Genomic DNA, 41104 nt, shown 5'->3' with positions numbered 1-41104 from the left:
AAATCGTGGCGGAGTAAATGGGAGAATCTGGCCGTTTACTTCAAGTACCCAGAGCAGGTGCGCAAAGCGATTTACACGACCAATGCGGTTGAGGCAGTACACCGCCAGTTCCGCAAACTGACCAAGACCAAGGGAGGCTTCGCCAATGAAAACGCGTTGCTCAAACTGCTGTACGCCGGTATGTTAAAAGCATCAGAAAAGTGGACGCATCCGGTGCAAAACTGGAATCTGACGCTATCGCAGCTGAGCATCCACTTCGAAGGACGGATCGACGGTTACGTAGATCTGTAAGCAATGGGTGACACAGAACTATGAACACCCTCGGTGTGCGGTCATGACGAGATCAATACGCATATTGGTAACGGTTTGCCAAATCTCATCAGGCGGAATATTTTGCGTTGCAAGATGGCTGAACAGAGTCACGATCGATTGCTGTTCTTGGGGCTGATAGTCTTCTGTTTTACGATACCGAGCGCGATAATGTTGCTCGGCGATATTGGCTAAATTAAGAAACTGGTTAAAGGCTCGGGCTACAGGTAGTAGCTCATCGTCGGATAAATTGCTTAGGTAGTCCTGCAGACTGCTATCTGAATGATCTCCAACCCGATCCGCTTTAGCAAGATGGCGAATCGTTTCAATTTTTTCTAAAAAATCATCGCCTAAATGGTGGCTGATAGTCTGCCCCAAATAGTCACCCAATTCACGCACATTATCACGTAACGACTCATGTAACTGGTTCACGGGTTACCTCCATGATGTCTCGATAATTCGACTCACGAAATGCAATGTCAGCCGATCTAGACTCAAGTAATAAGCACTATCAATTTTTTTGTAAAGCCTTCACTACTTTTTTTGCCAAATCTTCTGAAAAATATCAGCCTTGAGGTGCTCTTCTCTGTTATGCCTGTTTTTCTCAAGAGCCTCTTTTCTCAAGAACCTCTTTTCTCAAGAGCCTCTTTTCTCAAGAGCCTTGGCCTCATCCCACCAACCATCCATTTGTTCCAAGCTGACATCATCAAAGGTTAAACCTGCTTGCTGTAACTGCCGTTCAATATATTGAAACCGATACTCAAATTTCTGATTCGTACCTCTTAAGGCGCTTTCAGGGTCTTTTTTCAGATACCGGCTAAGGTTGGTTACGGCAAAGAGTAGGTCACCAAACTCTTTTTGAGCATTGGGTAGATTATCAGCTGCAACCTCTTCTTCTACCTCTTCAAGTTCTTCACGGATTTTGTCTAATACTCCCTGTATATCCGGCCAATCAAAACCAACCTTTGAGGCTTTTTTCTGAATCTTTGCCGCTCGGGTTAACGCAGGAAAACCAAGGGGAATATCCGCTAAAATAGAAGGTTGATCATAGGGATCTCCGGTACTGTTTTTTTCTTCTGCTTTAATCTCATCCCAACGCTGACTCACATCTTGAGTGCTTACTTTAGCGATTGAGGCTACTGATGTTTGATTGGAATAGAGTTGTCCATCGACAAAAACATGGGGGTGGCGGCGCACCATCTTTTCAATCAAGCCGTCAATTACATCCCCCAGATCAAACCAGCCGGACTCACTGGCCATCTGGCTGTAGTAGATTACTTGAAACAACAGATCGCCTAACTCTTCTTTGAGATGCGGCCAATCTTTACGCTCTATGGTATCTGCAACCTCATAGGCTTCTTCTAAGGTGTGGGGCACAATCGTTGCGAAAGTTTGTTCTTTATCCCAAGGACAGCCGGTTTCAGGATCTCTGAGGCGGGCCATCAGATAGGTTAAATCCTGCACGCTATACTGAGCACCACCTGAGGGGGTATCGGTCGATTTTTTTGCAGAATTGTTTATAGCTGTCTCGTTATTCATGATGATACTGACGTCCAATAAAAGCCAATAAAAAAACAAAGCAAAACGCCCGCGATTTGCGGGCGCTCAACGTTAAAAGGCGTTATTCACGTAACGATATTAACGCTCTCAATATCGTTTATTTTCTTAAGGGAATTACACCAGTTTTTTCTTTTCCTGAAAACGCTGTACATCCAAAATATTAGGCAGTTGCTCAATACGGTTTAAAATACGCCCTAAAACCTGTAGGCCATCTACTTCTAAGGTAATCAGGATATTTGCCTGATTATCTTGTTTATCGGTCAATGTATTCACCGATTGAACATTAACTTTATCATTGGCCAGTACCGACATAATATCCCGTAACAAGCCTGAACGATCCCAAGCACGAACACGAATATCGACCGAATACATTTGGTTGGTACGTGCCCCCCACTCCACATTGATCATTCGGTTGGGATCCTCTGTTTTAAGCTGAAGCGCATTCGCACAGTCTTGACGGTGTATTGAAACACCACGGCCAATGGTGATATAGCCCACAATATCGTCGCCAGGTACGGGATGACAACATTTAGCCATTTGAGTCATTAAGTTACCCACACCATGAATCATGATGTCATCGCTTGAGCTGGAAGAGCTATGTTTTGGATTACTAGGATAGCGGCGATGCAGCAGAAATTTCTCTAGCTGCTCTTCGTCATCTGTTTCACCAAATAAATTTTGTGCAACATTTAACACCTGACCTGTACGAAGATCCCCAGCCCCTAAGGCAGCGTACATATCCTCTTCGTTTTGATAATTTACTTCTTTAGCCAGTGTCGGTAGATCTAAGCCGCTTAAACCAAGTTGTTTGAATTCTTTCTCAAGTAACTGACGTCCTTCAATAATATTCTGATCACGGTCTTGTAGCTTAAACCAGCTCTGGATTTTTGCCCGTGTCCGAGAGGTTAACGCATAACCTAAAGCAGGATTTAACCAGTCTCGACTTGGGCGAGTATTCTCTGAGGTTAAAATCTCTACCTGATCGCCAGTTTTTAAGCGATAGGTTAATGGCACAATACGGCTATTTACTTTAGCACCACGACAACGGTGGCCTACTTCGGTATGCACTCGATAAGCGAAGTCGACAGGGGTAGCGTCATGAGGTAGGTCGACCACATGGCCGTCGGGCGTAAAGATATAGATACGATCCGGCGCTACATCACTGCGCAGCTCTTCACGCAGGCTATTCGCATCGCCAACCTCCTCATGCCACTCTAGCACTTGGCGCAACCATGAAATTTTCTCTTCGTAGCTGTCACTGGTTTTATTCGTGTCTGTACCTTTGTACAGCCAATGGGCACAAACGCCCAGCTCTGCCTCTTCATGCATGGATGTGGTACGAATTTGTACCTCCAGCACCTTACCTTCCGCACCGACAACAGCGGTATGCAAAGACTGATAGCCGTTCTCTTTTGGCGTAGCAATATAATCGTCAAATTCCCGAGGGATATGATGCCAAAGACTGTGAATAATACCTAAAGCGGTGTAGCAGTCTTTAATGGTCGGCACCAAAATACGAACCGCCCGCACATCATAAACTTCTGAAAACTCGATGTTCTTGCGCTTCATTTTTCGCCAGATGCTATAAATATGCTTCGCACGGCCATTAACTTGAGCATCTTTAACACCTTCATCCGCCAGCTTTTCTTTTAGCAGGCTAATAACGGTCTCAATATATTCCGTACGATCTAGGCGCTTTTCAGCAAGTAGACGAGCAATATTCTTATACTGCTCTTCTTCTAGGTAGCGAAATGAAAGGTCTTCTAGCTCCCATTTGATATAACCAATACCTAGGCGATGGGCTAGGGGAGCGTAAATTTCAAACACTTCACGGGCGACGCGCAACCGCTTATCCCGTGGGGCATTTTTAGCATCTCGAATCGCACAGGTACGCTCTGCAAGCTTGATCAAAGCGACCCGTACATCATCGATCATGGCGACTAACATCTTGCGCAAATTTTCGAGCTGACTTTTATTCTCTTGACCAAAAACAACGCCATCTGATGGCCGCTGTATATGGCTAATAGCCGCCATCTCGATAACACCGTTGATCAGTTTGAAAACCGTGTCGCCAAACGTCTCTTCGACAAGACCGATACTGATATGCTCTTCTCGCACCGCACGGTACAAAATAGCAGCGATCAGAGAGTCTTCGTCCATCTGCAGTTCGCCGAGAATATCGGCCATCTCAAGGCCTGTACGGAAGCATCTTGAACCTTTTGTAATCCAGATATTTTCTTCCACTCTGGCATCCCGTTGCGCCTGGCGAGCCAATTCACAGGCGGCCAGTACTCGCTCAGGGTGCTGCAACGTTACATCTTCCTGAAGGCGCTGCAGCCAGTTCTGAATATTAACGGTACCATCTGAATTTAACGGTTGATCTTCGCGTACTTTAACCATGTCTCTGCCTGTTAAGTTCAGTTTCTTATTATGGTGTATTCACGCAGGCATCCTGCCGACTGCACCCTTTTTTTAATGAAAGAGGCTTCGCTTACTTTTTAAAGCCTAATTTTTTCTGACGACTACTTTTTTTATTACGACGCTCAAAAAGCGCCATCGATTCAACATGAGTCGTCTGTGGAAACATATCCATAATACCTGCTTTCACGAGCTGGTACCCTTGCTCTGCTAAAATAGCGGTATCTCGCGCTAAGGTAGAAGGATTGCAGGACACATACAGTACTCGCTTAGCACCAAAAACAGCGATCTGTTCACAGATTTTTTGTGCACCAGTTCTTGGAGGGTCAAGCAGTACGACATTATAACGAGTCTTTGCCCAAGGAAGGCCTTTAAATGGCTCACTTAAATCAGCCACTTCAAAAAAAGCATTTTCCATGCCATTTAACTTGGCATTACTGCGGGCGCGCTCAACAAGGTTTTGTTCACCTTCAACCCCCGTAACCGAAGACACTTTTTGCGCTAATGGCAGACTGAAATTACCAAAGCCTGCAAACAGATCAAGTACTACATCACCGGCTTTAGGTTGTAACCATTCCAAAGCCTGTTGAACCATTTTCTGATTAATATCAGGGTTCACTTGAACAAAGTCATTCGGTAAAAAAGCAAGCTCTAAGCCATTTAACTGATAGCTTAGTGGTTGAATTTCTAGCCCATCTCGGCGAATCACTTTACCATCTTGCCATTCAGCGTAGACCAAAGAATCAGCCTCACCTTGCTGCCAATATAGCTGAACATGATGCGCCTCAGCCCATGTTAACCACGCTAACTGATCATTATGAGAAAGCCCTTTCAGGTGACGCACAACAAGAGCGCATCCTTGATCACTGTATGCCAGTTCAAGGTGCCCTATGGTTTTACGCGATTCCAATACTGGAATAAGCTCATAAAGCGAAGGCAACAAGGCTGAAAGCTCGGGATGCAAAACCGCACAGTGCGTTAAGGCCACAAGGTGAGCTGATCCTTTTTCACGAAAACCAATAATCAGCTCGTCTTTACGGTTCCATTTCACACCAAGGCGTGCTTTGCGACGATACCCCCACTCATCGCCGGTCAGCGCTTCTTGTAGCGGTATATCACTCAAGCGGCCTAGTCGCTCTAATTGATCCACCAGAGCATCACGCTTTACATCACGTTGGCGCATTATGGATAAATGCTGCAGGCCGCAACCGCCACACCGATCATAATACTCGCAGCTTGGCTCAATACGGTCAGGGCTTGGCGTTAAAATAGATTGGCAAATGGCATCATCAAAACGACGATGGCTTTTTGTGATCCTGGCGCTGACAGTTTCTCCGGCTAGAGCACCTTCAACAAATATTGTTTTACCCTTGTTGTGGGCAATACCACGGCCATCATGACCTTGGCGCTCAATAAGAAGTTCAGATACAGCTTTCGACATCGGTTCAGGCACAGATTCAAACACAAGCTCAGGCACGTAGCCCCCTTTAATGATGCTATTGATGCTGCAACGGCCAAACCTGCCGTGCATGGCAAGGGGGTTTGGTCTTAAAAAGGCTGATCTTAAAAAAGATCAGTTTAATGGCCGCAGATGATAGCGTCTAATCTCCACTTGTCCAGTCACCACGAAAAATCTAATGTCTCGCCATCAAAGACGGCGAGTACTTATCTGCGAACAAGCATGTGCTCCTCTCAGAACAAACATGTGCTTAAATGCTAAAAACACCAGTAGAAAGGTAGCGATCACCGCGATCACAGATAATCGCAACCACAACCGACTGAGGGTTCTGCCTAGCTATTTGAATCGCTCCAGCTATTGCGCCACCGGAGGATACACCGGCAAAAATACCTTCTTCACGGGCCAAGGCTTTCATTGTATTTTCAGCCAAAGCTTGATCAATATCGATAATATGATCCACACGCTGCGCTTCAAAAATGGTTGGTAGATATTCCTTTGTCCAACGGCGAATACCTGGAATACTGGCTCCTTCACTGGGCTGAAGCCCTACAATTTGCACATTAGGGTTCTGCTCTTTCAAATAACGAGATACCCCCATAATCGTTCCTGTGGTTCCCATCGCGCTAACAAAGTGTGTAACCTTACCGAAAGTCTGTTGCCAAATTTCTGGCCCAGTGGTGCGGTAATGAGCTTCTGGATTATCCATATTACCAAATTGATTTAAGACAACACCTTTACCATCCGCCTGCATCTGAAGTGCTAAGTCACGGGCGGCTTCCATACCAGCTTCTTTGCTTACGGTTACTAATTCAGCACCATAAGCGGCCATCGACGCCTTGCGCTCTTCACTCATATTATCGGGCATGATCAAGATCATTTTATAACCTTTAATCGCCGCTGCCATCGCTAGGGCAATACCCGTATTGCCGCTGGTTGCCTCAATTAATGTATCCCCTGCTTTAATATCTCCGCGACCTTCAGCAAGATTTATCATGCTTAACGCAGGCCGATCTTTTACAGAACCGGCAGGGTTGTTACCTTCTAGCTTAGCTAAAACCACAGAACCGTTATCCAGTACCAAACGCTGTAAGCGCACTAAGGGGGTTTGGCCAACAAAATGTTCAATGGTCGGGAAGTCTGCAAATCGAGCGTCTTGTGCCTTACTACTTGGGGAATGATTATCTGAGGACATAGCTATTCTCTACGTTAAGAAATTAAAAAATTAAAAAGTTGAGTCTATGAGTTGGCTCTTACAGCCGTTGTTAGCAATGCCACTCTCCTTTTATATCGCCCAACGCTTTATGGATCAATATATGCGGCTTCTCTGGGGGTTTTCAAAATAATCCTTTGCTATGTCCTTATAACTGCGCTGCTAAAGATATTATGATACAACTAATTATTGACGGTTGCGGCGACCGAAAGGGCACAATGGCAATCTAGATCGACAACCAATGGCAACCAGGATCTACAATGAAAAACTGGCCTTTACGTAACAAAATTCTATCTATTGCCATCATTCCAGCGATTATTACCGCGCTAATATTAAGCACCCACCTTTTTATAAATTACTATGCCTTAGTCGAAAAAAACCTGATGGAGAAAGGCGAAGCTTTAGCTCGTCAGCTGAGCACACCGTTGGCCTTTGCCCTAGAACGCCAAGATCAAGAGCAGGTGCGGCGCATCATGGATTCGATGTTACAGGAGTCTGAAATTCGGGCGGTATCGGTTCATAACAGTAAACGCCAGAATATCTTTCACGGCGGCCCCAGCATGCATCCTGTTAGCAGTGCCGAACACCGCTTTCAGCCTCAAGCCTTGGTGCGTTACTCCGATAACACCTTGCGTATTATTCAGCCGTTAATCTCACCCTTTCCGCCATCAAGCAAACAGAGTAGCCAAGAAAGTGATACCCGTTTATTCGCACCACAATTTGTGCATATGGAGATTAAAACTAATTCAATTATTGGCTGGCTAGAACTTGAGGTTCATTTAAGCCCAACCCGTCTAGGTATTATCTACGACGTTATCTTGAACTGGGTTGTGGTGATCATTCTATTAATCAGCACGCTACTTGCAGCTCTACGCATTAGTCGTCAATTTAAAGAACCCTTAGAAAATATTAGAGAAACCGTACAACAGGTCGGTGCAGGAAACTATACCGCTCACGCTAACCCTGTTGGCTGTCCAGAATTTTATCGTTTAGCTGAAGATATCAATAGCCTTACTCATAACCTTAAAATCAGCCGTCAAGAACTGAAAGAGAACATTGAGGAAACCGCATCAGAACTAGAAGAAACGATGGATGCGATGGAGAGACAAAGTGTTGAGCTAGATCTTGCCCGTAAACGAGCGGAAGAGGCAAACCGAATCAAGTCTGAGTTTTTAGCCAATATGAGCCACGAAATTCGAACCCCCATGAGCGGAATTGTTGGTTTCTGTAATCTATTGCGCCGCACGCGACTAACACCACATCAAAGTGCACACCTCAACAGTATTCGCAGTGCCTCTGAAAGCCTACTCTCGATTATTAATGACATTTTGGACTTCTCCAAAATTGAAGCTCAAAAGATGGAAATTCAATCAATTCCTTTTAACCTACGGGAAACGGTCGATGAAACCATCGCCCTACTCGCGCCAGAAGTACAGCGTAAACAGTTAGAAATGGTTTCCATGGTCTATCGCGATATTCCTAGCACACTCGTCGGCGATGCACTGCGTATTAAGCAAGTATTAATCAATCTACTCAGTAACGCCGTTAAATTTACCGATAAAGGTGATGTCGTTATTCGTGTGATGCTAGAGCAAGAATTTAACAATGAAGTCTCTGTTCGATTTAGCATTACCGATAATGGCATTGGTATTGATCAAGACAAGCAAGCTACACTATTCACTCCTTTTACCCAAGCAGACTCCAGCCAAAATCGCCAACATGGCGGTAGCGGTCTTGGCCTAGCGATCAGCAAGCGCCTTGTGGAGTTAATGGGCGGAAACATAGGTTTAGAAAGTGACTTGGGGCAAGGCTCTCATTTCTGGTTCACCATACGCGCCCTAGTGCAAAGCTCACCGGTAGATTATCAGCCAGAATCCTATTTCTCTGCGTTAAAAACCTTACTGGTTGAAAGCCATTCTCTCAATCAGTCGGCTCTTGAGAATCAGTTAAAACACTTCGGTTTAGATTCCATGGCTCACAATAATATGAATGGAGTGAACATCCAGAGTTCGACGGCCCGTTTAGCCATACTCTCCTTCAATGCGCAAGAGGCTGCAGATAAAGAAACCTTATCTCAAACCCAAGCCTTAGCAGAGAGAGTGCCGGTATTGGTACTTCTGGGCAGTAGTGATGCCGATCTCATCGCTCGCTATATGAGTACAGGAGTTCGACAAGTTGAAACAAAACCTATTAGCCAAGAAAAGCTTAAGGCCGCGATTGAGACAACCCTTAATCAGCATTATAGTTCTTCCTCTTATTCTAACCATCCGATATACGAGCAAGCTCATGGAAAGCAGGATAATATGCCCTTATCCGTATTCTCGTCAGGGTCTGCATCGAGTCGTCATAACACCGTTAAAAACCACTACAGCCATCAAGATAATTTCAACCTTGCCCCAGCACCCACCATTTTAGTCGTTGATGACAACGCTTCAAATTTACTTTTAGCCAGCACCTTACTCAAAGAGTATGGCTTAAATGTACTGCAAGCAAACAGCGGTAAAAAAGCGATTGAAGAGGTTATAAAAAACCGACCTGATTTAATTTTAATGGACATCCAAATGCCCGAAATGGATGGCATGGAAACAACCCGCAGAATTCGTAACCTTTCCCCATACTATGAGGACTTAGGCATTATTGCTTTAACAGCACATGCCTTGCCGGAAGAGCGAGAAACCTTTATGCAAGCGGGTCTTAATGACTTACTGACCAAGCCTATTGATGAAGAAAAGCTGGCCAATATCATCAAGCACTGGACAGGGTTTAGACCGTGCTATATCCCTATTGATGCAGAACCACCGCTACCGGAAGATGACTTCTCACCTGATGACACCATGGATAATGTGGTCGATATGGAGATGGGAATTAAGCTTGCCGCAGGTAAACTAGAGCTGGCACAGGAGATGCTGCAGATGTTAATAGAAAGTATTCCTGATAGCCGAGATGCGCTGGATAAAGCCTTTAATAGTGATGATATTGAGGAAATGATTCATGCAGTTCACCATCTACACGGTGCAACGCGCTACTGTGGTGTACCTAGACTGGCCCTCACAACCGAGGCTTTAGAAACTCAGTTGAAAAACCGTCAAATGGCCGGTGCCCAGAAAACATTGCAAACACTTTATCAAGAGTTGGAAAAACTTGAGTCTTGGCAGCGTGACCAAGAAACCTTCAAAACGAGCCAAGTATAAGCTTAGCCCGTTAGTGTGTTTTTTTTGCTTTTGACACTAGCGCGTTTCAAGCACCACAAAAGCCTGCGCTAAGCCACCATCATCGGTAATGGAAAGATGGCAAACCACATTTGAGTGCTGAGCCACATGTTCTGCAGCGGCCCCCAGCAACGTCATCACCGGTGCCCCTGTTGAGGTATGGCCTACACTCATATCCTGCCAGCTTATTCGGCCAATACCCGTACCTAACGCTTTTGCCGTCGCTTCTTTTGCCGCAAAACGTTTAGCCAAAAATGCCGCAGGATGAGGATGACCTTGATAACGTTCAAGCTCTATATCCGTTAGAATCCGCCGAGCAAAGCGCTCCCCGTGGCGTGTTATCGCTTTTTCGACCCGAGCAATGACGGCAAGATCAGTACCGATACCAAGGATCATATTACCAAACCTTAATGGGGTTGAGCCGCTAAAATAAGCCGCTTCATTTCGGCAACGGCTTCTTTTAAGCCAACAAAAAGTGTACGGGCAATAATCGCATGGCCGATATTTAGTTCATAAATACCGGGAATAGCCGCTATAGGCTCCACATTGTGATAATGCAATCCATGACCAGCGTTAACCACAAGCCCTTGCTTTAGGCCCAGATGAACACCTTGCTTGATAACGTCTAATTCCACAGCCTGCTCCGCTGCAGTTTCAGCATCAGCATAGCGCCCTGTGTGCAACTCAATCACAGGTGCGATAGTCGCAGCCGCTTCAATTTGAGCCGGATCGGGATCAATAAATAGCGATACTTCACAACCAACGGCGGCCAAACGTTTGCAAGCATCCGCCACACGCTCAAATTGACCTACCACGTCTAAGCCGCCTTCAGTCGTTAGCTCTTCACGTTTTTCAGGCACAAGACAGATATGCTCGGGACGAATCTCTTCAGCAAAGGCGATCATCTCATCCGTAACCGCCATTTCAAGGTTCATTCGAGTCTGCATCACCTCTTTAATCAGGCGAACGTCTCGTTCTTGGATATGACGGCGATCTTCTCGCAGATGTAGTGTGATACCGTCAGCACCGGCTTCTTCCGATAAAATAGCCGCTTGCACAGGATCAGGGTAACAAGTGCCACGGGCCTGACGCAGGGTTGCGATATGATCGATATTAACGCCAAGTTGTAAACGCTGTACTGACATAATGACTCCTCTAGAGCGGCCATCTAGCCGCTTAATAAAACGGATCAATAAAACTCACGCTGATAACAAAACAGCACCTTAACAAGAGCCTGCCTATCATGGCTATAGCCGTGATCATACCTAAGGTTCAGTTTTAACGAACGGATGAGCGGGTTGAAATAGCTGCCGTGATAGCAAAGGCTTATCCCCTAATAAGGGCTGCAGAGCAATACGGCTGAGTTGTTTAGCCGTTTTTCTCACATCGGCCTGATGCCACTTGTGAGCATCTAATGCAATAAGATCTTCACCTTTAAAACCTTGATCTGAAAGGCAAAACCCCACTTGCCAATGATACTGATAGCGTTGCTCTGCTTGAAGGGGCTGGCCTTTGTTATCATAAAAAACAATAGGATAACCAAGGCTTTGCAGTAGCTGCCACTCAAAGCATCGCAAAGAAGGTTCCAGTTGATCCGGTTGCTGTAGCTGGGTAACCAATAAGGCATATTCACGGAACAGTTCTGGCACCGCCTCTTGATGTTGCAATAAACGACTTAATAACTCATTCGCATAAAGTATACAGCTTAACGCCCGCCCATTGAGAAAGGGCAACTGACCACAAGGTTCAATATCAAAGAAGGTTTTCAGGCTACCATCGCCGCGCCAAGAAAGCTGAAGCGGCTGAAGAGGTTGTAGCAAAGCACGGTTACGGCTTTTTTTCTGGCGTACGCCGCGAGCGACACCATCTATTCGACCATAATCCAGTGTGATTAAAGAGACTAGGGCACTAGTCTCTTTATAAGGACGGCTATGTAACACATAGGCCGGTTGGCAGTAAACGCTAGCCACCATGGTATTAACGCCTCAGAAAAACAGCAGCCAGTGCCGTTAAAAACGCATTAAAAATATCAATGGCGACTAACGGTCGGTATAACCCAGACTTTTCAAGGCACGCTCATCATCAGACCAGCCGCCTTTAACTTTCACCCAAAGGTTAAGCATCACTTTTGTACCAAAAGCGCGCTCCATATCCAGTCGCGCTTCTTGGCCGATCTGCTTAATACGGCTACCTTTCTCACCAATAATGATTTTCTTCTGACCAGAGCGTTCAACTAAGATCAGTGCTCCAATAAAGAAGATATCATTGTCTTCACTGAATTCTTCAATCTCTACGGTGACTTGATAAGGAATCTCATCACCTAGTTGGCGCATGATTTTCTCACGAACCAGCTCCGAAGCTAAGAAGCGTTCACTGCGATCGGTGACTTGATCTTCAGGGTAGTAATGGAAGGACTCAGGCATATAGCCCCGAGCCAGCGTTTCCAGCTGATCAAGGTTATGCCCCTGTTGCGCAGAGATCGGCACAATAGCATCAAAAGGATATTTCTTGGCGACTTCTTCAAGATAAGGTAACAAGGCTTCTTTATCTTCAAGACGGTCCATTTTATTAATGGCTAATACGACAGGGCATCGAAGCCCCCCTAGTTTTTGCAGAACCACATCATCTTCATCGGTCCAACGCAAGCGATCAACAATAAAAATAACCAAGTTCACATCTTTTAAAGCACTGCTCGCCGCTTGGTTCATATAGCGGTTAATCGCTTTATTACGATCTTTATCCAGCTTGTGCATCCCTGGTGTATCCACATAGACCACCTGCACATCATCCTCGGTCTTAATACCCAAAACCTGATGGCGCGTGGTTTGTGGGCGACGGGAGGTAATGCTCAGCTTTTGGCCAAGAATATGGTTCATTAGGGTTGATTTGCCCACGTTGGGACGACCAACAATGGCGACAAAGCCACAATGGCTAGTCTGTTCACTCATGGGTGCACTCACTTTTTGCCATCCGCTTTTTTAGCGTCCTGCTTTTTAGATTCTAGAGCATTCAATGCATTTGCTGCCGCTTGCTGTTCTGCATTACGACGACTACTACCGACACCTATGGTTTTTTCTGGTAGAAGAACCACATAGCATTCAACGGTAAAAGTCTGGTCATGGGCTTCGCCCTCAACAGAGACAACATCGTATTTTGGCAGCGATTGCTGACGCGACTGCAAAAACTCTTGCAGCAATGTTTTAGGGTCTTTTTGGGTGTCATTCAAATTCAGTTTGGCTAAACGCTCGTTATACCAATCCAGAATTCGTTCACGAACAGTATCCATACCCGCATCAATATAGATGGCGCCAATAACAGCTTCCATCGCATCAGCCAAGATAGAATCTCGACGATAACCGCCACTTTTCAGCTCACCAGAACCAAGCTGAAGATAGTCACCAAGGTCAAACTCCCGCGCAACTTCCGCAAGTGTTAGGCCTTTAACCAACCGAGCACGTAGACGGCTCAATTGACCTTCCCGAGCTTCGGTAAAGCGATGATACAACGCTTCGGCGATGACAAAATTGACGATAGAATCCCCAAGAAACTCAAGACGCTCGTTATTACTCCCACCAAAACTTCGGTGAGTTAGCGCCAGCTTCAGCTGGTCAATATCGGTAAAGGTATAGCCCAGTTTTTTACTGAGTTCATTCAGATTTGCTTTCACTCTAACTCGTTCTTTTTTCCGTCATCAGAAAAGGCAAACCGGCCCAGTTGGCCGGTCGTTAATTCGTTACTGTATTACCCGTACATGGGAGAAACTAGGCAGACTCGACCAACCTTCCCAGTGCATCCAGACGGCAAAGGCTTTGCCGACTATATGATCCTCAGGTACAAAGCCCCAGTAGCGGCTGTCATTACTGTGATCGCGATTATCACCCATCATAAAATAGTGACCTTCTGGCACCACGATTTCACGCATGTTCTGCCCTGGCTGTAAGCTGTTATAAATCTCATGCTCAACAGGGCCTAAGGCTTCGCTTAATAATTTGCGCTCTGGGTTTCCCGCTGGAAGCGCAGCAATAAACCGCTGCATTGCGGGCTCTCCGTTAATATAAAGCACTTTATTTTCATAGCGCAGGCGGTCACCGGGTAAACCAATTACACGCTTGATATAATTAACCTTGTCATCCTTAGGATAGCGGAACACCATAACATCGCCACGTTTAGGGTCGTCAATTTCAAAAACAAGCTTATTAGCGACCGGCAAGCGTAAACCATAGGAAAACTTATTAACCAAGATAAAGTCACCAATTTTTAAGGTTGGTAACATCGAACCACTAGGAATCTGAAAGGGCTCTACGACAAAAGATCGCACCACGAGCACGACAAATAACACGGGGAAAAATGAGCGTGAGTATTCAGCCCACAAAGGCTCACTTTCCAGCCGGTTAACAACTTCTGCATCTATTGCAGATCGCTGAGGTTGATTCAGAAAAGCACCCGAGGCTCGCTTACGTTGCTTAGCAAAATAAAAGGCGTCTGCAGCGTAACCGATTCCGGTGACAGCAACCGCAATCACAAGTGCTAATGCAAAATCAAAATCCATATTATTTATCCACTTTGAGTACGGCTAAGAAGGCATCCTGTGGAATTTCCACACGACCCACTTGCTTCATCCGTTTTTTACCGTCTTTCTGCTTTTGCAGAAGCTTTTTCTTACGGCTCACGTCACCGCCATAGCATTTAGCGGTCACATTCTTACGTAATGCTTTCACGGTTTGACGCGCAACTACTTGATTGCCCATCGCGGCCTGAATCGCAACATCAAACATCTGACGAGGAATAATTTCTTTCATTTTCTCGGTCAAAGCCATGCCACGGCCACGAATATGTTCTTTATGGACAATACAGGCCAATGCATCAACCTTGTCACCATTGATCAAAATATCCAGTCGCGCCAAATCAGCGGCTTGAAAACGATCAAAACTGTAATCTAAAGATGCAAAACCACGACTGACTGACTTCAGGCGATCAAAGAAATCCAGTACCACTTCGTTCAGAGGAATATCATAAACCAGCTGAACCTGCTTACCCATAAACTGCATGTCGATCTGCACGCCACGTTTTTCCACACAAAGTGAAATCACGCCACCCAACATATCCTGAGGCACCAGAATATTAACGCGGGCAATAGGCTCTCGCATCTCTTCAATACCGGCAGGATCTGGTAATTTTGATGGGCTATCAACTTGCAGCACACTTTGGTTCTTCATCAGAACTTCAAAGATTACCGTTGGTGCCGTGGTGATCAAATCTAGATCGTATTCACGCTCTAAACGCTCCTGAATGATCTCCATGTGCAGCATACCAAGGAAACCACAACGGAAACCAAAGCCTAATGCTTCACTATTTTCCGGCTCGTAGAACAAAGACGCGTCGTTAAGCGTTAGTTTTTCCAACGCATCACGGAAATCTTCATAATCATCAGAGCTAACAGGAAACAGTCCCGCGTAAACCTGAGGCTTAACTTTCTGAAAACCCGGTAGCATGGGCACATCTGGCGCTTTTGCCGAGGTAATCGTATCACCGACAGGAGCACCATGAATATCTTTGATACCCGCAACTAAGAAGCCTACTTCACCTGCTCTTAAAATGCCGGTTGGTGTGCGTTTAGGGGTAAAAATACCCACGGCGTCAACACCCCAAGCCTTACCTGTAGACTTGATAATAATTTTTTCGCCCTTGCGTACCGTACCCTCCATGACACGGATCAGGGAGACAACGCCTAAATAATTATCGAACCAAGAGTCGATAATCAGAGCTTGCAGATCGTTATCGGGATCACCTTCTGGCGGTGGAATACGAGCCACTAAATCTTCTAGGACATCATCAATACCTAAACCAGACTTAGCACTACAGCGTACAGCGTCGGTGGCATCAATGCCGATAATATCTTCAATCTCTTGAGCAACACGATCTGGCTCAGCCTGCGGCAGATCCATTTTATTTAAGACCGGCACCACCTCAAGGTTTTGCTCAATAGCGGTATAGCAGTTAGCAACCGATTGCGCTTCTACACCCTGTGCAGCATCAACAACGAGTAGAGCACCTTCACAGGCGGCAAGAGAACGGGAAACTTCATAGGAGAAATCAACGTGCCCCGGAGTATCAATAAAATTAAGCTGGTAGGTATTACCATCTTTGGCGGTGTAGTTCAGCGTTACACTTTGCGCCTTAATGGTAATGCCACGCTCACGCTCAATATCCATAGAGTCCAACACCTGAGCAGCCATTTCGCGCTCAGCTAAACCCTCACAGGTTTGAATAAAGCGATCTGCCAGAGTGGATTTACCATGGTCAATATGGGCGATAATAGAGAAGTTACGGATATGGCTTAAGCGACTCACAGTATATTTTCACCAAAGAAAGGTCATGTACCGACGAATATGGATCTGAATGCGTGTATTTAATTCAGGGCATTCAGTTCGGGGCTAAGGCTCAGCAAGCTCATGCAGCTGCTAATGCCAATACGATGACTGGAAAGCCCCAGAAAAATTAGCTGCAAAGTCTACATGATTCCCTCTTTATACGCTATGCCCAGTCACTGACAGAGACTTAAGTTTACATAAAAAAGGCTATCTCAAAATAGAGATAGCCTTCTATGGCCATTAAGACACACTCAAATGTTATGGATATGCGACCAAAGGCTCTTAAGCTCTAAAAATAAAGCCGCTTTGATCAACTGACTTATTCAACTTTTAGCGGTATAAACGCAGGCTCACCTTGGCGCACAATGCGCACCGGAACAGAATGACCTGATTTCAGTAAGCTTACGGCTTTACGATAGTCATCCAGGTTATCCACTTGCTGACTGCCAATCATCGTAATCACATCCCCCGTTCTAAAACCAGACCGAGCAGCACTGCCTGATTCAACGTCAGCAATAATGACCCCCTGCTTCACACCTAACCGCTGCTTTTGCGAATCAGTAAGTTCTGCTACTTTTAGTCCAATTTGATCCGAGGGCTGCGTCTTTTTATTAGCAACTTTAGCTCGTGAGTCTGGCAGCTCTTCAATGGTAATACTCAAGCTTTTACGAGAACCCGCGCGCAAAACAATCATCCGTGCTTTGTCTCCAGGGCGAACCTGTCCGACTAAAGGAGGAAGCTCGCCAGAACGGTTAATCTCTTGACCATTAAATTCCAAAATAATATCACCATCCTGAACACCACCTTTACCTGCCGGCCCTTCAGGAGCAACTTGAACGACTAGCGCACCCATTGGCTTTCTTAAGCCGAAAGACTCAGCCAAGTCGCGATTCACCTCTTGAATAACAACACCTAGCCAGCCACGAGCAACACGCCCTTTCTCTTTTAGCTGATCGGCTACATTCATTGCCACATCAATAGGAATCGCAAAGGACAGTCCCATAAAGCCACCAGAGCGGGTATAAATTTGCGAGTTAATACCCACAACCTCACCATCAAGGTTGAATAAAGGGCCACCGGAATTACCCGGATTAATAGCCACATCCGTCTGGATAAAAGGTACATAATTCTCGTTGGGCAATGAACGGTTCACAGCACTAACAATTCCCGCTGTAACAGAGTGATCAAAACCAAAGGGAGAGCCGATTGCTAGCACCCACTCACCCGCTTTAAGCGATGCCGAGTCACCCAGCTCAACCACGGGTAAATCCCTGGCTTCAACTTTGAGCAGTGCTAAATCTGTTCGCTTATCTAACCCAATAACGGAAGCCACCATCTCTCGGCGGTCAGAAAGCCGAACAACAATTTGGTCGGCACCTTCAACAACATGATTATTGGTTAAAATATAACCATCTTTGGAAATAATAAAGCCTGAACCCAGCGATTGCTGAGGCTGATCTTGTGGCGTACCTCGGCGACCAAAAAAATGACGCAAAATTTCAGGAACATCTTCTTCCTTTAGCCCTGCGATAGGTGCGGCATGATCAGATGGAGCTTTGGTCGTACTAATATTAACCACAGCAGGAGCGGCATCTTCCACTAACTCAGTAAAGTCAGGCAGCGCATAAGCCTGAACATTCGTAGTAAAGAACAGGGCGCTTAATACCCAAAAAAAAGAAGCGAAAACTCTATTCGTATCTTTCATCAAACTCTCCCAAAAAGAGATGCCTGAGCATGAGGATAGTATCAATCTATTGAAAATCTCAACTATCCGCATACACATACACAGTCATTAGTTAAAATGTAACCTATTGATTGACCAGTGGGATATCACCTGTAAAGGGAAGTTTTCGTAATACCACCGGCTGATATTCGGCATCCTGCCTGTGCTGCCAGCTGTACCAGCGCACAAATCCAAATCCAGCCAACAGGCCTAAGCCTGCAAGAGTAAAGCTCATCATAGAGTCATGACCAGAAAGCTGCTCACCAACCACAGCTCCTATCATCATTGCCACTAGAGGCAACATATAAATAAGGGCTGAACCGCGAATAAAAGCACGTTCACTAAGCCCTAGCACCACTTGATCACCAATGGACAAAACCTTATCGGTTTTAACCTGTAGACGCTGGGTTTGGCCAGAGCTCATCTTACTCAACAAAGAGTGCCCGCAGCTGCTTTTTGCAGAACAGCTTTGGCAGGCACTTTGCCGGCAGGTTTCCACCCATACCGCGCCGGAATCAATCTGTACGACAATCGCTTGTTCTTCTAACATGGTTTAACCTTTTTGCTCAGTAACCTAACCTAATTATCCAAGAAAGAAGGGCAAGCTTAAACCTTAGTTTCAACGATGGAGTTATATATTGTTCAATATAGCCCAAGCGATACCTGAATACGGTTAACCGATACGGCTAAAACGCTGCAGCAATTTTCTGAGCAGTATGCAGAGGTATTTCCCCGACAACTGTAATCACTCGTCCTTGATTTTGTTCAGGAATACTTCTTACGACTACAACCGTTGCCCCGTATTGATGCTGACCTTCTTTCAATGAATCAGCCCTTAGAGGCTCAACAAACACAGAAAAAGTGCTAACACCATCAGACCAAGAATGCATATTGGCTAAGTGGTTATCAGAAACTTCAACCGACTGATTTTCCATAAAGAGCTCGAAACCTTCAGGCGTCCAAGGTAACGTTTTACTTGGGTCACGGTTAACAGAAGAACTTACAAGGCTACCTTGATGGGACATCGATTCAGAGCTAATGTTAGCGTCAGATTCGCTTTTCGCCTCAAAAGAGAAAGAAGTAAACTGGAATGTCTCCAGCTCTCTGGCTAATGGATCTAAGGTGACCGACTTAAGCAACAAAGCCGACTCTTTATCCAACCAAAGCCTATAGCCCAGGCGCTGATTATCCCGTGGGATAATTTCAACAATAACCGCAGGGCGATCAACAACACGTCCCTGACCTTTTAGCTGTAATTGGTAGTAGCGTTTGATTTGCTCTAATCCACCAGAAAACCGGCCTGAAGGATTGCGTCCTTGGATACGATCATTGGCAACAATCTCACCAGAGATTTTCTGAGTAATCTGACCACCATCTTGTACAAATTCCCGTGGCAAGCCATCCAGATAACTTAAACGTGCTTGCTCTCCCTGTTCACTCACATTATGGCTCAGCTCGACCGCATCTAACTGACCTTCTCGGGAGTAAACCAAGACACCACTGTATTCATAGCTGTGCATCGCTTCAGTAAAACGCTGCAACCATTGGTCAGCACTATCAGCCGCGTGTACAAAGGGTGATAACATCAGCACACTGATAAGGCTTACCGCTGGTATAACTTTTCTGATCATCTAATTACTACCTGTCTATGCCATATTAAGGGTGCTCAAATCTATGACACAACCCTCTCCATTATGGCAATGTACATTTATCAACACTGCAATGTACGCTTAACGATAACGTATGCGTACTAATCCAATGTTTGATAACCGGACACACGGGCCATAGGCATCATACCGTGAGTGCCATTTGTAGCGACATACTCAGAATGTTGCAAAAGATAACCACGAATTAACTGCTCTTGTCGCAATCGTTGGTTGTCAATCAATCGATACCCTTCTGCTGCATTAGCTCCTGCGCTTACACGTTGTACACCAATAGGGCTCTGCTGCAAGCCTCTAGCGGGTAACGTTTGCTGGTAGCCGGTTGATTGCACGGTAAGCTTTTGTGCAACAGGTAGATCCTGAGAAGGGTTAGGCAAAAGCATGACAACGGCGGCGGCAACCGATGCAGCAATAGCACCTTTTGCCATCCAAGTATCAGAAATCTCTGAAGCTTTTAATCGCCAAGCTTCAAAAAGCCTTCTGCGCTTAGCAGGTTCAGGTTCCTGCTCAAGAGCCACAGAGATACGGTCAGCAATATCGACCAAATGCTCTTGTTCAAATTCTTTGTGCAGCACACTACGAACGAGATGATAACGGTGCCATGTATCGGCTAGACCGTTTCCATCGGGCTCATCACAGGCTTTTAATAAACGACGAAGCTCTAGTTCATCAGCTTCGTTATCCATTAGATGTGAAAGCGACTGGTGAATATTATCACTCATAGCTAACCTCGGTTCTTAACTTACCTTGAAGATCAAGGTGAAAAATTACTGAGCCACTAGCTCAGGCTCAAACAATCGCTTAATTTCACGGTCAACGGCCTCACGGGCACGAAAAATACGTGAACGGACTGTCCCCACCGGGCACTGCATAACCTGAGCGATATCTTCATAACTCATGCCATCCATTTCCCGGAGCGTAATTGCGGTTCGCAACTCATCAGGTAAGTTGTTTATCGCCTTATACACCGTTGCTTCTAACTCATCCCGCTCCAAACTTTTATCTGGAGAAGCATTATCATTTAGGCGACCATCGTTATTCAGTATTTCAGCATCGCCGTAATCGATATCGGTTCCAGGAGGCCTTCGCCCACGGGATACCAAATAGTTTTTTGCAGTATTAATGGCGATACGGTAAAGCCAAGTATAAAAGGCACTCTCTGACCGAAAGTTTCCAATAGCACGGTACGCCTTAATAAAGGCCTCCTGCGTGACATCCAAAACTTCATGGGAATCTTTAATATAACGACTCACCAATGCAGCAATTTTATGCTGATACTTGCGTACCAAAAAATCAAATGCCCTTTTATCACCCGCCTGAACCCGCGCCACTAGCTGCTGATCCGTTTCCTTCTTCATCTCTCAACCTCAATGCGTAACGCCGCAGTATTACGATCGACACGCAAAGCAATAAGGTGCCTCTTAATGAGCACTATTACTTAATATCGTCTGCATTCTGGTCATTATGATGCAGTTGTAGCTTCTAGTCTGTGCGGTTGTGGCGTTTTATTGCCTTAGACCGTTATATATTTCATAAAAATTAGTCATAAAACTCAGGGCAACTTTAACGTAAGTTTGTCTGATGGGCGAAATTTCACTAACATCTATCGCCTTACATTGCTGCAATTATGACCCGAGCCATTTCTAAAGGTTCATCTTATAACAGCAGGAAGTTTCTTTTTTCTATTGCGCGGCGGAAATACAGTCATGAGCCAAGTTTTTCAGCATGATGTTCTTATCATCGGTAGCGGTGCTGCTGGTTTGTCTTTGGCTTTGCAACTGGCCGACCATTGTTCTGTGGCCGTTCTGAGCAAAGGCACTCTTGATGACGGATCAACACGCTGGGCACAGGGAGGTATTGCTGCAGTGCTGGATAACGAAGACAGCATTGAGTCCCATGTGCAGGATACATTAATCGCAGGGGCAGACCTATGTGATGAAGAGGCTGTGCGCTTTACCGTGGAGAACAGCAAGAAAAGTATCGACTGGCTGATAAAACAGGGCGTGCCATTCACCCCAAATGATGAACATAACAGTGACCAGCCCTATCATCTCACCCGAGAGGGCGGACACAGCCATCGCCGAATCATTCACGCAGCGGATGCCACTGGCCTTGCGGTCTCAAACACGTTAATAGATCAGGCGATCCATAAGGACGGTTTGGAAATTTTTACCAATCGCATGGCTGTTGACTTGATTACCCGTCGTAAGCTAGACACTCACGGGCACGGCTGCGTAGGTGCTTACGCGCTGAACGGTGAGAGCGAGCATGTGGATGTTTTTAAGGCTCGTTTTGTGATTTTAGCCACAGGCGGTGCAAGTAAGGTTTATCTGTATACCAGCAATCCTGACGGCTCTTCTGGCGACGGTATTGCTATGGCCTGGCGTTCAGGCTGCCGTGTTGCCAATATGGAATTCAATCAATTCCACCCCACCTGCTTGTATCATCCTCAGGCTAAATCTTTTTTGATTACCGAAGCGCTACGCGGTGAAGGCGCTCATCTGTTACTTCCAAATGGCAAGCGTTTTATGCACCGCTTTGACGAACGTAAAGAACTGGCCCCAAGGGATGTTGTGGCTAGGGCAATTGACCATGAAATGAAACGCCTTGGTAGCGATTGCGTTTATCTTGATATCAGTCATAAACCCGCCGACTTTATCAAAAGCCACTTCCCAACGGTTTATGAGCGCTGCTTAGAATATGGTATTGATATCACCAAAGACCCAATACCGGTCGTGCCTGCGGCACACTACACCTGCGGTGGCGTCATTGTAGACACCAAAGGGCAAACCGATATGCCGAACCTATATGCCATTGGTGAAACCAGCTTTACCGGATTACATGGTGCGAACCGTATGGCCAGTAACTCGCTTTTAGAGTGCTTGGTTTACGCAGAATCCGCAGCACAGGATATTCTCAGCAAGCTCGATACCGTTCCAGAGCCACCTTACGTGCCAGATTGGGATGAAAGCCAAGTAACCGATTCCGACGAAGATGTTGTTATTGCACACAACTGGGATGAATTACGTCGCTTTATGTGGGATTACGTTGGTATTGTTCGCACTAACAAGCGTCTACAACGAGCCAAGCATCGCATCGACATGCTGAACAAAGAGATTTCAGAGTATTACTCCAACTATAAAATCTCAGGCGATCTAATTGAGCTGCGCAACCTGTCGGTGGTGGCAGATCTTATTATTCGCTCAGCGCTTATGCGAAAAGAAAGCCGCGGCTTGCACTACACCCTTGATTACCCGAACCTAAGCGCCGAGCCTCGCAATACCCTATTGACGCCAGATCAGTGGTAAAACAGACAGTGCGCAGGTAAACAAACAGTACTCCGGTAAACGAAACACAGAAGAAACATTAAGAAAAAAGAGCACCTTGCTAAGCAAGGTGCTCTTTTTTACTATTGCAGGTTAAGCTTTTACAGATCAAGCCTTTAGTAGGTTAAACCATAAACGAAACCTGCGAAATCCCTCCGCATGGGTACTTCTTGAACCACCATCACCGCCATCAAAATACATACCAATGCTATCTGAGCAAATAAAAACACGGTATGTTTTCCCATCAGCATCCACAAATACCAGTAACAGCCAAAAACGAGAAAAACTTGACGCCTGCAACAGGGCGACCTTTCTTTTTACCCCAGAACCAAAACCTAAATACCAATGGTCGTCAAAGGCCAGCGTAGTAATATTTGAAGATCGAGTCGATAAGCCAAACTTAACCCAAGCATGGGACGCTGTTGCTAAAGCCAGCACAAAAAAAACAGAACTAACCACAAGAGAAGATTGCAAGAACACAAAACAGAAGGGAACAACGTGGCTGACAATAAGCCAGCCACGCAGCCTTTTAGAGGCTTTTAAAGTTAGAAAGATCGCCGTTTTCGGCATAAGCAATAATTTTCTGTAAGATTAAGCGATGCTCAGGTTCATCTGGCAGATCACGCTGCATCAGCCAAACAAAAAGATCCTGATCTTCACACTCTAAAATTTTCTCATACCGTACACGGTCTTCCGCATCCAGTAAGCGATAGCAATCTTGAACAAAAGGCACCAGCATTAAATCCAGTTCCCACATGCCACGACGACTTTGCCACTGCAAACGCTTCACTTCTTCTTCAACACTCATGAATAATACCCAGCTGAAAATTGATGCTTATTTTCGTCATTATACCGCGCTCCTTCAGGAGACCCCAGACAGATTAGACTAATGATCAAAAACAAAAAATTGCTTTTCCCATTGATTTTTCACTAACCTTTTGTTTAATACAGGAATATCCCTATTTTATTTTTAAGAAAACAGCCGATAATGATAGAGCCAATACCTTAAAGAATAATGGCCCGAAAAGAATAACGACACGTTTGTAGGAAACTTAAAAATGACTAAATCAGAGCTAATAGAACAGATCACCTTAAAACAGCCAGAGCTTTCAGCCAAAGAGGTTGAGGCAGCGGTGAGAATCCTTCTTGAGCAAATAACCGATGCACTGGCTACCGGTGGCCGCGTTGAGATTAGAGGCTTTGGAAGCTTCTCACTTCATTATCGGGAGCCACGTCTAGGTCGTAACCCAAAAACAGGAGCGTCTGTTGATCTTACTGGAAAATTCGTCCCTCACTTTAAGCCTGGAAAAGAGCTAAGAGAACAGGTAGACGAAGCTAAACAACAGCGTAGCTAACATCAAAAATCAAAGCTAAGTAGTAAAGTAAAAGAACTGCGCAGTTAACATTAAAGACCAAAGCCAAGTAACAAAGCTTAATAACAGCGCAATTAAAACAAAACTACGATGAATTGATCTATTTTCATTAATGAGATCCCAGCTTATTACTGGCATAATCTAGCTATATTCAACCTGACATCAGGAGCTCAGATGCGTTGGCTTAAAAGCGGTATTCTATTGGTTGTCGTTCTAACACTGATGATCGTGGGCATTCTGTTTTCTTCCAGAAACACAGCCCCCTACGCAGTTGATCTATTGTTATTTAAACTGCCAGAAACCAGTATTGCGCTACTGATATTAGGTAGCTTGCTTACGGGGATTTTCACGGGCTGGTTACTCTCTTTGTCCACCTATCTTCGCCTGAAAGCATCACAGATGCGTAATGAGAAAGCACTTAAAGTTGCTCGAAAAGAGCTAGACGCACTTAGGATATCAGGCCTAAAGGACGAGCCGAATGAATGAAGTGCTATTGCTTTTAACATTAGTTATAGCTATAGCCATTGGGTTTTTTCTTGGCCGCCGGTCAAAAAAAAACCATAACAAGAAGACCTTCTCTACGCTATCAGAAAGCAGCCTTAATAAAGACTACTTCACGGGTCTGACGTACCTGCTTAACGATCAACAAGACCAAGCGATAGAAACCTTTATGCGGGTTCTGGAAATCAACCCAGAGACCGTCGATACCCATATCGCCATGGGAAACCTATTCAGAAGTAAGGGCGAAATAGAAAAAGCGATTCGCTTGCATCAAAACCTATTTGCTCGCCCGTCATTAAGCAAAACGCTAACGCAGCAGGTACAGCTTGAACTAGCAAGGGACTTTTTTGCCGCTGGCTTATTTGATCGCGCCGAACGATTATTACTCGAAATCACCGATGCTGTCGGTGATGATATTCGCCTCCAAGCATTAACCTTATTAATCCGACTTTATGAGCAGGAAAAAGAATGGCAAAAAGCCATTGAGGTTAGCGGCAATCGTCAATTAAGAGACAAAACCGAGCAGCGTAAAGCAGTTGCTCACTACTACTGCGAGCTGGCAGAGGCACTATTAAGTCGAGGTGAGACGACTCAGGCCAGAAAACACCTCAAGCAAGCACTATACAACGACCCCAACTGTATTCGCGCCAACTGGTCGACCGCCCATTTAGAGCTTAAAAACAACAATAGCCGAAAAGGAAAATCGCTGTTATTACGTATTCCCGTGCAAGATAAGCGTTACTACTCACTGGTGCTACCAGAACTGAGCACTATTATGAGTTATAAGGAAATTTCGTCTATTTTAGATGAGTCTTTAGATCTTTTTCCATCTGAAACAGCTCTTGCATTAAAAGTTAAGCGCATTCAGCAGCAGCACGGCAATACATTAGCCCTTGAGTACTTAGAAGCTTACTCGGGAAGACAACAGACAGCCTCCCCTTATATTGCAGGCTTAATGGTACAGCTAATGGCTGAGCAAGCGACCAGTAATCCGCTAAAGATGCAGCTAAGCCATCTAGAACATCAACTCATGCGTTTTGATGCACGCCAGCATAAATCTCGTTGTATCAGTTGCGGCTTTAAAAGCCAGCACAGCCCGTTATGGCAATGCCCTAAATGCCGTAGCTGGGGCAGTGTAAGGCCTGATGACACACTTTAGTCTGAAAAAAGCACCCCGAAGAGTGCTTTTTAACTCTAGCTATTTTCCTTTAGCAAACCTTTCTTAACCACTGTAGAAGTGCCTATAGCACCTGAAGGCGATCAATACAGTCTAGTACAGCTACGGTTTAATCGATGCGATCTCAGCTTCAATTAAAGTTAATGCTTCCATCGGGTCTTTTGCTTGAGTAATCGGTCGACCGATAACCAGATAGTCACTACCATCAATTAAAGCCTGTTTTGGCGTAACAATACGCTGTTGATCACCCTGCGCCGCAAAAGAAGGGCGTATACCTGGGGTAATCAACTGAAAGCTTCTTGGTAGTGCCCCGCGTAACATTGCAGCTTCTTGAGCAGAGCAGACAACGCCATCCAGTCCCGCTTGCTCTGTCAATGATGCCAGGTGCATTACCTGCTCCGCTGGGGTAGCGTTAATGCCTGTTTCACGTAACTGCTGCTCATTCATACTGGTTAGCACTGTTACCGCAATCAGCAACGTCTCATGACCAGCCCCGCGCAGGCGCTTTAGCGACTCTTCCATCATAGGTCGTCCGCCAGCCGCATGAACATTGACCATCCAAGCACCGCTATCTGCAGCAGCTAAAACCGCTTGAGCCGTTGTATTCGGAATATCATGAAACTTTAAATCTAGAAAAACATTAAAACCGCGTTTAGTAAGCGCCTCAATAATTGCCGGCCCAGAGCGTGTAAACAGCTCTTTACCCACTTTTAGCTGGCAGCGACCTGGCTCTAGCTGATCGACAAAAGCTAATGCTTGATCTGCGTTAGGGTAATCCAAAGCAACAATAATCGGGTTTTCAACAAATAAAGACATTAATCTTTTCCTCAGCGGTTAGTGCGCACAGATTATAAAGCCTCTCCAGAATAAAACCAAAAGCCAATCAAAAAGCCAATCAAAAAGCTAATCGATAAGCTAATCGATAAGCTAATCGATAAGCTCAATCCATAAAACCGATAAAGATACACTACAAATATTAGATAAAACTAAAGTTTATAATGCTAAACCCATTTTTTTTACTAGGATAAATTAAGTCAGCATGGACAATTAAACCAACAGAGGATGTTTATTATGCATACTAAAACCCAACCCCTTTACGCCTTATTCGCACTGGCCTTGTTCACTTTAATGTTTACCATTATCCCTAATGCGCAAGCTGAAACATCGGTGAAAAAAACGCCTGTCGTGCAAACCGTCGTCATCAATATCAATCAAGCGAGCTTAAACGACCTACAAGAACTAACCGGCATAGGCCCAGCCAAAGCGCAGCGGATTGTAGACTTTCGCAGCAAAAACGGCCCCTTTAAGAGCATTGAAGCACTCACACAAGTAAAAGGAATTAGCTTAAAAACGCTTGAGGATAACCGAGGCAGAATGGGTATTTGATACCCTGAAAATAAAATCTTGAATTAAAGCCTGAAAACAAAATCAAAACGTAAAAAAGGAAGGCCCAGGCCTTCCTTTTAACGCTCTTACGTTACATTCTAATAAAAATTAGATACGCAGACCGCCATCACACTCAATAACACGACCGGTGAAGTAATCATTTTCAATGATATACTCAACAGAGTGAGCAATTTCATCCGGTAAGCCTAGGCGCTTCATCGGAATCACAGAGCATACTTTCTCAAGTGCTTCAGGTTTCATACCTGCCGTCATATCGGTTTCAATAAACCCAGGGGCAATAGCACCAACACGAATACCGTAACGAGACAGTTCTTTAGCCCATGTTACCGCCATGCTAGCAACACCTGCTTTCGCGGCGGTATAGTTGGTTTGACCCAAGTTACCGGCACGAGAGATGCTAGAAATATTGATGATAACGCCTTGAATATCATTCTCGATCATCTGGCAAGCAGCTTCTCGGGCGCATAAGAAAACACCAGTTAAGTTCACATCAATAACTTGCTGCCATTGCTGTAGACTCATTTTTTGCTGCACTTTGCCTTCTTTCGCCTTAACAAACAGGCCATCACGGGTGATACCCGCATTGTTAACCAACGCATCAAGACGACCGAAATCAGCAACAATTTGGCTAAAAGTAGCTTCTACTTCAGCTTCAACAGCGACGTTTGCCATATAAGTTTTAGCGTCAGAACCGGCTTCTTTAACAAGCGCAACCGTTTCATCAAGCTTATCTTGATTTAGGTCAATCAGGGCTAATTTAGCACCTTTTGTTGCTAAACGTAGTGCCATTTGACGACCTAAACCTTGGCCACCACCGGTGATTACGACAACTTTATCTTGCAATTCCATACTTACCCCCTGGGCTTATCACATGATTGTTCATTATTGGAGTTGTATTCTAAAACGTACTTTTCTAACCATTGTGCATTGCAATATAACTCATTTTATTGCACTTGCGAACCCCGTTTAAAACAAAGCTGTTTTCAAAAGTAGGATTGAAAAAACAGTGCACAGCCCAATATCTGTTTTTAGACAATTAGGAAACCTCTTATGAAAAAATTCTTACTGCTCTTTATTGCAGTACCGTTAATAGAAATGGTTGTTCTTATTAAAGTAGGGCAACAAATTGGTGCACTTCCGACCGTTGCCCTTGTGGTATTAACTGCAGTTATCGGCATTAGCCTGCTAAAACAACAAGGTATTGCCATGCTCAACAGAGCTAACTGGAAGTTAAACCAAGGTCAAATTCCTGCTCGTGAAATGGCAGAGGGTATTGTGTTAGCTGCAGGCGGTGCTTTGTTGCTGACCCCTGGCTTTGTCACTGACACCTTAGGCTTTATTTGCATCTTACCGGGTAGCCGGCAGTTTATTTTAAATCAGGTCTTGAAAAATATTAGTGTAAGCCCTACTCACCAATCAAATACCCAAGGCCAGTGGCAGGGTATCCATGGGGAACAGGGCCCACAGGATTTCTCTCATAGCCACCCACATTCCCGGCCAGACCTTTCTAAAAATCGTTCAGGGGATGTGATTGATGGCGAGTACGAAAGAAAAAAATAATTTGCTCTAACCCATTGAATTGAAAAAGCATGTCCCCATTAAAAGGGGATAGCTTTCAGCTCCTTAGGAGCACAACAAAAATACTCGGTTTACCGGTATTTAAAGATTGAACATTAACGATCTTTTTAGGAGTGATTTGAGAATGAAAATCCGTCCTTTGCACGACCGCGTAGTAATCCGCCGCAAGGAAGAAGAAACCACCACGGCAAGCGGTATCGTTCTGCCTGGCTCTGCTGCTGAAAAGCCGAACCAAGGCGAAATTGTTGCTGTAGGCCAAGGCCGCGTTCTTAATAGCGGTGAGCTTCAAGCAATGAGCGTTAAAGAAGGCGATAAAGTTTTGTTTGGTCCTTATGCTAGCAACACTGTAAAAATCGATGGTGAAGAATTGCTAATCTTGAGCGAAAGCGAAATTTACGCTGTTTTAGAAAACTAATTCAGGTTTTGGACGCACGTTAAACCAAACATTCATTATTAAGCAGGATTTTTCAAAATGGCAAAAGACGTATTATTTGGTATCGAAGCACGTCAACGTATGCTGGAAGGCGTAAATGTACTGGCTAACGCTGTTAAGGCGACCCTAGGCCCTAAAGGTCGTAACGTTGTACTTGAGAAATCATTCGGTGCACCAACCATCACAAAAGATGGCGTATCTGTTGCGAAAGAAATCGAATTAAAAGACAAATTCGAAAACATGGGCGCACAAATGGTTAAAGAAGTTGCTTCTAAAACCAATGATGTCGCTGGTGATGGAACAACAACAGCAACCGTTCTGGCCCAAGCGATTGTAACTGAAGGCTTGAAATCAGTTGCTGCTGGCATGAACCCAATGGATCTTAAGCGTGGTATCGACAAAGCAACTCAAGCCGTTGTTGCTGAGCTGCAAAAGCTGTCGGTTCCTTGCGCAGATAACAAAGCTATTGCACAAGTAGGCACCATCTCTGCTAACTCCGACGCAACTGTAGGTAACATCATTGCAGAAGCGATGGAAAAAGTAGGTAAAGAAGGCGTTATCACTGTTGATGAAGGTCGTGGTTTTGACGACGAGCTTGAAGTTGTAGAAGGTATGCAGTTTGATCGCGGCTACCTATCTCCTTACTTCATCAACAACCAAGAGAAAATGTCTGTTGAACTAGATGATCCTATGATCCTGCTAGTTGACAAGAAAATCTCTAACATCCGTGAGCTACTGCCTGTTCTTGAAGGTGTTGCTAAAGCCGGTAAACCTCTGGTTATCATCGCTGAAGATATCGAAGGCGAAGCGTTGGCAACTCTTGTTGTTAACTCTATGCGCGGTATTGTAAAAGTGGCTGCCACTAAAGCCCCAGGCTTTGGCGATCGTCGTAAGGCGATGTTAGAAGATATCGCTATCTTGACTGGAGGCACAGTTATCTCTGAAGAAGTTGGCCTAAGCCTTGAGTCAGCGACCATTGAACAGCTAGGTACGGCTAAACGCATCACCATGAGCAAAGAAAACACCACAATTATTGATGGTGTTGGTCAAGCGGCTGATATTGAAGCCCGTGTTGCTCAAATCCGTGCGCAAATGGAAGAAACTTCTTCTGATTACGACCGTGAAAAACTGCAAGAGCGTGTTGCTAAACTAGCAGGTGGCGTAGCTGTCATCAAAGTTGGCGCAGCAACTGAAGTTGAAATGAAAGAGAAGAAAGCACGCGTTGAAGACGCTCTGCATTCAACTCGCGCAGCGGTTGAAGAAGGTGTAGTACCTGGTGGTGGTGTCGCGCTGATTCGCGCTCTGACCACTGTAAAAGACATGAAAGGCGACAACCACGACCAGAATGTTGGTATCGAGCTAGCCTTCCGTGCGATGGAAGCACCTCTACGCCAAATCGTGACTAACTCGGGTGACGAAGCTTCTGTTGTTGTTGCTAACGTACGCGCAGGCACAGGTAACTACGGTTACAATGCTGCAAACGGCGAATATGGCGACATGATTGAAATGGGTATTCTTGACCCAGCAAAAGTAACTCGTTCAGCACTTCAAGCAGCAGCATCTATCGCTGGCCTAATGATCACTACCGAAGCAATGGTAGCAGACATGCCAGAAGAGAAAGGCGCTGGTGGCATGCCTGATATGGGTGGCATGGGCGGTATGGGTGGCATGGGCGGCATGATGTAGTTCAGCCCTCTAGCTACCCGGCGTATGGAGCACTCACGATGAGCTGATCCATTACGTCATAAAAGCCTCGCTGGAAACAGCGGGGCTTTTTTGTGCCTAGCAAATTTTTATTTCTGCCCGCCATTGCTGTATCCTTGCTGCGCTTTTTAACAGCCTTTATGCCAATCTTTCTGCCTTCAGGCTAATGATTTGCAGCCATGGGCCCATCCTCTTTATCCTCTGCGTTACGGTATCCCTATGCTTGAAAGAATCCGCATTGTTTTAGTAAACACCTATCATCCTGGTAATATCGGCTCTGCTGCTAGGGCGATGAAAGTGATGGGGCTAACTCGGCTTTACCTTGTTACGCCAGTCCAGTTTCCCCACGTTGATGCCAACACCATGGCCGCAGGTGCAGAGGATATTTTAGATAATGTCGTAATCTGCCAAACCCTTGAAGAGGCGATTGGTGATTGCGAGCACGTCATCGCGACAAGTGCCCGCCCTCGCACCCGTCAAGCGTTAGCAATGACACCACCAGAATGTGCCACTTTTGTTCAAGGTACATCAAGAGGTGAGGAGACTGCCGTTGTCTTTGGCCGTGAGCGAAGCGGCTTAACCACGGAAGAATATGAACTGTGTAACAAGCATGTTTTTATACCCGCCAACCCTGATTATTCCATTCTAAATATGGCATCTGCGGTTCAGATTATCGCCTATGAGTTATACCAAAAAAGCTTGAGCAGCTTTGAGCCTGTTAAAAAAGAGACCGCCTTTCCAACAACCAAAGAGATGAAGTTCTTTCTGGAACGAATGGAGGAGCGATTAGAAAGTGCCGGATACTTCAAAGGTAAGCCAAAAGAGGCGACCCTTGCAAAATTAAGAGCTTACTTTCAGCGTAATCTACCGGAAAAAGCAGAGCTTAGCTTACTACAGGGGATTTTGACGCAGGTAGAATCGAAGGAAAAGGTCGAGCCAAACGATAACGATCTTACTTAAATCAAAAAGCGCCCGACAAAGTTCTCGGGCGCTTTTATAGGGTTTATTAGTTTACTTTAAAACGATTAATAAGTTGGATCATGCCTTGGGAAACCTGCATCAAATCTTGACTTGCAGAGGCCATCTGAGCCGATTCATTACTCACATTAGCCGTTAGATCCCTGAGACTCACCACATTGTTGTTAATGCCCGAAACCGTAGTAGACTGCTCCTCGGATGCCGCAGCAATATCCTGATTCATTTGCTGAATAGCGTTAACCTCTTGGGTGATATTATTTAACACTTGCCCTGCTGATTCAGAGGTTTCTGCTGCTATACCTGCCTTCAAAGCGCCATCACTCATCACCTCTACCGCTTGTTCTGCAGCGGCTTGTAGTTTCTCAACAATAGATTGAATTTCTGTCGTCGACTCTTGAGTACGCTGCGATAGAGTACGTACTTCGTCTGCAACCACCGCAAAACCACGACCTGCCTCGCCAGCCCGTGCAGCTTCAATGGCAGCATTCAAAGCCAACAGGTTAGTTTGATCGGCAATGCCTCGAATCACTTCAAGAACGGTATCAACATTACGGCTATCCTCAGCCAGTCGAGAAATCACTTCACTTGCTAGACTAATAGCCTCTGCCAGCCCCTGTGATTCTTGAATATTTTTCTTAATAATGGACTGACTCTGCTCCGTTTCACGGCTAGCCTGTACGGTTGATTCCGTTGCCTGAACCGTGCGCTCTGTCACTTCTTCAACACTCATCAGCATCTGCATCATAGCGCTGGCAAGTTGCTCGGTATCCTGCGTTTGCTTATCAACGCTACTATCAACACTATTGGTCGAGCGAACCATCTGCGAGGCCGAGCTTGCTAGCCGTTCAGCGGAACCACTAACTTCCCTCATAATATCCTGTAGAGATGCCATAAAATGGTTAAAGTAACGCGCTAAAGCGATCAGCTCTATACTCCCTGTCTCAGGTAGGCGTTGAGTAAGATCACCTTCACCCTGAGAAAGCCCACGCATCGCTTTAACGGTACGATTAATCGGCGTAATAATGCTGCGGATAAAAAAGATCAGAATAACGGATAATGCAGAGAGGATCATGATAGCGTTAAGGATCGACATCATCTCGGAAGCGGCAATATCAGCCTGAAGTGCTTCCATATTCAACCCGCTACCAATGGTCCACTGCCAAGGAGAAAAGTGCGCCGCATAGCTGGTTTTAGGATCTAATTGTTCTTTATTTTGGCTATTAGGCCACTTGTAATCAACAAAACCACCACCGCCCTTAGCCTGTGAGTAAAGCTCTTGAACAAATGGCTTACCTGTAGGATCTTTTAGTCCTAGAATATTTTTACCTACTAATGCCGGAACGCCACTGGCTATCTGAACCCCTTGTTTATCACCCACAAACAGATAGTTACCATTATCAAACCGCATAGCCGCCACTGCCGCTAATGCTTGGCGCTGCGCTTCAGCTTCAGTCAAGGTGCCGTTTTGGCTTAACTGATAATAGTGATCAATGACGCTAACACCACTTTCAACCAGTAAGGTAACACCCTTTTCATAACTCGCCCTTAAATGGTCACGCATCTTAGCCGCATCCAATAAGGTATTCATAACCATTCCAACAGCAAACAAACCCAGTATCATCCATGCTCGTGTCGCAATGGATACTTTTGATAAACTGGTTTCCATTATATTCCCCTATGCCTTACCTCAAGACTAACCTTGAGGTCCTCTAATGCATTTTCCAGCTAATATTTTACGATGCTTTTCTTTTAGCCGGTTCAAATGTTCAACAGCAATGGCTCGATCCATATCAGAGCTTATAGCTATCTCTTGGATGACATCCCTAATCGATTCAAGCAAATCTTCTGAATCTGCTTTGGAGATAGCACCCTTGCTAACTCCCTGCCTTTCAATAACCTGTTGACCTTTAATGCGTTTTTTAGCGGCTTTACTGAAAACATTCATCACTTGCTCCTGCTTATGCACCCTTCGCTTAGACTCTAAGATTCAAAATGATAAATATTGACTCGGTTCAGCGCGCAATCGGGTAAATAGATACGCTTTTGATGCACATGCATCAGATAAGGCATCCACAACTGCCCTTTTGAGCTATCCGCTCCGAAACCAGAAAAAGAACAAACAAACTGATCATTTTGATCAAAAACTTTAACCGCTCTATTAACCAAGTCGGAGATAAAAATATAACCATCATCATGCTCAATACTGGTTGGCAATAGAAAGTTGTCATTATCTATACCATAGCCAGCTTGACCAAAAGAACGCAGCCAATGCCCGTCACGATCCATCACCTGTATACGATGGTTAAACTGATCGGTGATATAGCACTCTCCATTGTCAGAAATGGCAATATCAGAGGGGGTATGAAAATCCTGATCGCCATCCCCAAGCTGACCAAAAGTATCAACCAAGCCAATAATGCCTAACGCATTCAGCCGCCATCGACTGATCCTGTTATTACCTGAATCAGCAATAAAGATATCGTTACTTACAGGGTCAATGGCGATGCCCTGCGGCTGATTTAGCTGCCAAGGTTGACTGCCCTGGGAACCAAACACGGTATAGGGAACCAGCTCTTTAAATAGCGGATGATATTGATAGATTGTGACAATACCGCTTAAAAAGTTACTGACAACAAGTAGAGGGATAGAAGGGGCAAGCTGTCCTGGCAGTGGGTTTTTCGTTTTTAAAGCAGCCAACCCTAACGAGCCGGGCAGCAACGGAAGACTGGCAGATCTAAGACTGCTGCTTTCTAAGCTCTGAGAGGCTTGTAGTTGATAATTACCGGCATCAACAACCCACAGGCCGTCATCATCACCTTTATCCTCTTGCAGAATCATCGACCACCAGTTTTTCTGCCAACGTTGCAGCCACTCCATCTGCCAACTTAATCCCATATTCAGCCATGTTGGCAAACCTGACGACAAACCGATTGGCTGCATCAAGTTAACAAGCTGCTCATGGAAGCGATGCTGCTGCGCCAACCCTTGTAGCATTAACGACTGCGGCACAAAAGAAGGTAAAGAAGAGGAGGTAGGAAAGGTGTTAGAAAAAGAGGAAGACGTTTGGTTAAGTGGAATATTTCCCGCCACAGCCGTCGAAAAATGAAGCTGACCGACGCTGTCTCGTTCATCACCCAGTTGGGCTTTAACTGTCGGGTATAACGAACGACCATTTTGAACTTGCTTTAAGTTCGCCTGATGTAGCTGCAAGGATGCAAGAATGGGTTCCGTCACAAGAAAAGAGTCGGAGTCAGGGTATTCTGTCAGCTGTATCGGTGAGAAATACCCCTCAAGGCTGCCCTGTAAACGCCCCGTTTGACTATAAACAGCGATAGCATTCGCTTTTCCACCAGGAATAAGCACCTTGCCTTGAATAATCGCCACATCACGGGCTAGCTCTAAGCTTTCTAAATAGGGTTTATTATTCGCCTCAAAATTAAGGCCTTTTCCTTGCCAGTTACAACGAACAACGGTGTTAAAACCGGTGTTAGCAATATAGATACGGCCTCGGCGGTCAAGGCTTAACCCTTGCGGCCAGAGCAAGTCAACAGGCTCCTTATAGCCGGTAATCGTCTCAATACTGTACAGATAATCGCCATCATCATTAAAAATGGCTAGTCGACTATTGCCTGCATCACCTTCATAAAACTCATCAGCAACACAAAGCTTGCCCTGATAGTAAACAATGCCGTTAGGGCCTTTAAGCGCAACGTCAGGTTCATTGCCAAAGGTTTTAACAGGCGTAACATCTAATCCGGCATCATAACTTAAAATATGAACTCTTTGATTGCCAATATCAGTCACATAAACCCAGTTTTTATCAGGGTGTGCCAGTAATCGAAATGGCATATTAAACGAGCAATCCCCATCGCCGGTAGAACCAAAAACCATTAATAGGTTTTTTAATTCTTTATCAAACACTAAAAGTCGATTATGGGCCGTATCAGCAAGCCAAACACGCTGGTAATGATCAATACAACTGCCAACGGGTGTATTCAAAGAAAGTTTTTCGTGTGTCGCTGCGGGGAGGTCTGTGATGGGATTATGATCTGTACCGAGATGCGTTTGATAACTGATGCCCATGAGCATTCCTTGTTTCTAGCTATATCAGTATAAAGTCAACCTAAGAGGTTAAGCCTAACTTTGCGTTGCAACAAATCATAATGTATGAATGCCATATCCGCCATACAAGCTTTTTAGCTTTTTGTAAACTGTGACCCATTTCGCTAAAAAGTCTAAATTATCGACGATAAGAAGCCGAAGCCACTTTTCTTTCGGCGAAAAAAAACCACCGCCTTTCGTTTTTCAACGTCGGACGGTGGTTTTTCTGAACAATAAGCTAATCGTTAGGATTAGTTATTTTTCATTTGCTGTTTGATCAGATCACCAATAGTGGTTGGACCTGCAGCTTCAACTTCTTGAGAGCGAACTTTAGCCAGCGCTTCTTTCTCATCTGCAGCATCTTTCGCTTTAACAGACAAGTTGATTACGCGGTTTTTACGGTCAACGCTAACGATCTTAGCTTCAACAGAATCGCCTTCATTCAGAGCATTACGAGCATCTTCTACTTTATCACGGCTGATTTCAGACGCTTTCAGAGTAGCAGTTACATCAGTAGCCAGCTCAATAGTTGCTTCTTTAGCATCTACAGCAATAACTTTACCCGTTACCAGAGTGCCTTTGTCATTTTCAGACACGTACTCTGCGAATGGATCGCTATCCAGCTGCTTGATACCTAGAGAGATACGCTCACGCTCTGGATCGATAGACAGGATGATGGTTTCAATCTCATCGCCTTTCTTGTACTTGCGAACCGCTTCTTCGCCAGCTTCGTTCCAAGAAATGTCAGATAGGTGAACCAGACCGTCGATGCCGCCATCTAGACCGATGAAGATACCGAAGTCAGTGATAGACTTGATAGAGCCAGTCACTTTATCGTTTTTGTTGAACTTGCCAGAGAACTCTTCCCAAGGGTTTGGAGTGCACTGTTTGATACCTAGAGAGATACGACGACGTTCTTCGTCGATGTCCAGTACCATAACTTCAACATCATCACCCACGTTAACAACTTTAGATGGGTGGATGTTTTTGTTAGTCCAATCCATTTCAGAAACGTGAACCAGACCTTCAACACCTTCTTCCAGCTCAGCAAAGCAGCCGTAATCTGTAAGATTAGTAACACGTGCTGTTACTTTGGTGTTTTCTGGGTAACGAGAAATGATGTTCACCCATGGATCTTCGCCCAGTTGTTTCAGGCCAAGTGATACACGGTTACGCTCGCGATCGAACTTAAGAACTTTAACGTTGATTTCGTCACCAACGTTAACGATTTCGCTAGGATGCTTGATGCGCTTCCAAGCCATATCGGTGATGTGCAGCAGGCCGTCAACACCGCCTAGATCTACGAATGCGCCGTAGTCTGTTAGGTTCTTAACGATACCTTTAACTTCTTGGCCTTCTTGCAGGTTAGCTAGAAGCTGTTCGCGCTCTGCAGAGTTTTCTGCTTCCAGAACCGCACGACGTGAAACAACAACGTTGTTACGCTTAGGATCTAGCTTGATTACGCGGAAATCTAGCTCTTTACCTTCTAGGTGAGTTGTGTCACGTACTGGACGAACATCAACCAGAGAACCAGGCAAGAACGCACGGATGTTATGAACGTCGACTGTGAAACCGCCCTTAACTTTACCGTTGATCACACCTTTAACGATTTCATTTTTCTCGAAGGCTGCTTCCAGACCTTTCCAAGCTTCAGCACGTTTCGCTTTTTCACGAGACAGACGGGTTTCACCGAAACCATCTTCTACTGCTTCCAGAGCTACCTGTACATCATCGCCAATTGCTAGAGTGAACTCTTCACCTTCGTTAACAAACTGAGAGCGTGGGATAACGCCTTCAGATTTTAGGCCAGCGTGTACGGTTACCCAATCGCCATCGATATCGATAACGGTTGCAGTAACAATGGCACCAGGCTCCATGTTAACTTCTTGAAGGCTCTGTTCAAACATTTCAGCAAAGCTTAATTCGCTCATTATTTTTCCTACGTGATCTACAAGTTGAGGGGTCCACATACATCGGACATCACAAAAGGATGTATATTGATGCTGCTTCTCCACAGTCTCCGTATCACCAGCAAATACGGGCTTCATTTTATCTGCGCTTAGCGGTGTTAACGCCGGTTCAGGTTAGTATCCGTTTATCAGTTAAAGGACAGATACTTCCTATGACACCTTGCCAAGCGCCCCCCGAAAAGAGAAAACAGAAAATCAGACTAAAGCTCGCGCTTTAGCCAGATCGATAATCTGTGTCACCACTTCCGGAATCGACATTTCAGTTGTATCAAGCGTAATCGCGTCATCCGCAGGCTTTAAGGGCGCTACGTCGCGATTCATATCACGCTCGTCGCGAGTTTTTATCTCGCTTAAAATGGCTTGGAATTTAGCATCAATACCACTGTCTTGCAACTGCTTTACCCGTCTACGAGCACGTTCATCCGCATTAGCCGTCAGATAAATTTTCAAAGGAGCATCAGTAAAGACAACCGTTCCCATATCCCGACCATCAGCAACGACCCCCGGAGACTGCTGGAAATCACGCTGGCGTTGTAGCAAGGCATCACGCACAGCATTTAAAGCCGCGACTTTAGAGGCGTTACTCCCCGTGGCTTCCGTACGAATAGCCTGAGAAACCTCTTCACCAGCCAGTATTACACTAACCGGCTCATTTTCTTTACCGGGCAAAAAAGCCACATCTAGATTTCGGGCAACATCTGCCAAGGCAGCTTCATTGTCAAAAGCAACCCCTTGTCGCTCCGCAGCCAATGCTGTCAGACGATACAAAGCACCGCTATCCAGTAAATGCCACCCTAACTGACCCGCAATAATCTGACTGATCGTCCCTTTACCTGCGCCACCGGGGCCATCCAAAGTAATAACAGGGATTTGCTGAGCGCTCATAATTTTTCCTTAAATCAAGCTTCTTCGACTCGGATTTTCATGCCAACGCCATTTGCCAGCTCCACAAAGCCGGGGAAGGATGTTGCGACGTTGGCACAGTCTTCAATAAAGATCTCACCGTCAGAGCGTAAAGACGCCACAGCGAATGACATGGCGATTCGATGATCATCATGGCTGTGTACACGGCCACCGCTCATTTTACGACCACCATTATGAGCATCACTTCCCGCATCTAGACTACCTATGCCGACAATATCAATGCCATCATCATAAACGGTGCACTGAATACCTAGCGCTTGCAGGCCATCGGCCATCACTTGAATACGGTCGCTCTCTTTAACCCGTAACTCTTCAGCACCCCGAAGACGGGTGACGCCTTCTGCGCAGGCTGCTGCCACAAACAGAACAGGAAACTCATCAATGGCTAACGGCACTTGATCCTGGGGAATATCGATGCCTTTCAAGTCTGCTGAACGAACACGAACATCAGCAACGGGTTCACCGCCTACTTCAGATTCATTTTCAAGGGTAATATCCGCCCCCATTTCCCGTAGGATATTCACAATACCGACGCGGGTAGGATTCATCCCCACGTGCTCAATGAGAATCTCTGAACGATCAGCAATAGAGCCTGCTACCATAAAGAAGGCTGCGGAGGAAATATCAGAAGGTACATCAATATCATTGGCAACCAACTGACCACCGCCCTGCAAAGAGGCCGTTGCGCCATCACGCACAACGTTATAACCAAAGCCTGTCAGCATGCGCTCGGTATGATCACGGGTCGGTGCAGGCTCCGTGGTTTTGGTTTCGCCTTCAGCATACAACCCCGCCAAAAGCACACAGGATTTCACCTGAGCACTAGCCATCGGCATCTTATAGTCGATACCTTTTAATGCCTGGCCACCACGAATAATTAAAGGAGGGCGACCACCTTCTGCCGTTTCTACCACGGCACCCATTTCACGCAGAGGCTTAGCCACACGTTCCATCGGGCGCTTCGTTAAAGACGCATCACCGGTTAACTCAACATCAAAAGACTGACCCGCCAATAAACCAGACAACAGGCGCATAGAAGTACCTGAATTACCAAGATACAGCGGTGCCTTTGGTTTCTTCAAGCCATGTAAACCCACACCATGTATGGTCACTTCCCCTTGATTTGGTCCTTCAATAACAACGCCCATATCCCGAAAAACCTGTAGCGTTGCTAAGCTGTCTTCACCTTCAAGAAAACCTTTTACATGGGTTTCACCCTCTGCAAGGGAGCCCAACATGATAGATCGGTGGGAGATCGATTTATCACCTGGTACACGAATACGCCCACTCAAAGCGGTGCCAGGAGTAGTGCGATAGTTGATCAGTTTATTTTGCATAGGAATATACGCCGAGTTGTCTAGAATTCTTGTGAAATGCTCCCGAGCGGCTTTTGCACGGGTAAAAATACCCAGCATAGCGTCACCGTCCGACTCTTCAATAGCCGTTCTTAAACGTGACAAACCTTGTTCGAACTCGGTAAGGGCTTGTAATACTGCGGGTTTATTGGCGATATAAATATCACGCCACATCACCGGGTCACTGGCTGCAATTCGGGTAAAATCACGAAAACCACCCGCAGCATAACGGAAAATTTCTAAGCTCTCATCTTGAGAAGCTAGGGTATCGACTAAAGAAAAAGCTAGCATGTGTGGAAGATGACTGGTGGCGGCGAGCACTTCATCATGGCGTTCAATACCCATGGTAAGCAC

The 41104-nt window shown here is 45.4% G+C and carries 38 protein-coding genes (1 of these 38 cut by a window edge); 11 read left to right on the top strand and 27 right to left on the bottom strand.

Annotated elements, in window-relative coordinates:
• Positions 1 to 291: transposase (locus G517_RS0103865; protein WP_028303319.1), on the top strand; the 291-nt coding region annotated here is incomplete at its 5' end.
• Between the two features lie 18 nt (positions 292 to 309).
• Here G517_RS0103865 and G517_RS0103860 read toward each other — a convergent pair.
• The 5 genes from G517_RS0103860 to cysM form a co-directional block, all read right to left on the bottom strand.
• Positions 310 to 741, bottom strand: a complete 432-nt coding sequence (locus G517_RS0103860) for a phosphoenolpyruvate carboxylase (RefSeq protein WP_028303318.1) — start codon at positions 739 to 741, stop codon at positions 310 to 312.
• A gap of 204 nt (positions 742 to 945) precedes the next feature.
• Positions 946 to 1848: a nucleoside triphosphate pyrophosphohydrolase gene (gene mazG / locus G517_RS0103855; protein ID WP_084632046.1), complete on the bottom strand. Its 903-nt coding sequence runs from the start codon at positions 1846 to 1848 to the stop codon at positions 946 to 948.
• Between the two features lie 135 nt (positions 1849 to 1983).
• Positions 1984 to 4269, bottom strand: a complete 2286-nt coding sequence (gene relA / locus G517_RS0103850) for a GTP diphosphokinase (RefSeq protein WP_028303316.1) — start codon at positions 4267 to 4269, stop codon at positions 1984 to 1986.
• A 91-nt stretch (positions 4270 to 4360) separates the two neighbouring features.
• Positions 4361 to 5764: a 23S rRNA (uracil(1939)-C(5))-methyltransferase RlmD gene (gene rlmD, locus G517_RS17625; RefSeq protein ID WP_051205994.1), complete on the bottom strand. Its 1404-nt coding sequence runs from the start codon at positions 5762 to 5764 to the stop codon at positions 4361 to 4363.
• Between the two features lie 232 nt (positions 5765 to 5996).
• Complete coding sequence (gene cysM / locus G517_RS0103840; RefSeq protein WP_051205993.1) at positions 5997 to 6938, bottom strand: cysteine synthase CysM; 942 nt, start codon at positions 6936 to 6938, stop codon at positions 5997 to 5999.
• Positions 6939 to 7216: 278 nt separating this feature from the next.
• Between cysM and G517_RS0103835 the strand changes: the two genes are divergently transcribed.
• Positions 7217 to 10147: a response regulator gene (locus tag G517_RS0103835; protein ID WP_028303314.1), complete on the top strand. Its 2931-nt coding sequence runs from the start codon at positions 7217 to 7219 to the stop codon at positions 10145 to 10147.
• A gap of 36 nt (positions 10148 to 10183) precedes the next feature.
• Here G517_RS0103835 and acpS read toward each other — a convergent pair whose 3' ends face one another.
• The 12 genes from acpS to rpoE all read right to left on the bottom strand — a co-directional run bounded on the left by acpS (position 10184) and on the right by rpoE (position 21281).
• Positions 10184 to 10561, bottom strand: coding sequence for a holo-ACP synthase (gene acpS / locus G517_RS0103830; protein ID WP_028303313.1), 378 nt, complete (start codon positions 10559 to 10561; stop codon positions 10184 to 10186).
• 11 nt (positions 10562 to 10572) lie between these two features.
• On the bottom strand, positions 10573 to 11310 hold the full coding sequence (pdxJ, locus tag G517_RS0103825) for a pyridoxine 5'-phosphate synthase (RefSeq protein ID WP_028303312.1): 738 nt from the start codon (positions 11308 to 11310) through the stop codon (positions 10573 to 10575).
• A 120-nt stretch (positions 11311 to 11430) separates the two neighbouring features.
• Positions 11431 to 12138, bottom strand: coding sequence for a DNA repair protein RecO (gene recO / locus G517_RS0103820; protein WP_028303311.1), 708 nt, complete (start codon positions 12136 to 12138; stop codon positions 11431 to 11433).
• 66 nt (positions 12139 to 12204) lie between these two features.
• Complete coding sequence (era, locus tag G517_RS0103815) at positions 12205 to 13113, bottom strand: GTPase Era (protein ID WP_028303310.1); 909 nt, start codon at positions 13111 to 13113, stop codon at positions 12205 to 12207.
• An 8-nt stretch (positions 13114 to 13121) separates the two neighbouring features.
• Positions 13122 to 13832, bottom strand: coding sequence for a ribonuclease III (rnc, locus tag G517_RS17620; RefSeq protein WP_036590270.1), 711 nt, complete (start codon positions 13830 to 13832; stop codon positions 13122 to 13124).
• Positions 13833 to 13898: 66 nt separating this feature from the next.
• The gene (lepB, locus tag G517_RS0103805) at positions 13899 to 14714 is read right to left on the bottom strand and encodes a signal peptidase I (protein ID WP_028303309.1); all 816 of its coding nucleotides are present in this window, start codon (positions 14712 to 14714) and stop codon (positions 13899 to 13901) included.
• A gap of 1 nt (position 14715) precedes the next feature.
• On the bottom strand, positions 14716 to 16515 hold the full coding sequence (gene lepA / locus G517_RS0103800; RefSeq protein ID WP_028303308.1) for a translation elongation factor 4: 1800 nt from the start codon (positions 16513 to 16515) through the stop codon (positions 14716 to 14718).
• Positions 16516 to 16855: 340 nt separating this feature from the next.
• Positions 16856 to 18241 (bottom strand): DegQ family serine endoprotease, encoded by a 1386-nt coding sequence (locus G517_RS0103790; RefSeq protein WP_028303307.1) that lies wholly within the window; start codon positions 18239 to 18241, stop codon positions 16856 to 16858.
• A gap of 103 nt (positions 18242 to 18344) precedes the next feature.
• Positions 18345 to 18809 (bottom strand): SoxR reducing system RseC family protein, encoded by a 465-nt coding sequence (locus tag G517_RS17615; protein ID WP_051205991.1) that lies wholly within the window; start codon positions 18807 to 18809, stop codon positions 18345 to 18347.
• 136 nt (positions 18810 to 18945) lie between these two features.
• The gene (locus G517_RS0103780; RefSeq protein WP_028303306.1) at positions 18946 to 19890 is read right to left on the bottom strand and encodes a MucB/RseB C-terminal domain-containing protein; all 945 of its coding nucleotides are present in this window, start codon (positions 19888 to 19890) and stop codon (positions 18946 to 18948) included.
• Between the two features lie 119 nt (positions 19891 to 20009).
• Positions 20010 to 20645 carry a sigma-E factor negative regulatory protein gene (locus G517_RS0103775; protein WP_028303305.1) on the bottom strand — a complete coding sequence of 212 codons (636 nt, stop codon included), beginning with the start codon at positions 20643 to 20645 and terminating at the stop codon, positions 20010 to 20012.
• A 45-nt stretch (positions 20646 to 20690) separates the two neighbouring features.
• Positions 20691 to 21281, bottom strand: coding sequence for an RNA polymerase sigma factor RpoE (gene rpoE, locus G517_RS0103770; RefSeq protein ID WP_028303304.1), 591 nt, complete (start codon positions 21279 to 21281; stop codon positions 20691 to 20693).
• Between the two features lie 348 nt (positions 21282 to 21629).
• On the opposite strand from rpoE, the gene nadB reads away from it, so the two are divergent.
• Positions 21630 to 23231, top strand: a complete 1602-nt coding sequence (nadB, locus tag G517_RS0103765) for an L-aspartate oxidase (RefSeq protein WP_028303303.1) — start codon at positions 21630 to 21632, stop codon at positions 23229 to 23231.
• 126 nt (positions 23232 to 23357) lie between these two features.
• Here nadB and G517_RS0103760 read toward each other — a convergent pair whose 3' ends face one another.
• Positions 23358 to 23723 (bottom strand): hypothetical protein, encoded by a 366-nt coding sequence (locus G517_RS0103760; RefSeq protein WP_157833141.1) that lies wholly within the window; start codon positions 23721 to 23723, stop codon positions 23358 to 23360.
• 55 nt (positions 23724 to 23778) lie between these two features.
• Complete coding sequence (locus tag G517_RS0103755; protein WP_028303301.1) at positions 23779 to 24057, bottom strand: FAD assembly factor SdhE; 279 nt, start codon at positions 24055 to 24057, stop codon at positions 23779 to 23781.
• A 250-nt stretch (positions 24058 to 24307) separates the two neighbouring features.
• Between G517_RS0103755 and ihfB the strand changes: the two genes are divergently transcribed.
• The 3 genes from ihfB to G517_RS0103740 all read left to right on the top strand — a co-directional run bounded on the left by ihfB (position 24308) and on the right by G517_RS0103740 (position 26282).
• Positions 24308 to 24604, top strand: coding sequence for an integration host factor subunit beta (ihfB, locus tag G517_RS0103750; protein ID WP_028303300.1), 297 nt, complete (start codon positions 24308 to 24310; stop codon positions 24602 to 24604).
• Positions 24605 to 24796: 192 nt separating this feature from the next.
• On the top strand, positions 24797 to 25108 hold the full coding sequence (locus G517_RS0103745; RefSeq protein WP_028303299.1) for a lipopolysaccharide assembly protein LapA domain-containing protein: 312 nt from the start codon (positions 24797 to 24799) through the stop codon (positions 25106 to 25108).
• Positions 25101 to 26282, top strand: coding sequence for a tetratricopeptide repeat protein (locus G517_RS0103740; RefSeq protein WP_028303298.1), 1182 nt, complete (start codon positions 25101 to 25103; stop codon positions 26280 to 26282). The genes G517_RS0103745 and G517_RS0103740 overlap by 8 nt, the downstream gene beginning before the upstream one ends.
• A gap of 120 nt (positions 26283 to 26402) precedes the next feature.
• On the opposite strand, the gene pyrF is transcribed toward G517_RS0103740, so the two are convergent.
• Entirely contained in the window at positions 26403 to 27116 is a 714-nt protein-coding gene (pyrF, locus tag G517_RS0103735) for an orotidine-5'-phosphate decarboxylase (protein WP_028303297.1), read from the bottom strand.
• 255 nt (positions 27117 to 27371) lie between these two features.
• On the opposite strand from pyrF, the gene G517_RS0103730 reads away from it, so the two are divergent.
• Positions 27372 to 27686: a ComEA family DNA-binding protein gene (locus tag G517_RS0103730; RefSeq protein ID WP_036590268.1), complete on the top strand. Its 315-nt coding sequence runs from the start codon at positions 27372 to 27374 to the stop codon at positions 27684 to 27686.
• 108 nt (positions 27687 to 27794) lie between these two features.
• Here G517_RS0103730 and G517_RS0103725 read toward each other — a convergent pair whose 3' ends face one another.
• Entirely contained in the window at positions 27795 to 28556 is a 762-nt protein-coding gene (locus G517_RS0103725) for an SDR family oxidoreductase (protein ID WP_028303295.1), read from the bottom strand.
• 201 nt (positions 28557 to 28757) lie between these two features.
• On the opposite strand from G517_RS0103725, the gene G517_RS0103720 reads away from it, so the two are divergent.
• From G517_RS0103720 to G517_RS0103700, 4 genes are all read left to right on the top strand, one after another.
• Positions 28758 to 29267, top strand: a complete 510-nt coding sequence (locus G517_RS0103720; RefSeq protein ID WP_028303294.1) for an FxsA family protein — start codon at positions 28758 to 28760, stop codon at positions 29265 to 29267.
• 142 nt (positions 29268 to 29409) lie between these two features.
• Positions 29410 to 29700, top strand: a complete 291-nt coding sequence (locus G517_RS0103715) for a co-chaperone GroES (protein ID WP_028303293.1) — start codon at positions 29410 to 29412, stop codon at positions 29698 to 29700.
• A 57-nt stretch (positions 29701 to 29757) separates the two neighbouring features.
• Positions 29758 to 31404, top strand: a complete 1647-nt coding sequence (gene groL / locus G517_RS0103710; protein ID WP_028303292.1) for a chaperonin GroEL — start codon at positions 29758 to 29760, stop codon at positions 31402 to 31404.
• A 189-nt stretch (positions 31405 to 31593) separates the two neighbouring features.
• Positions 31594 to 32382, top strand: a complete 789-nt coding sequence (locus tag G517_RS0103700; RefSeq protein WP_051205988.1) for an RNA methyltransferase — start codon at positions 31594 to 31596, stop codon at positions 32380 to 32382.
• Between the two features lie 46 nt (positions 32383 to 32428).
• Here the strand turns inward: G517_RS0103700 and G517_RS0103695 are convergent, their stop codons facing one another.
• The 6 genes from G517_RS0103695 to G517_RS0103670 all read right to left on the bottom strand — a co-directional run.
• Positions 32429 to 34066 (bottom strand): methyl-accepting chemotaxis protein, encoded by a 1638-nt coding sequence (locus G517_RS0103695; protein WP_028303290.1) that lies wholly within the window; start codon positions 34064 to 34066, stop codon positions 32429 to 32431.
• A gap of 27 nt (positions 34067 to 34093) precedes the next feature.
• The gene (locus G517_RS0103690; RefSeq protein ID WP_028303289.1) at positions 34094 to 34345 is read right to left on the bottom strand and encodes a hypothetical protein; all 252 of its coding nucleotides are present in this window, start codon (positions 34343 to 34345) and stop codon (positions 34094 to 34096) included.
• Positions 34346 to 34380: 35 nt separating this feature from the next.
• Entirely contained in the window at positions 34381 to 36483 is a 2103-nt protein-coding gene (locus tag G517_RS0103685; protein ID WP_028303288.1) for an NHL repeat-containing protein, read from the bottom strand.
• 269 nt (positions 36484 to 36752) lie between these two features.
• Positions 36753 to 38432, bottom strand: a complete 1680-nt coding sequence (rpsA, locus tag G517_RS0103680) for a 30S ribosomal protein S1 (RefSeq protein ID WP_028303287.1) — start codon at positions 38430 to 38432, stop codon at positions 36753 to 36755.
• A gap of 234 nt (positions 38433 to 38666) precedes the next feature.
• Complete coding sequence (cmk, locus tag G517_RS0103675; protein WP_028303286.1) at positions 38667 to 39356, bottom strand: (d)CMP kinase; 690 nt, start codon at positions 39354 to 39356, stop codon at positions 38667 to 38669.
• A 14-nt stretch (positions 39357 to 39370) separates the two neighbouring features.
• Positions 39371 to 41104, bottom strand: the 3' portion of a protein-coding gene (locus G517_RS0103670) for a bifunctional prephenate dehydrogenase/3-phosphoshikimate 1-carboxyvinyltransferase (protein ID WP_028303285.1). Its footprint extends 516 nt past the window's final position; 1734 of the gene's 2250 nt are visible here — the last part of the coding sequence; its start codon lies off the right edge, out of view; it ends in the stop codon at positions 39371 to 39373.

The organism is Oceanospirillum maris DSM 6286, assembly GCF_000422865.1.
Taxonomy (GTDB): Bacteria; Pseudomonadota; Gammaproteobacteria; order Pseudomonadales; family Halomonadaceae; genus Oceanospirillum; species Oceanospirillum maris.
Note: the sequence above shows the minus strand (reverse complement) of the source record. Positions and strands in the feature narration are given on the sequence as shown.

What these genes read in the sequence shown, in the direction of transcription:
- pdxJ (WP_028303312.1), bottom strand. Translation starts at nt 11,310, where the DNA reads ATGTCAGTACAGCGTTTACAACTTGGCGTTAATATCGATCATATCGCA.
- rpsA (WP_028303287.1), bottom strand. Translation starts at nt 38,432, where the DNA reads ATGAGCGAATTAAGCTTTGCTGAAATGTTTGAACAGAGCCTTCAAGAA.
- cmk (WP_028303286.1), bottom strand. Translation starts at nt 39,356, where the DNA reads ATGAGCGCTCAGCAAATCCCTGTTATTACTTTGGATGGCCCCGGTGGC.
- G517_RS0103730 (WP_036590268.1), top strand. Translation starts at nt 27,372, where the DNA reads ATGCATACTAAAACCCAACCCCTTTACGCCTTATTCGCACTGGCCTTG.
- nadB (WP_028303303.1), top strand. Translation starts at nt 21,630, where the DNA reads ATGAGCCAAGTTTTTCAGCATGATGTTCTTATCATCGGTAGCGGTGCT.
- G517_RS0103715 (WP_028303293.1), top strand. Translation starts at nt 29,410, where the DNA reads ATGAAAATCCGTCCTTTGCACGACCGCGTAGTAATCCGCCGCAAGGAA.
- G517_RS0103725 (WP_028303295.1), bottom strand. Translation starts at nt 28,556, where the DNA reads ATGGAATTGCAAGATAAAGTTGTCGTAATCACCGGTGGTGGCCAAGGT.
- G517_RS17615 (WP_051205991.1), bottom strand. Translation starts at nt 18,809, where the DNA reads ATGTTAGAAGAACAAGCGATTGTCGTACAGATTGATTCCGGCGCGGTA.
- G517_RS0103790 (WP_028303307.1), bottom strand. Translation starts at nt 18,241, where the DNA reads ATGAAAGATACGAATAGAGTTTTCGCTTCTTTTTTTTGGGTATTAAGC.
- G517_RS0103740 (WP_028303298.1), top strand. Translation starts at nt 25,101, where the DNA reads ATGAATGAAGTGCTATTGCTTTTAACATTAGTTATAGCTATAGCCATT.
- rpoE (WP_028303304.1), bottom strand. Translation starts at nt 21,281, where the DNA reads ATGAAGAAGGAAACGGATCAGCAGCTAGTGGCGCGGGTTCAGGCGGGT.
- acpS (WP_028303313.1), bottom strand. Translation starts at nt 10,561, where the DNA reads ATGATCCTTGGTATCGGTACTGATCTTGCCGTCATTGCTCGGGTCGAA.
- pyrF (WP_028303297.1), bottom strand. Translation starts at nt 27,116, where the DNA reads ATGTCTTTATTTGTTGAAAACCCGATTATTGTTGCTTTGGATTACCCT.
- ihfB (WP_028303300.1), top strand. Translation starts at nt 24,308, where the DNA reads ATGACTAAATCAGAGCTAATAGAACAGATCACCTTAAAACAGCCAGAG.
- lepB (WP_028303309.1), bottom strand. Translation starts at nt 14,714, where the DNA reads ATGGATTTTGATTTTGCATTAGCACTTGTGATTGCGGTTGCTGTCACC.
- G517_RS0103775 (WP_028303305.1), bottom strand. Translation starts at nt 20,645, where the DNA reads ATGAGTGATAATATTCACCAGTCGCTTTCACATCTAATGGATAACGAA.
- groL (WP_028303292.1), top strand. Translation starts at nt 29,758, where the DNA reads ATGGCAAAAGACGTATTATTTGGTATCGAAGCACGTCAACGTATGCTG.
- era (WP_028303310.1), bottom strand. Translation starts at nt 13,113, where the DNA reads ATGAGTGAACAGACTAGCCATTGTGGCTTTGTCGCCATTGTTGGTCGT.
- G517_RS0103720 (WP_028303294.1), top strand. Translation starts at nt 28,758, where the DNA reads ATGAAAAAATTCTTACTGCTCTTTATTGCAGTACCGTTAATAGAAATG.
- G517_RS0103835 (WP_028303314.1), top strand. Translation starts at nt 7,217, where the DNA reads ATGAAAAACTGGCCTTTACGTAACAAAATTCTATCTATTGCCATCATT.
- mazG (WP_084632046.1), bottom strand. Translation starts at nt 1,848, where the DNA reads ATGAATAACGAGACAGCTATAAACAATTCTGCAAAAAAATCGACCGAT.
- G517_RS0103695 (WP_028303290.1), bottom strand. Translation starts at nt 34,066, where the DNA reads ATGGAAACCAGTTTATCAAAAGTATCCATTGCGACACGAGCATGGATG.
- relA (WP_028303316.1), bottom strand. Translation starts at nt 4,269, where the DNA reads ATGGTTAAAGTACGCGAAGATCAACCGTTAAATTCAGATGGTACCGTT.
- G517_RS0103745 (WP_028303299.1), top strand. Translation starts at nt 24,797, where the DNA reads ATGCGTTGGCTTAAAAGCGGTATTCTATTGGTTGTCGTTCTAACACTG.
- recO (WP_028303311.1), bottom strand. Translation starts at nt 12,138, where the DNA reads ATGGTGGCTAGCGTTTACTGCCAACCGGCCTATGTGTTACATAGCCGT.
- G517_RS0103780 (WP_028303306.1), bottom strand. Translation starts at nt 19,890, where the DNA reads ATGATCAGAAAAGTTATACCAGCGGTAAGCCTTATCAGTGTGCTGATG.
- G517_RS0103685 (WP_028303288.1), bottom strand. Translation starts at nt 36,483, where the DNA reads ATGGGCATCAGTTATCAAACGCATCTCGGTACAGATCATAATCCCATC.
- G517_RS0103690 (WP_028303289.1), bottom strand. Translation starts at nt 34,345, where the DNA reads ATGAATGTTTTCAGTAAAGCCGCTAAAAAACGCATTAAAGGTCAACAG.
- G517_RS0103755 (WP_028303301.1), bottom strand. Translation starts at nt 24,057, where the DNA reads ATGAGTGTTGAAGAAGAAGTGAAGCGTTTGCAGTGGCAAAGTCGTCGT.
- cysM (WP_051205993.1), bottom strand. Translation starts at nt 6,938, where the DNA reads ATGTCCTCAGATAATCATTCCCCAAGTAGTAAGGCACAAGACGCTCGA.